This is a genomic window from Nocardioides rubriscoriae, from assembly GCF_008087085.1.
Lineage (GTDB): Bacteria > Actinomycetota > Actinomycetes > Propionibacteriales > Nocardioidaceae > Nocardioides > Nocardioides rubriscoriae.
Window position 1 is genome coordinate 112911 of sequence record NZ_VIYJ01000001.1, and the last position, 57078, is coordinate 169988.

The window sequence follows — 57078 nt, forward strand, 5'->3', positions numbered from 1 at the left end:
GGCACCGACTGATCAGCCCAGCCCGAGCTGCTCCGCGGAGCGCTCACGCATCTCGACCTTGCGGACCTTGCCGGTGACGGTCATCGGGAACTCGTCGACGATCATCACGTAGCGCGGGATCTTGTAGTGCGCGAGCTTGCCGGTCGTGTAGGCACGCACGGCGTCGGCGTCGAGGGGCTCGGCCCCGGCCCGCATCCGGATCCAGGCGCAGAGCTCCTCGCCGTACTTCTCGTCGGGGACGCCGACGACCTGGACGTCCTCGATGTCGGGGTGGGCGTAGAGGAACTCCTCGATCTCGCGCGGGTAGATGTTCTCGCCGCCGCGGATGACCATGTCCTTGATGCGGCCCACGATGTTGCAGTAGCCGTCCTCGCGCATCACGGCGAGGTCGCCGGTGTGCATCCAGCCGTCGGCGTCGATGGCCTCGGCGGTCTTCTCGGCGTCGTCCCAGTAGCCGATCATCACCGAGTAGCCGCGGGTGCAGAGCTCGCCGGGCTCGCCGCGCTCGACGGTGTCGCCGGTGACGGGGTCGACGACCTTGAGCTCCACGTGCGGGTGCACCCGGCCGATGGTCGCCGTACGCCGGTCGAGGTCGTCGTCGGCGCGGGTCTGGCAGGAGACCGGAGAGGTCTCGGTCATGCCGTAGGCGATCGACACCTCGGCCATGTGCATGTCGGCGACGCAGCGCTTCATCACCTCGACCGGGCAGATCGAGCCGGCCATGATGCCGGTGCGCAGCGTCGAGAGGTCGCGCTCGGCGAACGACGGGTCGTGCTGCATCGCGATGAACATGGTCGGGACGCCGTAGACCGCGGTGCAGCGCTCGTCCTCGATCGCCCTCAGGGTCACCGCCGGGTCGAAGGCCGGTCCGGGGATCACCATCGTGGCCCCGTGGGAGGTGCACCCGAGGTTGGCCATCACCATGCCGAAGCAGTGGTAGAAGGGCACCGGGATGCAGAGCCGGTCCTCGTGGGTCAGGTCGATCGTCTCGGTGGTGAACCACCCGTTGTTGAGGATGTTGCGGTGGCTGAGCGTGGCGCCCTTGGGCCGCCCGGTCGTGCCGGAGGTGTACTGGATGTTGATCGGGTCGGTCGGCGACAGCTCCCCCGCGCGTACGTCGAGCGCGTCGGCCGGCAGGTCGGCACCGGCCGCGGCGAGCTCGGCCCAGTCATCGGTGTCGAGGTAGACCGCGCGCTCCAGCCCGGGGCAGTCGGGCGTGACCTCGTCGACCATGGCGCGGTAGTCGCTGGTCTTGAAGGCCGACGCCGCGAGCAGCCAGCGCAGGCCGCTCTGGTTGACGGCGTAGGCCAGCTCGTGGGTGCGGTAGGCCGGGTTGACGTTGACCAGCACGACGCCGGCCTTGGCGGTGGCGTACTGGGCGATGGTCCACTCGGCGCAGTTGGGCGCCCAGATGCCGACCCGGTCGCCGGTCGCCAGGCCGCCGGCGAGGAGCCCCCGGGCGACCGCGTCGACCTCGGCGCCCAGCTCGGCCCAGGTCCAACGGCGCCCGGTGGCCACCTCGACCAGCGCCTCGCGGTCGGGCCAGGTCACGACCGTGCGGTCGAACGACGCCCCGATCGTCTCCTCGAGCAGCGGCTGGTCGGTCTCACCCCGGGCGTAGGAGTCCATGAGGCGAACGTAACGCGCATCACGTCACGGGACGAGAGCCGGTGGGCTCGTGGCGGGGCGAGCCGCTGAGGGGCGCTGGCGTACATTCCCTGTCGTGCCCGAAGACGACGCGCCGCGCCCGCCGCAGCTGGACAAGTTGCCTCACGACGAGGTGGCGGTCGCCGACGACGCCGGGGCCGTCCCCGCCGACAGCGTGGCTGCGCCGGCCCCCCGGGAGGCCGACCGCAAGCGCCGGGCCCCGCTGTGGCTCGAGACGGGCATCCTGCTCGTCGTCGCGCTCGGCATGGCGCTGATCATCAAGACGTTCCTGGTGCAGGCGTTCTACATCCCGTCGGCCTCGATGGAGCCGGGACTGGTCAAGAACGACCGCATCCTGGTCCAGAAGGTGTCCTACTGGTTCGGCGGCTCCCCGTCGCGCGGCGACGTGATCGTCTTCGAGGACCCGGGTGACGCCACCCCCGACGACGGGTCCGACGACTGGCTCCAGGGGCCCGAGGCCGGACCGCAGACGATCCTGGCCAAGGGCCTGGCGAAGGTCGGGCTCTACCCCACCGGCGGGCACCTCGTGAAGCGCGTCATCGGCATCCCCGGCGACACCATCGAGTGCTGCGACGACCAGGGCCGGCTGATGATCAACGGCGTCGCGATCGACGAGGACGACTTCATCCGCCCGCAGCCCGACTGCGACGGGCCGATGGTCAGCGCCTGCCAGTACGACTGGAAGGTCACCGTGCCGCCCGACCGGCTCTTCGTGATGGGCGACAACCGGGCGGCGTCCGCCGACTCCTCCGACCGCCTGTGCAAGCGACAGATGGAGCAGTGCAACCCCGACGACCCGTCGTCGTTGCCGCCCAACAAGCCCGACCGGCCGTTCGTGCCGATGACCAACGTCGTCGGCAAGGTCTTCTCGCTGGTCTGGCCGCTCGACCATGCCGGCTTCATCGGCCGGCCCGACGTGTTCGAGGACGTCCCCGACCCGCAGTGAGCAGGGTCGGTCCCACCGGGCGATCTCCGACACGGAGCCGGCGTTCCGCACATGCCGAGAGCCGGGTGCGCGCCCTCATGGTGGTCGACTCTGCCGCCCAGCGGGTTCAGGCCGAGGCGGCCTCGGCGGCCGCGGTCAGCGCGGCCAGGGCCAGGGGCGCCTCGGCGGTGACCATCGGGCCGATGTCGTCGGCACCGGGCCCGACGATCGTGGTCGAGACGGTCACCTCGCTGCCACCGTCGGGCTGCGCGGTCACGACGTGGTCGATGCGGATGACCAGGTCGCCCATGGTGAGCTGGTCGAGGTAGCGAGCGCCGGGCTCGACGATCGCGAGCACGACCGGCACCTCGAAGGGGCCGGCGAGGGTCATCGTGCCGGTGGTGCCCTCCTCGAACGGACCGTCGAGGGCGACCGCGACGACCGAGGGGTCCCAGGTCGGCCAGGTCGACGTGTCGGACCACAGCGCCCACACCGCGCTCGGCGGCGCGGTGGTCGACACGGTCTGGGAGTGCTCGAAGCTCATGGGGTCTCCTTGTGGACGGTCATGGTGCGGTCGCCGAACCGGACGGTGTCACCGTCGACGAGGGTGGAGGGCCGCCCGGCGGTCAGCGACTTGGAGACGCCCTGACGGACCACCACGGACCCGTTGGTCGAGCCGCGGTCCATCACGACCAGGGCACCGTCGGGCACCACCTGGAACTGGGCGTGGGTCTTGGACAGCGACATGTCGGACGAGCGCAGCGGCACCAGGTGTGCGACCGGTTCGCCGGCCCGCCCCTCCGGGCGGCGTCCGACCAGGGCGAGACCCTCGACGACGAAGGTCTCGCCGGTGTCGAAGGTGACCCGCCACCGGGTGGCGGTCGACGCCACCGGGTCGGGACGGCGCACCGTGGGGCCGCTGAGGGCGGCGGCCGGTGGCGCGACGGGGGCGGGGGCCACCGGCATGGTCGGTGCCGTGGGCACCGGCGCGGTCGGCGGACTCGGCGGGGCCTGGGCCGGCGGGGCTGGGGCTGGCGCGGCGGGGGCTGCCGGGACCGGCGGGGCCGCGGTCGGCGGCCCGCTGATCCGGGCCGGGGCGGGCACGGGGGTCGGCGCCGGGGTCGGGTCGGGGACCGGCGAGGGCATCAGCCGCATCGCGGTCAGGTTGACGATCGCGCGGGGCCGGGGGTCCTCGACCGCGGCGACCGGGGCGGGACGTACGTCGACGACCACGGCGTCGGTCATCCGGTCGTGGCCGCCGCGGCGGCGTCCGCCGGGGTCCATGACCGCCGTCCAGGCCAGCGTCGCCAGCCCCAGGCCGAGCGTCGGCAGCGTGAACATGCCGAGCACGGCGGTGCGCAGCAGCGCCTTGGACAGGCCGATCGGGCCTCCGTCGGCGGCGCGCACGACCCGCAGCCCGACCAGGGCCTTGCCCGGGGAGGTGCCGGCGACGCCCAGCAGCACGGCGAAGACCAGCGAGACCAGCACGACGGTCGCGACGATCACGCCCACGCCGACCAGCACGTCGCCGTCGTCGAGGAAGAACCGCCAGGCGAGGTAGGCGGCACCGGCGAAGGTGCCCCAGGCCACGAGGCGGTCGACCGCGAACGCGTAGAAGCGTCGGTCGAGCTCGGCCGCGGGGTAGGTCGTCGTCGCGGCGGGTGCGGGTGTGCTCATCGGCGGCCGGTCAAGGGTGCGTGACCTGGATCGTGACGCCGTCGCCGAGGTTGATGATCGCGCCGGGGATCAGCTGGACGGCGATGCCGGGCTTGAGCTCCTCGGGGGCCAGACCCGGCTGCACCAGGACGGTGCCGTTGGTCGAGCCCATGTCGGTGACCACGGCGCTGCCGTGGTCGGCGCCCGACCCGGGACGGATCTCGACGTGGGTGGAGGAGATCTCCTGCAACGGGCTCGGCACGGTGACCAGGCGCGGCTGGTCGGTGGAGGTGAAGCGACGGGCCTCGGGAGCCCGGCCGACCAGCACGACCCGGTCGACGTCGACGCTCTCGCCGTGGGAGATGACCAGGCGGGCGACCGAACGGCCGACCCCCTCGGCCATGGGCTGCCCGGGGATGCCGGGCAGCGGCCGTGCGAACTCGCCCGCGTCGACCCCGATCCGGGTCATCCCGTCGTGGTCGACCGCCTCGGGGGCGCCGGGTGCGGGCTCCGGCTCGGCCACCGGCGGGAACGGCGGGTGCGGCGGCAGGCCCGGCGGCACCGTCGGGGCGTCGAGGGGTGGCGCGAACGGTGGCGGGGGCGGCGGGGTGCTCCCGGGCCACGCCGGCGGGACCGGCGGCGGCACCGGGGCGGGCGGGATCGGCGGCAGCCCGGGCGGCGAGGACGGGGTGCCCATGTCGGTGGTGTCGCCGTCGTCGTCGAGGGGCGACGGCTCGGCCGGCGGGTCGGCCGGCGGGTCGGCCGGCGGGTCGGCCAGCGGGTCGGCCAGCGGGTCGGCCAGCGGGTCGGCGAGGTCGAGCAGCTCGGTCGCGGGCGGCTCGGGCACGCCCGGCACGGACGCGCCCGGCTCCCCCAGCGGCTCGCCGTGCGGCTCCTCGTACGGCGCCGAGAGCGCGTCGAGCGGTGCTGCCGCGGCCTCCTCGGGGGCCGCGGGCACCTCCGGCTCCGGCTGCGCCGCGAGGGCGGCGTACGGCGGCTGGTCGACCCGACCGACGCGGACCAGCCCGCCGTGGATCGGCAGGTCGTCGGCCTCGGGGTCGCTGCCGTCGACGACGACGCTGAGGGCGGTGACGTCGGGCAGCGTGCGCTCGACCCAGGTGGTGACCGTCGAGCCGTCGAGCTCGGTGGTGGTGCCGGCGGCGGTCACGGTCGCGGTCACCGAGGCACCTCGGACCAGGATCTTGGTCGGCCCCCCGCCGGTGCCGATCAGCACGAACCCCGGCAGCACGCCGAGCCCGGACTGCAGCAGGGCGTCGAGGACGTCGTCGAAGCCGGCACCGTCGTCGATCTGCGACCACAGCGCAGCGACCCGGGCCTTCTCGGAGGCCGGCAGCAGGAGGGTGGTGGCGGCCCCGAAGACGCCGAACCACGACCCGGGGCGGTAGGACCACGTGCCCGTGGGCGCTCCGGAGGTCTGCTCGCTCATGGCAGGGCTCCCAGCTTCTGCTCGAGACTCACTCGCTGCGCATCGGAGTCGTAGGGTCGGTCTGCGGCCAATCCCACCACATCGACGACGACGGCCGTCGCGTTGTCGCGTCCCCCGGCGGCCACGGCTGCGGCCACGACCTGGTCGGCGGCGTCGCGGGGGTCGGAGGTGCGGGCGAGGATCTCGGCGATCAGGGTGTCGTCGATCATGCCGCTGACGCCGTCGGAGCAGAGCATCAGCCGCTCGGCGCCCGAGAGCGGGAGCACGAAGAAGTCGGCGTCGGCGCGGCCGCGACCGCCGAGGGCCCGGGTGATGATGTGGCGCTCGGGGTGCACGGCGGCGTCGTCGCGGGTGATCACCCCGGCCTCGACGAGCTCCTGGACGACGCTGTGGTCGACGCTGACCTGCTCGAGCACCCCGTCGTTGAGGCGGTAGATGCGCGAGTCACCGAGGTTGGCCAGCAGCCACTTGGGCTCGGTGGACCACTGCGTGGGCTGCTCGATCAGCAGCGCGACGACCGCGGTGGTGCCGGCGGCGAAGTCGCGCGCACCGCCGGCACGCTGGTGGTCGTCGTACGCGGCGATGCGGGCCTGGGCCTGCAGGAGGGTCTCGGCGATGACCTCGGGACCCCGGGCGGGGTCGTAGCCGCGGTCGGCCAGGCGCCCGAACTCCTCGACCACGATCCGGCTGGCGACGTCGCCGCGGTCGTGGCCGCCCATGCCGTCGGCGACCACGAAGACGGGCGGTGCGACGAGGAACGCGTCCTCGTTGACCTGCCGCACGCGACCGACGTCGGTGGCGGCGCCGTGGTGCAGCTCGACCCCCGTCATGCGGGGTCCCCGCGGCGTTGGTCCTCGGGGGAGCGGAGCGGCGGAGAGGGGGAACGCCGTGGGGTGCTCATGCGGGGTCCCCGCGGCGTCGGTCCTCGCGGGAGCGGAGCGGCGGAGAGGGGGAACGCCGTGGGGTGCTCATGCGGGTGGCCCTACCGTTGACCCGATGAGCACCAGGGACGACACCGGACACCGGTCGCTCGCCGACCAGCTGCGCAGCTGGAGCGACGATCGGCTCGCCGGCCTGCTGACCGCCCGTCCTGACCTCACCACACCTGCCCCTCACGACTTCGGTCAGCTCGCGTCGCGGGCCACGGTGCGGGCGTCGCTGGCACGTGCCCTCGACACCCTGACCCGGCTCGAGCTCTCGGTCCTTGATGCCCTGGTCGTCGCGGGCCAAACCACGCCCGCCGACGTGCGCAGCATCATCCACGCCCGGCCCGCCGCTGTCGACGCGACCCTCGCCCGGCTGCTCGACCTGGCCCTGGTGTGGGAGAGCCGCGGCGGCTTGCGCGCGGTGTCGGGCACCGCCGACGCCCTCGGCACCGGCCCGGGCGCCTCGGGCCTGCGGCCCCGCTCCCCCGAGGCCCTGGCCCCGGCCGAGGTCACCCGCCGCCTGGCCGAGCTCTCCCCCGCGGCCCGCGCGCTGCTCGACCACGTCGCCGAGCACGGCGGCGAGGCGACCTCGGGCTCGGCCCGGCTGACGGTGCTGCCCGCCGATGCCGCCACCCCGGCCGAGGAGCTGGTCTCCCGGCGCCTGCTCGTGCCCAAGCCCGGGAGCCCCGGTGTGGTCCAGCTGCCCGGCGAGGTCGGGATCGCCCTGCGCGGCGGCCACACCACGCGCGAGCCGGTCGACGAGGTGCCGCCGCTCGCGACGGCCGAGCGGTCGGCCGACCTGGTCGACAAGGTGGCGGCCGGGGCCGCCTTCGAGCTCGTCCGCCGCGTCGAGCTGCTGCTCGACCACTGGGGGTCCCACCCGCCGGGGGTGCTGCGCAGCGGCGGCCTCGCGGTGCGCGACCTCAAGGCCGTGACCACGCTGCTGGCCGTCGACCAGCCCACCGCCGCCCTGGTCGTCGAGACCTGTGCGGCCGCGGGGTTGCTCTCCGCCCGGGCCGACGTGACCGGCGACCAGGTGTGGGTCCCGACCGACGCGTTCGACACCTGGCTCGACGAGCCCCCGGCCGCGCGGTGGGTCACGCTGGTGCGGGCCTGGCTGGCCAGCTCGCGGCTCCCCGCGCTGGTCGGCACCCGCGACGAGACCGGCAAGACCCGCAACGCCCTGGCCCCCGAGCTGGCGTCGTACTCGATGCCCGAGTCGCGCGCCGGCACCCTCGCCGCGCTCGCGACGATGCCTGCGGGGGTGGTGCTGGCCGCCACGACCGGGTTGCCGTCGCTGGTGGAGCAGGTCGCCTGGCACCGCCCGCGCCGGCCGCGCTCGCGCACCCAGCAGGTCGCCTGGACCCTGACCGAGTCCGCGGCGCTCGGCGTGAGCGGTCTGGACGGCCTGGCCTCCTACGCCCGGGCCCTGGTCGACGGCGGTGACCCCGAGCCGGGCCTGGCGGCGCTGCTGCCCCAGCCCGTCGACCACGTCCTGATCCAGGCCGACCTGACCGCCGTGGCCCCCGGACCGCTCGAGTCGGCGCTGGCGCGCCAGCTGCAGCTGGTCGCCGACGTCGAGTCGCGCGGCGGCGCGACGACGTACCGCTTCACGCCCGCCTCTGTACGCCGCGCGCTCGACGTGGGCTGGACCGCGGTCGAGCTGCACGACTTCCTCGCCACGGTCTCGCGGACCCCGGTGCCGCAGCCGCTGACCTACCTCGTCGACGACACCGTGCGCACCTTCGGGTCGGTGCGGGTCGGCGCGGCCGAGTCGTTCCTGCGCGCCGACGACGAGGCGGCGCTCAGCGAGCTGCTCCACCACCCGAAGGCGCGCGGCCTCGGCCTGCGCCGCATCGCCCCGACCGTGATCGTCTCCAGCACCCCCGTCGACGTGCTGCTCCCCCGGTTGCGCGAGCTCGGGGCCGCCCCGGTGCTCGAGGCAGCCGACGGCACCGTGCAGGTCACCCGGCCCGACGTGCTGCGCGCCCGGGTGCCCCGCGAGCGCGGGGCGTCGGCCAAGTCGGTGCGCGAGTCGGCCCGCGTCGCGGCGGTCGTGGCCGCCGTACGCTCAGGCGACCGGGCGACGTCGACGCGGCCGCTGGCCCCGGCGACGCCGTTGACCCCGTCGGGGGCGCTGGCCGCGCTGCGCGAGGCGATCGAGGTCGGCGCGACCGTGCTGATCGGCTACGTCGACAACCAGGGCGTCTCCTCCGACCGGGTCGTCGACCCGATCTCGATCGAGGGCGGGTCGCTCACCGCGCACGACCACCGCGCCGACGACGTCCGCGCCTTCGCGGTGCACCGGATCACCACCGTCCAACAGGTCCCCCCGGGATAGTCGTGGACGTTCTGCACACGAGGAACACCTGTGCAGAAGGTCCACGACTATCGCGGTCGGCGCCACCGAGGGGGGTGAGGCAGGCCTCCGTAGACTCGATCGGTGACCGATGGCCCCCTGATCGTCCAGTCCGACAAGACCCTCCTCCTCGAGATCGACCACGACCAGGCCGCCGAGTGCCGCAAGGCGATCGCTCCCTTCGCCGAGCTCGAGCGCTCCCCCGAGCACGTGCACACCTACCGGCTGACCCCGCTGGGCCTGTGGAACGCCCGCGCCGCCGGGCACGACGCCGAGCAGGTGGTCGACACCCTGCTCACCTACAGCCGCTACGCGGTGCCGCACGCGCTGCTGGTCGACGTGGCCGAGACCATGGCGCGCTACGGCCGGCTGCGCCTGGAGAAGCACCCCGTGCACGGGCTGGTGCTCGCCAGCACCGACCGGCCGGTGCTCGAGGAGGTGCTGCGCGCCAAGAAGATCGCCGGGATGCTCGGCGCCCGCATCGACGACGACACCGTCGCGGTCCACGCCTCCGAGCGCGGCAACCTCAAGCAGGCGTTGCTCAAGCTGGGCTGGCCGGCCGAGGACTTCGCGGGCTACGTCGACGGCGAGGCCCACGCCATCTCGCTCGACGAGAGCGAGTGGACGCTGCGCGCCTACCAGCGCGAGGCCGCCGAGTCGTTCTGGCACGGCGGGTCCGGTGTGGTCGTGCTGCCCTGCGGGGCGGGCAAGACCCTCGTCGGGGCCGCCGCGATGGCGCACGCGCAGGCCACGACGCTGATCCTGGTCACCAACACCGTGAGCGCTCGGCAGTGGAAGGACGAGCTGGTCCGTCGTACGTCGCTGACCGAGGACGAGATCGGCGAGTACTCCGGCACCGTCAAGGAGATCCGCCCGGTCACCATCGCGACCTACCAGGTGATGACGACCAAGCGCGGCGGCGTCTACCGCCACCTCGAGCTGCTCGACGCCCGCGACTGGGGGCTCATCGTCTACGACGAGGTGCACCTGCTGCCGGCCCCGATCTTCCGGATGACCGCCAACCTGCAGGCCCGCCGCCGCATCGGCCTGACCGCGACCCTGGTGCGCGAGGACGGCCGCGAGGGCGACGTGTTCTCGCTGATCGGCCCCAAGCGCTACGACGCCCCGTGGAAGGACATCGAGTCGCAGGGCTACATCGCGCCGGCCGACTGCGTCGAGGTGCGGGTGACGCTGCCGCAGTCCGAGCGGCTCACCTACGCCACGGCCGAGCCCGAGGAGCGCTACCGGTTGGCGTCGTGCACGCACGAGAAGGTGCAGGTCGTGCGTGACCTGGTCGCGCAGCACCCCGGCCAGCCCACGCTGGTGATCGGGCAGTACATCGACCAGCTCGACGAGCTGGCCGACAAGCTCGACGCCCCGGTGATCAAGGGCGAGACGCCGGTGCGCGAGCGTCAGCGGCTCTTCGACGCGTTCCGCTCCGGCGAGGTCGGGCTGCTGGTGGTCTCGAAGGTCGCCAACTTCTCCATCGACCTGCCCTCGGCCGAGGTCGCGATCCAGGTCTCGGGGTCGTTCGGCTCCCGCCAGGAGGAGGCCCAGCGCCTCGGGCGGCTGCTGCGCCCCAAGGAGGACGGCAAGTCCGCGCACTTCTACACGATCGTCAGCCGCGACACCGTCGACGCCGACTTCGCCCAGAACCGTCAACGGTTCCTGGCCGAGCAGGGCTACGCCTACCGCATCGTCGACGCCGAGGACCTGCCGGCCTGAGGGGCGGTCGCGAGCGCCCCCGAGGGGCCAGGTCGTCCGCGCCAGGGTGAGCCAGGGCTCACCGTGGGGCGGACGACCCGACGGCAGGCCGCTCAGCCGGCGTCCAGGACCTCGACGGTGCGTCGCAGGCGCTCCCCGTCGGCGTTGACGCGGATCGTCAGGGTCTCGGTGCCCTCGCGGACGCCGTCGCGCCGGGTCGGGACCACCAGGGTGGTCGCCCGGGCCCCCGGCCGGATCGAGTCGAAGACGTAGACACCCAGCTTCCACAGGGGCAGCGCGGGGTCGAGCTCCTCGCCGAACCCGGCCAGGAACCGCGCCGGTACGTCGGCCCCGGTCAGGTCGGTCCCGGGCCCGCGCCTGGTCTCGAGGTAGGCGCTGAGGTCGTAGTCGGCCGCACCACCCACGTTGCGGACCCCGACCACGATCGGCTGCCCCTCGCGGACCTGTCGCGGCACGGTGATCCGCAGCTCCGGCTGGGGGTCGTCGTCGACGACGGTGAGGGCACCGACGTAGTCGTCGGTGGCCAGGCCGCGGACCGACCAGACGGTCACGGCGGTGGTGAGGCGGAAGTCGGCGAGCCGGTCGACGCTGTAGCGCACCGGGATCGACCCCGAGGTCTGGCCGGGTGCGACGTCGACGGTGAAGCGCTGCGGCCGACCGATCTCCTGCCCCACGGTCTGCACGACGAGCTGGCCGGGTCGGGTGACGGGGCCGGTGATCGTGAAGGGGATCCGGGCGCTGCGGACGGTCGAGGCGCGCGGCCCCGTGCGGGCCGGGTCGCCCTCGTCGACACGGAGCTCGCCGACGTCGACGACGGGGAGCCGTGTCGACGGCACCGGGACGAGCCCGGCGGGGGCGGCCGCGACCTCGGCGACCCACACCCGGCCGCGCGGGCTGTCGGCGAGCAGCTCGACCGAGACGACGTCGGCCAGGTCGACGCCGCTGGCACCCGACGCGTCGACGAGCAGCGGCTGGGCCCAGAGCTTGGTGACCTCCGGGGAGACGAGCAACGGCGCGACCCGGGTGCCGCCCTCGGGCGTGAGCACGGCGCTGGCACCAGCGCCGTCGGTGACCCGCACCCGGAGGTCGACGGCACCCCGACGCGAGTCGACGATCGTGCGCAGCTCGAGCCGGTCGTCGGTCAGGTCGAGGGGGGCGTCGAAGCGCAGCCCGCCGACACCACCCGCGCGGGTCCAGGCGAGCTCGAGGAAGCGTCGCGACGGCTGGCCCTCGCCCTGCGGCACGAAGTGGGGTGCGGTGACCTGCAGCCCGCCCCCGCAGATCCCGACGGGCCCTGCGTCCCACGAGGTCACGCCAGAGCAGAGCCGCGTCTCGGCCCCGCCGGTGGCCAGGGTGGGCGTCGCCTCGAGACCGGGGCGGCGTACGTCGCGGCCGGCGCCGAGCGCGTGGCTGCGCACGTCGGCCGTGCCGATCGAGGCGATGGTGACGTGCGAGCCGTCGAACAGCGGCAGGTAGGCGCCGTCGCCGGTGAACAGGTGCACCGCGCCGGCCACGTAGGCCTTGCCGACCGCGCGCTGGCCGCGCGCGGACAGCCGGCCAGGGTGGCGGCGTCCGCACGGCTGGTCCGCGGGGCCGAACCAGTCGTCGGAGGAGGGAGCCGCCGCGGTGGCGGGGGTCCACTCGGTGTTGAAGAAGTTGTGGTTGGCCCCCATCACCAGCACGGAGCTCTTCAGCGAGGTGTCGCCCGCGACCAGGTCACGGCCGACGTCGGTGAACTTCTGGCCCTGCAGGTCGGAGACGTCGCCGTCGCAGTAGGGCAGCACCGTCACGGTCGGCACGTAGGGCGCGGTGTGGGACGCGAAGTCGGTCGGGGCGAGCAGGACCTGCCCCACGATCCGGTACGGCGCCGTCAGCGGCACCTGGATCGACGCGCGGTCGACCCCCTCGCCGCCGCGGCTGTGTCCCACGAGCACGACCTGCGACAGGTCGACCTGGTGCGCGGCGGCCAGCGAGGTCCAGTGGTCGAGGTGGCGCCGCACGATCGTCGCCCGGGCCCCGGCGCCACCGTCGGGCAGGCGGTAGTCCTGGGCGTTGACGCCGTTGACGCGCACCGAGACCGTCGCGTAGCCCTGGGAGGCGAGCAACCTCTGGAGGTAGTCGTAGCCGAGGTGGCTGGGGATCTCCTCGAACCCGCCCGCGCAGGGCCAGGTCTCGGAGTAGGCGTCGTCGTCACCGGGCTTGTAGCAGACGCCGTGACGGCCGTGCAGGAACAGCACCAGCGGCCGGGGACCCGTGGCCTGGTCGGCTGCGGGCTCGACGACGTGGCCGACCATCTCGATCGGCTGCCGCATCCCGGCGAGCTTGACGCCGGGCAGCTCGTAGTCGCTGGTGACGATGGTGAAGGGCCCGGCCACGCCCGGGTCGGGTGCGTCGAGGAGGGTCGTCGCGGGCGCCCGGCCCGCGGTGGCCGGAGCCGCGCCGGCCGGGTCGACGCCCGGCTCGTCGAGCCGGTCGCCCGAGAGCACGACGTCGAGGTCCGCCGGGTCGGGGGCGGTCGCGCTGGTGACGACGGCCTCGACCGTACGCCGGTCGGCCGCGGTCGTGGGGGGCCCGAAGGTCAGGCCGTCGCCGACGAGCGCGGGCCGGTCGGAGCGCACCGGCAGGTCGCGCGGCGACGTCCAGGCGACCCGGTAGCGGCCGTCTCCGAGGTCGGCGACCTGCCAGCGTCCGAGGTCGCCGCCGTCGTCGCCCCGTCGTCGCCCCCGTCATCGACAGCTCCCGGGTCTCCCGGGGCGCGGGTCGGGGCGGGTGTGGTCGACGACGCGGAGGTCCCCGGCACCAGCGCCAGGGTCAGGGCCGCGAGGATGCCGGCGACGACGCAACGGGTGGGGGTCATCTCGGGACGATAGGCGCGCATGACCTGTAGACGCGACGGCGGCGCGCCTGGTTGCCGCAGGTCGGGACGTTGGTCCCGGCTCTGGCCCGACCCGGGGCGTCGTACGGCGACCCGACCACCCGTCGGTCGAGGAGGTTGCCCTGGCAACCGTCACGAGACCCCACCCACCGCAGGAGCCCGGCCGAGCGAGCACGCCGCTGCGGTCGAGCGGTCTCGAGACGGTCGCGGACGACCTCCTCGACCACCGGGTGCTGCGGTCGGGTCGAGCATGCTGGGCCACACGTCGGTCGAGGAGGTTGCCCTGGCAACCGTCACGAGACCACCCGACCGCAGGTGAAGGTCGAGTCGTCCACGTCGGCTGCGGTCGAGCGGTCTCGAGACGGTCGCGGACGACCTCCTCGACCACCGTGGGGTCCAGCCGGGCACGACTCCTGGACCACCGGGTGGTCACCACACGAGGACAGCGCGGGGCTCCGTAGGCTGGGGCACCGTGAAGGCCCTCCTGCTCGAGAACATCCACCCCCTCGCCGTCGAGAGCCTCGAACGGCGTGGCTTCGAGGTCGAGCTGCTCATGACGTCGCTGTCCGAGGACGAGCTCCTGGCCCGACTGCCGGGCGTGACGGTGCTCGGCATCCGCTCCAACACCACGATCACGGCGAAGGTCCTGGAGAACGCCCCCGAGCTGCTGGCCATCGGCTGCTTCTGCATCGGCACCAACCAGGTCGACCTGGCCGCCGCCGCCGCGCGCGGGGTCGCGGTCTTCAACGCGCCGTACTCCAACACCCGCAGCGTGGTCGAGCTCGTCATCGGCGAGATCATCGCGCTGGCCCGGCGGCTGACCGAGAAGACCGCCAAGATGCACGCCGGCGTGTGGGACAAGTCGGCGCAGGGCAGCCACGAGATCCGCGGCCGGACGCTCGGCATCGTGGGCTACGGCAACATCGGGACCCAGCTGTCCAACGTCGCCGAGGCCCTGGGCCTGCGGGTGATCTTCTTCGACACCGCCGACCGTCTCGCCCACGGCAACGCGCGCCGGATGCCGACCCTCGAGGCGCTGCTCGCCGAGGCCGACGTCGTCTCGCTGCACGTCGACGGACGCCCGGGCAACGCCGGGTTCTTCGGCGCCGAGCAGTTCGCCGCGATGAAGCCCCGGTCGATCTTCATCAACGCCGCGCGCGGCATGGTCGTCGACACCGAGGCGCTGCGCGAGCAGATCCTGTCCGGTCACATCGCCGGCGCGGCGCTCGACGTCTTCCCGGTCGAGCCCAAGGCCCAGGGCGACGAGTTCGAGTCGCCGCTGCGCGGGCTCGACAACGTCATCCTCACCCCCCACGTCGGCGGCTCCACGCAGGAGGCGCAGGAGGAGATCGGCTGGTTCGTGGCCGGCAAGCTCGCCGCGTTCGTGCTCGAGGGCCGCACCGAGCTCTCGGTCGACCTGCCCGCCGTCCTGGCCCCGCAGCTGACCTCCGGCTCGCGGATCGGCTTCCTGCACGTCAACGTGCCCGGCGTCCTGGCCGAGCTCAACGCGCGCCTGGCCGAGCAGGGCGTCAACGTGACCGCCCAGTACCTCGCCACCCGCGCCGAGCAGGGCTACGTCGTCACCGACGTCGCCGAGCCCGTGTCCCCCGACGTGGCCACCGCGCTGGCGGCGTCCGACCACACCATCTGGCTGCGCTCCTACGACGCCTGACCCGCCGGATCGACCCGCGTGCTGCCACCCCGAGGGGTGGCAGGCCCGGTCGTAGGCTCGCGTCGTGATGGGTGGAGTGCGCGACCGGCTGGGCCAGGCCCTGTTCCTGCGCGTGGCCGGGCCCGAGGGGCCCGCGGCCCGCGAGCGGATCCACGGCACCGAGGGGCCGCGCTGGTTCGAGCCGGGCAGCCCGATCACCGTCGTGCACGCCGACGCCTCGATGTTCGTCGGCGGCATCCGCTCGCTGCTGCTGCAGACCCTGCACCCCGCGGCGATGCTCGCCGTCTCGGAGCACTCCGGCTTCCGCGGCGACATGTGGGGGCGGCTGCACCGCACCAGCACGTTCCTCGCGACCACGACCTTCGCGACCGCCGAGGACGCCCAGCGCCAGGTCGACATCGTGCGGGCCATCCACAAGCGGGTCGTCGGCACCATGCCCGACGGCACGCCGTACGCCGCCTCCGACCCCCACCTGCTGCGCTGGGTGCACGTGGCCGAGGTCGACAGCTTCCTGCGCGCCTACACCGTCTACGGCCGCAACGAGCTCGACCAGGCCGGTCGCGACCAGTACGTCGCCCAGGTCGGCGAGGTCGCGCTGCGGCTCGGCGCCGTCGACGTGCCGTCGACCGAGGCCGAGCTGGCCGAGGCGCTCGCGTCGTACCGCCCCGAGCTGCGCGGCACCCCCGAGGCGCGCGAGGCTGTGCGCTACCTGCTCGTCAAGCCGCCGCTGCCGCTGGCCGCCCGGGCGCCGTACGGCGTGCTGGTCGCTGCGGCCGTCGGCCTGATGCCGGCCTGGACGCGTCCGCCACTGCGGCTGCCCTGGCTGCCGGTGACCGAGCGGACCGTGGTCCGTGCGCTCGGCTCGGCGGCGACCGGGACCATCCGGTGGGCGATGAGTCCCAGCGCCTAGTCACTCCCTTGAGGTGATCTTGTCCGATCGGCGGATGCTGCCCTGAGGCGGCCTTCCTAGGTTCGAGACATGTACTCGTCACGTGGAGGAGCCACCGGCACGGTCGTGCTGGCCGTCGCCGCACCGACCCCGTCGGTCGTGGTGCTCGACGTGCTCGACGCGACCGGACAGCGCGTCGTGAGCCGTCGGCTCCACGACCTCAGCACCACCCTCGACCTCGAGCCGGGCACCTACCGGCTGCGCCTCGACGACGCCCGCACGCTGCACGACCCGGCGCGCCACGCCGGCGCCGAGGTCGAGGTCACCGTGGCCGCCCGCGAGGTCGTGGAGACCACGCTGGCCCTGACCCGCGGGGCCGTGCTGCGCGCGACCACCACCCGCTGGGCCCGCGTCACCGCCGCGCACGAGGACGGCGAGCGCCTCGACGTGCGCGCCGACGGCCGGGGCGAGGCCGTGCTCACCGGGCTGCGTCCTGGCGCGTGGACCGTGGTGGCCCACGACCTGCGCCGCCACCTGTGCTCCGAGGCCGTCACCGTCACGGTCGCCGCGGGCGGCAGCCACGACGTGGTCGTGCCCGTCGACGTCCCGACCGGGCGTCTGCTGGTCGACGTCCGCGGTGGCGACCGTCGCCCCGTGCAGGCCACCGAGGTCCGCGTGACCGACCCGACCGGCCGCACCGTGGTCGCCCGGCTGCGCGGCGGGCTGGCCGACGTGCGCGAGCTGCGCCCCGGTCGCCTGCGGGTCGTCGTACCCCCCTCGGTCGGGCACAGCGGCACGACCGTGGCCCTCGAGCTCGAGCCCGGTGCGCTCGGCAGCGTGCGCGCGGTCGTCCCCGTCGCCGCCACCCTCACCGGACGGGTCGTCCAGCACGGCTCGCACCGCGACTCGCAGTACGCCGCGGTCGTGACGCTGCTCGACGAGCAGGGCCAGGAGCTCGAGCGGGTCCGCACCGACGAGGACGGCCGCTTCGTCCTCGGGACCGGCCTGACCGCCGCCAACGGCCTGACCGTCGTGGCCACCACCGGTCCCCAGACGCTGCACGTCACCCGGGCCGCCGTCGCCGACGTCTGCGTGTGGGCCGGGGTCCGCCACGACCTCGGCACCATCACCCTGCCGGTCGCGGGCCGCTCGGCCGTCTGGCGGGCCCGCACGTCAGCCGCCGCCGCGATGAAGCTGCCCTCGACGCACGTCTGACGCCGATCTGGGTTTGAATGTCCGGGTGCCTCCGCCTGGACCCACCGGTACCACCGCTCCCCCCTGGCCCCTGACCGACGGGTCCGACGTGCGCGACGCGCTCCTGGCGGCGTACGCCGACCCCGAGCGCGGCTACCACGACACGACCCACCTGACCGAGGTGCTCGAGCGCGTCGACGAGCTCGCGGCGGCCGGGGTGCGCTTCGACCACCTGCCGGTGCGGCTGGCCGCGTGGTTCCACGACGCCGTCTACGACGGCGAGCGCGACGCCGAGGAGCGGTCGGCGACCTGGGCCGAGCAGGCCCTCGCGGGCCTGGTCGACGACGCCGTGGTCGCCGAGGTCGCGCGGCTGGTGCGGCTCACCGAGACCCACCGCCCTGACGACGACGACGCCAACGGCTGCGCCCTGTCCGACGCCGACCTCGGCATCCTCGCCGCGCCGGCCGGGCGTTACGCCGCCTACGTCACGGCCGTGCGCGCGGAGTACGACCACCTCGACGACGAGACCTTCACCGCCGGGCGCCGGGTCGTGCTGCAGGGCCTGGTGGCCAAGCCGCGGCTCTTCCACACCGACTACGCCCTCGCGCACTGGGAGGACGCCGCGCGTGCCAACGTCGCCGCCGAGCTCGGATAGTCGTGGACGTTCTGCACGCAGGTGGCCCCGGTCGACCCGTGTGCAGAACGTCCACGACTATCGAGGCTTGCGGCGGCGCAGGCCGGCCGAGGTGAGGCGGGCGACGAGCTCGCGGGAGGTGACCGGCGTGGCGCCGGCGGCGACCACGGCGTCGTAGAACTCCGACGGGACGTCGTAGTGGTCGCGGTCGAAGCCGCGCGGGGGGATGTCGAGCGCGCGGGCGAAGGCGTGCAGCTCGTCGTAGGAGGTGTCGCTGGCCAGGTGGGACCAGCGCCGGCCGTAGCGCTCGACGGCCGGCGGGTCGATGAGGATCACGAGCTGCGGGTCATCGGCGGGTGGTCGAGCAGCAGCCGCCAGGAGCGCACCAGCGCGGCGTCGACGTAGGCGTTGGCCGCGCCGCCGGGGCGGACCTGCGCACCGACCTGCAGCTGGCCGACGCCCGCGCGCACCAGCCACGGCACCTGCTCGGCGCTCAGGCCGCCGGTGGGCAGCAGCAGCCGGGCGACGTCGGGGTCGCGGCCGGCCAGGGCGAGCAGGTCGTCGTAGCCCTGGGCGAGGCCCTGCGGCGAACCGGCGGAGGCGACGGCGGTCAGTCCCGGGAGACCGACGAGCCGGCGCCACGACCGGGCCGGGTCGAGGGTGGCGTCGATCGCGCGGTGGAAGGTCCAGGGCACCCCCGGCACGGAGTCCACGAGGGCCAGGGTCGTCTCGACGTCGATCTCGAGGTCGGTGTCTAGGAAGCCGAGCACCAGGCCCTCGGCCCCGAGCGCGAGGTACTCGTGGGCCAGGCCGGTCAGCCGGACCAGGTCGGCGCCCGTGGTGGTGAAGGTGTCGTCGAGGCGCAGCACGACGCGCACCGGCACCTCGACCGCCGCCGCGGCGCGCAGCACCGCCGAGGCCGTGGGGACGTCGGGCGAGCGGCCGCCGGCGTCGAGCGACAACCGGTCGGCGCCGCCCTCGACCGCGCCCGCGACGTCGTCGACGCGGTGCACGACGACCTCGAGCAACGGCTTCACGCTCCCACGGTAGGCCGTCACGGGGACGACCTCGTGGAGGTCGGACGGTGTCCCGGCCGCGACCGTCCGCGGTCGTGGGGCCCGGCCCCGCGACGTCCCGCCTTGGTGCCGACGTTTAATGGACCTGTGGACGACCGCCTGCTGCTCGACGCCCGAGCGCGCGTGCTGGCCGACCTCACGGCCCGTCAGCTCGCCACCGCCGCCGCCGTCTCGGCCCTCGACGAGGCCTGCGCCTCGCGCGAGTGGTGGGCCGAGCAGTGGCCCCAGGGAGCCGAGTACGTCGCGGGCCTGGTCGCCCAGGACGTGCAGGACGCGCTCCTGTCGGTCGCCGGCCGCTGGCCGCTGTGCCTCGACTGCAGCGACGGACCCGTGCACTCGCTCTACATCCAGCCCGACCTGGGCGGCCCCGACCCGGTCTGGGTGTGCGAGGAGTCCGGCGAGGTGGCGGCCGCGCTGGGGTTCCTCAGCCGGACCTGAGGTGGCGACCGACGGGTCTCGAGACGGTCGCGGGCGACCTCCTCGACCACCGTGGCGACGCCTGGGCCAACAAACGTCACGGGACCATCACAAAGGTCACGAAACGATAACGGCGAGCCTCAGGAGTCGCTACCGAGCTGGAGCCAGAGCGTGAACCGGTCGGCGCGGTAGACGCTGCGCGAGACGTTGACGATCTTGTCATCGACCATGCCACGGCGCGAGTGGCGCAGGACCACCGTACCGGGCTCGATCTCGAGCAGCGCACCCTCCTCGTCGTTGGCGACGTCGGCGGAGATGGAGTCCTCGGCCCAGCTGGGTCGCAGGGCCCGGGCGTCGAGGGCGTCGTAGAGGCTGGTGGGCATGCCGGTCTGCAGGAAGCCGGGGAGCAGGACCTCGTTGAGGTAGTTGTCCTCGATGCAGACCACGGCGCCGTCGCCGCGGCGCAGCCGGCGCCAGTGGATGACGGCGTCGCCCTCGGTGAGGTTGAGGGCGCGGGCGACACCGGGGCCGGCCTGCTCGCGCCGGGCGAGCAGGGTGACCGACTCGGCCAGCAGCCCGCGGCGCGCCATCTCCTCGGTGAAGCCGGTGATGCGGGTCGCGACGCGGCGCGGTCGGGCCACGAAGGTGCCGCGACCGGGGATCCGCTCGAGCAGCCCCTCGGTCACCAGCGCGTCGAGGGCCTGGCGCACCGTCATCCGGGCGACGCCGAAGCGGTGCACCAGCTCGCGCTCCGACGGCGCGGGCGAGCCTGGCGCGTTGCCGGCCACCAGGCTGCGGACGTACTCGCGGACCACCACGTGCTTCAGGGCACGTCCATCGCCGATCAGCACGTCCTCCACGCCCCGAAGCGTAGGGAAACCCGATGCCTCGCGTCTGGCGAATCGCCGGTTTGGTCCGCGTTGACCTACCGGGAGTACGTCGACGGGGGCGGCCGGGTCAGTCGGTGGCGATGGCCGTCAGGACGTCGAGGCGCGCCGCCCGACGCGCCGGCAGGATCGCCGCGACGACCCCGATCAGGACCGCCAGCACCAGGAAGAGCACGAGCTGCCCGGACGGCACGCTGATCACCTCGAGCCCCTCGTCGCGCACGGCGTACATCAGCGCGACGCCGAAGCCGGTGCCGAGGACGACGCCGAGCACGGCGCCCAGCACCGCGATCACGATCGACTCGAGCGTGATCATCCGCCGCAGCTGCGTGCGCGTGACGCCGATGGCGCGCAGCAGCCCGACCTCACGGGTGCGCTCGATCACCGACAGGGCCAGGGTGTTGACGATGCCGAGCACCGCGATCACCAGGGCCAGGCCGAGCAGGGCGTAGATGATCAGCACGAACGTGTCGATGTTCTTGCGCTGGTCGGCCGCGAACGCGGCCTGGTCCTTGGCGGTGACGGTCGGCTGGTCGGCCAGCACGTCGTCGAGACGGTCCTGCAGGGTCGCCGGGTCGGCGCCGTCGTCGGCGTAGACCACGAGCAGGCTGTCCTGCTTCTTGTAGCCCGCGTCCTCGTAGGTCCTGATGTCGGTGACCAGGCCCTGGGAGAGCAGCGCGTTGTCCTCGAAGACGCCGGCGACCTTCCAGGTCACGGTGCCCTTCGGCACGTCGATCTCGTAGGGGTCGCCGACCTCGAGGCCGTCGCCGGCAGCCATCGACCGGCTGACCAGGACCGTCCCGCGCTCGAGGTCGGCCGCGCCGCCGCTGACGAAGTCGACGCCGAGCCGGGCCAGTGACGGCGGGTCGGTGGCCAGGATGATCGCGAAGCCTCCGTCGTGCTCGGCGAAGCCGGAGCGCTGCCGCAGGACCTCGTCGACCCCGTCGACCTCGGCCACGCGCGCGGCGATGCTCGAGGAGAAGGACCCCTGGAAGACGCTGCTGACCACGAAGTCGCCGGTGAAGCTGTCCTCGACCGACTTGTCGACCGAGGCCTTGGCGGAGGCACCGATGATCGCCATCGCGCACGCCAGGGTCAGACCGATCATCAGGGCCGACGCGGTGGCCGTCGTACGACGCGGGTTGCGCAGCGAGTTCTGCCCGGCCAGGTTGCCGATCGGGCCGAACAGGCGGGCCAGGCCCGCGCGCGCCGCACTCAGCAGCGGGGCCGACAGGACCGGGCTCATGGCCGTGACCCCGAGCAGGATCGCGAGGATGCCGCCGCCGGTGAAGTAGCCCCCACCACCGATGTCGACCAGGTCGCCCAGCCCGACGGCCAGCGACACACCCCCGACCAGCGCGAGCGCGAGGCCGAGCACGAAGCGGCGCCGCATCGACTCCTCGGGCAGCGCGATGTCGTCGCGCATCGCCTGCACCGGCGCGATCCGCGACGTGCGCCGGGCCGGGAACCAGGCCGCGACCATCGTGACGACGATGCCCACGACGTAGGCCGCGCCGAAGGTGCGCGGGCGGTAGACCAGGGCCTGGTCGGACAGGTCGAGGCCGATGACGCCGAACAGGGCCCGCAGCCCGATCGCGAGCACCACGCCCAGGCCGATGCCGACGGTCGCACCGAGGAAGCCGAGCACCAGGGCCTCGAGCTGCACCGACCGCTGCACCTGCCGCTTGCTCGCCCCGAGCGCGCGGAGCAGGGCGAGCTCGCGGCTGCGCTGGGCGACGAGGATCGAGAAGGTGTTGACGATGATGTAGGTGCCGACCACCAGCGAGATGCCGGCGAAGATCAGCAGGAAGATGGTGAGGAACGAGATCGCCTCGAGCAGGTCGTCGGCCTGGTCCTTGGCCGACTGGTCACCGGTGACGGCCTCGTAGCCGTCGGGCAGCACCTTCTCGACCTCGGCCCGCAGCTCGTCCTGGCTCACGCCGTCCTTGCGGGTCACCCAGATCGTGTCGAACTCGTCCAAGCCGTCGTGGAAGAGGTCCTGGGCCACCGAGGTCTCGAACGAGGCGCTGGTGGCGCCGTTGAGCGAGCCGCCCTCGGGGAAGCCGGCGATCCCGACCAGCGTGGGCTCGAGGTTGGCGGTGCGGTCGGCGGTGGTGATCGGCACGGTGTCGCCGACGTCGTAGCCGGCCTTCTCGGCCGTCTTCTCGTCGAGCACGACCTCGCCGGGCCCCCGCGGCTCGCGGCCGTCGATGATCGTGAGGCCGACCAGCCCGTTGCCGGCCGGCGCGTCGGACCAGTTGACGCCGAGTGACGGCGGACCGAACCCCCCGATGGGCTTGCCCTTGTCGTCGATGACGTAGACGCCGTCGGTGACGATCTGGCCGTCGGCGCGGGCCGCGCCGGGCACCCGGGCCAGGGTCTCGACCAGCGAGGCCGGGACGGTGCGGGTCGAGGAGATGCCGCCGGGGGTCGCCCCGCCCTCGGGCTGCACCACGACGTCGCCGACGGTCGCGTCGAACAGCGAGGTGAAGCTGCGGTTGAGGGTGTCGGTGAAGACCAGCGTGCCGACGACGAAGGCGACCCCGAGGACGATCGCGAACGTGCTGAGCAGCAGCCGCACCTTGCGGCCGAGCAGGCTCTTGAGAGCCGCGCGGATCATCGGCCGGTCTCCTCCGCGCGCGCCGACATCCGCGCCATCACCGCGAGGACGGCGTCACGGTCAGGGTCGCGCAGCTCCTCCACGACGCGGCCGTCGGCCAGGAACACCACCCGGTCGGTGTACGCCGCCGCGACCGGGTCGTGCGTCACCATCACCACGGTCTGCTGGTGGTCGTCGACCGCGGCGCGCAGCAGGTCGAGCACCTCCGCGCCGGAGCGGGAGTCGAGGTTGCCGGTGGGCTCGTCGGCGAACACGATCCGGGGCCGGCTCACCAGCGCCCGGGCCACGGCGACCCGCTGCTGCTGGCCGCCCGAGAGCTCGTTGGGCTTGTGGGACAACCGGTCGCGCAGCCCGACGGTCGCGATGACCGAGTCGAACCACTCGGGGTCGGGCTTGCGGCCCGAGATCGCCAGCGGCAGCACGATGTTCTCCTCCGCGCTCAGCGTCGGCACGAGGTTGAAGGACTGGAAGACGAAGCCGACCTCCTCGCGACGCAGCAGCGTGAGCTCCTTGTCCTTGAGCGCACCGATCGACCGGTCGCCGATCCACACCTCGCCCGAGGTCGGCCGGTCGAGCGCCGCCAGCACGTGCATGAGGGTCGACTTGCCCGAGCCGCTGGGGCCCATCACGGCGGTGAACTCGCCGGCGTACAGGTCGACCGAGACGTCGTCGAGGGCGCGGACACCCGCCTCGCCCTTGCCGTAGGTCTTGGTGAGGCCGACGACGCGCGCGGCGACGGTCGTGGCGGCGGGGGCGGAGGTGCTCATGGACCCCAGCCTCCCCTGCCGCACCAGGGCCGCGCCACAGGGATGTCCCCGACCCGACCCGTAGGCTCTGCCCATGCACGTCGAGCGCACCTTCACGGTCCCGCGTCCCGTCGAGGAGGTGTTCGCCTACCTCGGCGACTTCACCCACACCGAGGCCTGGGACCCCGGCACCGTGTCGACCACCCGCACCTCCGGCGACGGCGGCCTCGGCACGACCTACGCCAACACGTCGCAGTTCATGGGGCGCACGGTCGACCTGTCCTACGAGACGATCACCTACCAGCCGTCGACCATGGTGCAGTTCCGCGGCCGCAACAAGCAGTCGACCGCCACCGACTCGATGACCTTCACCCCCACCACCGACGGCGGCACGTCGGTCCACTACCGCGCCGACTTCGAGTTCCACGGGCTGCTCAAGCATCTCGCCCCGCTCGTGGTCCGGCGCAAGATCGACGCCCTCGCCGACGAGACCGTCGAGCAGATCGTCCGGACGCTGACCAGCCGATGAGCTCGTCACCGCACCCCGTCGGTGTCGACTTCGGCGGGTCGGGCATCAAGGGCGCGACGGTCGACCTCGAGCGCGGCGACTTCGCGACCGACCGGGTGCGCGTCGAGACCCCGCAGCCCTCGACCCCCGAGGCCGTCGCCGAGGTGCTGGCCGAGCTGGTGTCGACCTTCGACGACGACGGCGGGTCGCCGGTCGGGGTCACCGTGCCCGGCGTCGTACGCAACGGCGTCGTCAGCACCGCCGCCAACATCCACGACTCCTGGCTCGGCGTCGACGCCGCCGCCCTCTTCAGCCGCGCCGCCGGACGACCGGTCGTCGCCCTCAACGACGCCGATGCGGCCGGGCTCGCCGAGTCGCGCTACGGCGCGGCCCGCGGGCAGCGCGGCCTGGTCATCGTGACCACCCTCGGCACCGGGATCGGCTCGGCCCTGCTCCTCGACGGGGTCCTGCTGCCCAACTCCGAGCTCGGCCACCTCGAGGTCGACGGCCACGTCGGCGAGAAGTACGCCGCCAACAGCGCCCGCGAGACCCACGACCTCGCGTGGGACGAGTGGGCCGACCGGCTGACGTCCTACTACCGGATGGTCGAGCGCCTGCTCACCCCCGACCTCTTCGTCGTCGGCGGCGGCGTCAGCAAGCACGCCGACAAGTTCCTGCCGATGATCGACATCTCCACCCCGATCATCCCGGCCCTGCTGCGCAACAAGGCCGGCATCATCGGCGCGGCCCTGCACGCCGCGTCGGGATAGTCCCTGACGAAAATCAAGGTTTCGGGCCGCGGATCCTTGATTTTCGTCAGGGACTATCCCGACACGGCGGGTCGCAGATGGTCGAACGCGTGTTCGACCGATGTCGTAGGATCGCGGCATGGACTTCCAGGGCTCGCTGTTCGAGGCGCCTCCTGCCGGTGTCGGCGACCTGTCCCGCCTCGAGCGGCGTGAGCTCGGGCAGGGCGCGTGGCTCGACGTGCTGCGCACGTGGGTGCCCGCCCCCGACGACGTGTTCGAGACGCTGGTGCGCGACGTCCCGTGGCGTGCCGAGCGGCGCCAGATGTATGACCGGGTCGTCGACGTGCCCCGGCTGGTGCACACCTACATGATCGACGAGCCGCTGCCCCACCCGCTGCTCGCCGAGGCCCGTGACGCCCTGTCGGCCCACTACGCCGACGAGCTCGGCGAGCCGTTCCGCACCGCCGGCTGCTGCTACTACCGCGACGGGCGCGACTCGGTCGCCTGGCACGGCGACACCATCGGCAGGGGGTCGACGCACGACACCATGGTCGCGATCGTGTCGCTCGGCGACCCGCGACGGCTGTGCCTGCGCCCCCGCGGCGGTGGCGCGTCGATCGCGGTCGAGATGGGCCACGGCGACCTGGTCGTGATGGGCGGCTCGTGCCAGCGCACCTGGGAGCACGCGGTGCCCAAGGTCGCCTCGGCCGGCCCGCGGATCTCGGTGCAGTTCCGGCCGCTCAACGTCTTCTGACCCACCACCACAGGTGGACCCCCGGCTTGACCCGCGTGCCAGGGTCGGAGGGTGACAGACGCACGCGCCACCATCGGACTGACCGGGCTCGCAGTGATGGGCCGCAACCTGGCCCGCAACATCGCCCGCCACGGCCACACCATCGCGATCCACAACCGGACCGTCGCCAAGACCACCAGCCTGATCGACGACCACGGGGACGAGGGCGACTTCGTCGCCACCGAGAGCCTCGAGGAGTTCGTCGCCGCGATCGAGAAGCCCCGGGTCGTGCTCATCATGGTCAAGGCCGGCGAGCCGACCGACGCCGTCATCGACGACCTGGTGCCACTGCTCGACGAGGGTGACATCGTCGTCGACTGCGGCAACGCCCACTTCTCCGACACGATCCGCCGCGAGGAGAGGCTCCAGGAGCACGGCCTGCACTTCGTCGGCACCGGCGTCAGCGGCGGCGAGGAGGGCGCCCTCAACGGCCCCTCGATCATGGTCGGCGGCAGCGACGAGGCCTACGAGCGGCTGGGCCCGATCATGGAGTCGATCGCCGCCCAGGTCGACGGCGAGCCCTGCTGCGCCCACGTCGGCGTCGGCGGCGCGGGCCATTTCGTCAAGATGGTCCACAACGGCATCGAGTACGCCGACATGCAGCTCATCGCCGAGTCCTACGACCTGCTCCGCTCGATCGGCGGGCTCGAGCCCGCGGCGATCGCCGACGTCTTCGCCGAGTGGAACCAGGGCGAGCTGGAGTCGTTCCTGATCCAGATGACCTCCGACGTGCTGCGCCACACCGACGCCGGCACCGGCAAGCCCTTCGTCGACGTCGTCAAGGACGCCGCCGAGCAGAAGGGCACCGGTCGCTGGACCGTGCAGAGCGCGCTCGACCTCGGCGTGCCGATCACCGGCATCGCCGAGGCGACCTTCGCCCGCAGCCTGTCGGGGCACGCCGAGCAGCGCGAGGCCGCCCGCAAGGTCTTCTCGACCTCGCCCGAGGACGACACCGTCGAGGTCGACCAGCAGGCCTTCGTCGACGACGTCCGCGCAGCGCTCTACTCCTCCAAGGTGGTCGCCTACGCGCAGGGCTTCGACCAGATCGCGGTCGGCGCCGAGGAGAACGGCTGGGACATCGACCTGGGCCAGGTCGCCAAGATCTGGCGCGACGGGTGCATCATCCGGGCCCGCTTCCTGGGCCGTATCACCGAGGCCTACGCCGAGGAGCCCGACCTCACGACCCTGCTGACGACCGAGTTCTTCGCCGACGCCGTCAAGGAGGGCGTCGACGCGTGGCGCCACGTGGTGGCGACGGCCGCGCAGGGCGGCGTCCCTGTTCCGGCGTTCGGGTCGTCGCTGTCCTACTTCGACGGGCTGCGCCGTGAGCGCCTGCCCGCCGCCCTGATCCAGGCCCTGCGCGACAACTTCGGGGCCCACACCTATCAACGCGTCGACCGGGAGGGCACGTTCCACACGGCCTGGGCCGGCGACCTCACCGAGAGCGAGTCCTGACCCCATGAGCGCCACCACCACCACGACAGCCGGCGACAACGTCGCCGCCCCCTCCGGCACCTTCGCCATCGGCGGCGACCTGCCCGTCACCCGCCTGGGCTACGGCACCATGCAGCTGACCGGCGAGGGCGTGTGGGGCTGGCCCGCGGACCGCGACAACGCGCTCGCGGTGCTGCGTCGCGCCGTCGAGCTCGGCATCACCTTCTTCGACACCGCCGACTCCTACGGCCCCGTCGTGGCCGAGCAGCTCCTCCAGGAGGCCCTGTACCCCTACGCCGACGACGTGGTCATCGCCACCAAGGCCGGCCTGACCCGCCAGGGCCCCGGCGTCTGGACCCCGGTCGGCAACCCGGCGTACCTGCGCCAGCAGTGCGAGATGTCGCTGCGCCACCTCGGCCTCGAGCGCATCGACCTGTTCCAGCTGCACCGCATCGACCCGGCCGTCGCCCTCGAGGACCAGGTCGGCGAGCTCGTCGCGCTGCGCGACGAGGGCAAGATCCGCCACATCGGGCTGTCGGAGGTCTCGGTCGAGCAGCTCGAGATGGCGCAGGCCATCGCGCCGATCGCGACCGTGCAGAACCTCTACAACCTGGCCCACCGCGACGCCGAGGCCCTGCTCGACTTCTGCGAGAGCAACGACATCGGCTTCATCCCGTGGTTCCCGTTGGCCACCGGCCAGCTGTCGGGCCCCGACGGCGTCCTCGGCGAGGCCGCCACCCAGCACGACGCGACCCCGTCGCAGCTCGCCCTGGCCTGGCTGCTGCGCCGCTCGCCGGTGATGCTGCCGATCCCCGGCACCAAGTCGCTCGAGCACCTCGAGACCAACACGGCGGCCGCGTCCATCGAGCTCACCGACGACGAGTACGACGCCCTCACCGCCCTGGGCGACTGAGCGCCGGCTGCGCGGACCTCGACGAGAAGGGCTTCATCGCCTACCACGTGGTCGGCAGGTTCTGACCCACCTCGCGGCCCGGCGGGTCGAGGTGATCGTGGGCGCGCCGGTCGTGGGCTCGTGGATCGGCTTCTCGGTACGGTGACCGGCGCGCCCCCTCCCGGTCCTCCCGACCCGGCGGGCCTCCTCCCTCCCCTGACAGGACCACTCGATGCCCCAGCTCGTCGTGATCACCGGTTCGGGCCGCTCCGGGACCAGCAGCGCGGCCGGTGCGCTCAAGCGCCTGGGCTACCACGTGCCGCAGCCCGAGAAGCAGGCCGACGAGGCAAACCCGCGCGGCTACTACGAGTCGTCCTGGGTCGTGACGTTCCACGCCCGGTGGTGCCGCAGGCTCGGGGTGCGGGCGATCGACACCCGGCCCGAGGCGGGCGGGATCATGATGGCCGACCTCACCGAGCAGCGCGAGGCGCTGCTACGCCGCTGGCTGGACGGCCAGCTCGCGCTGCGCGCCCCGGACGACGTCGTGATCGTCAAGGACCCGCGCGCCCTGTGGGTCTACCCGCTCTGGGAGCGCGTGGCCGCCGCCGCCGGCGTCGAGCTCAAGAGCCTCACGATGCTGCGCCACCCGGCCCAGGTGGTGCGGTCCACCGACAGCGCCTACCAGACCGGCCGGCCCGACGCCGTACGGCGGCAGCGCGAGACGACCAACGTCGCGGCCTGGGTCAACACGCTGCTGGTCACCGAGCAGTCGACGCGGGGCCGCGTGCGCACGTTCGTCCGCTACACCGACCTCGTCTCCGACTGGCGCGGCGCCCTCACGGTCGCCATGGACCACCTCGGGCTCGACCCCGGCGACCTGACCGCGCCGCACCCGATCGACGACTTCCTCACCCCGACGCTCAACCGGTCCGGCGACGGCTGGGACGGGCTCGCCGTCCCGGCCGCCCTGCGCGACTTGGCCGACCGGGCCTGGCGGGCCGCCGGCGCGCTGGCCACGCAGCCGGACGACGCCGCCGCGCTCGCGACCTTCGACGCGCTCCGCGCGGAGTACGACGAGCTCCACACCCTCGCCCTGGGCATCGCCGCCGACACGACCGAGGCCCGGCTGCACGAGGTCCGGACCCGGCTGCGCGACCTGCGCGGCCGGTTGCGCGCGCGCATCGCCGAGCAGGACGAGCAGATCGCGGCGCTGCGGCAGCGCGAGGTCGCGCCGCGACCCCGGCGGCGGCGCGGCGTCGGACGCTGACGCCGGCCACCACCCGTCACGGGCTCGCCGGTCGCCTCACCCGCCGCGGGTCGCGGTCGGCTGCTCGACGTAGATCGAGGCCCCCATCTCGAGGAACTGACCGGCCTTCTCGGCCAGGCCGGCCTCGACGTGGTCACGGACGTCCTGGCTGATGCGCATCGAGCAGAACTTCGGCCCGCACATCGAGCAGAAGTGGGCGGTCTTGCTCGCCTCCGCCGGCAGGGTCTCGTCGTGGAAGGACTGCGCGGTGTGAGGGTCGAGCGAGAGCGCGAACTGGTCGTGCCAGCGGAACTCGAAGCGCGCCTTCGACAGCGCGTCGTCCCAGTCGCGCGCACCGGGGTGGCCCTTGGCCACGTCAGCGGCGTGGGCCGACAGCTTGTAGGTGATCACCCCCGTCTTGACGTCGTCGCGGTCGGGCAGCCCGAGGTGCTCCTTCGGGGTGACGTAGCAGAGCATCGCCGTGCCGTGCATGGCGATGGTGGCCGCGCCGATCGCCGAGGTGATGTGGTCGTAGCCCGGCGCGATGTCGGTGGTGAGGGGGCCGAGCGTGTAGAACGGCGCGCCGTGGCACCAGTCCTGCTGGAGCACGACGTTCTCCTCCACCAGGTGCAGCGGCACGTGACCGGGGCCCTCGACCATCACCTGCACGTCGTGCTCCCAGGCCCGGGCGGTGAGCTCGGCGAGGGTGCGCAGCTCCGAGAGCTGGGCCTCGTCGTTGGCGTCGGCGGTGCAGCCCGGTCGCAGCCCGTCGCCGAGCGAGAAGGACACGTCGTAGCGGGCGAAGATCTCGCACAGCTCGTCGAAGTGCGTGTAGAGGAAGTTCTCCTGGTGGTGCGCCAGGCACCAGCCGGCCATGATCGCCCCGCCGCGCGAGACGATGCCGGTGATCCGGGGCGCGGTCAGCGGGACGTAGCGCAGCAGCACCCCTGCGTGCACGGTCATGTAGTCCACGCCCTGCTCGCACTGCTCGATGACGGTGTCGCGGTAGACCTCCCAGGTCAGCCGCGAGGCGTCCCCGTCGACCTTCTCCAGCGCCTGGTAGATCGGCACGGTCCCGATCGGCACCGGCGAGTTGCGCACGATCCACTCGCGCGTGGTGTGGATGTCGTCGCCGGTCGACAGGTCCATCACGGTGTCGGCGCCCCACGTCACCGCCCAGGTCATCTTGTCGACCTCCTCGGCGATCGAGCTGGTCACCGCCGAGTTGCCGATGTTGGCGTTGACCTTCACCAGGAACCGCTTGCCGATGATCATCGGCTCGGCCTCGGGGTGGTTGACGTTGGCCGGGATGATCGCGCGGCCCGCGGCGACCTCGCTGCGCACCAGCTCGACGTCGGCGCCCTCGCGGATCGCGACATACTCCATCTCGGGGGTCACGATCCCCTGGCGCGCGTAGTGCATCTGGGTGACGGCGCGGCCGGACCGCGCACGGCGAGGCCGGGCCCGCTGCCCGCGCCACTGCTCGCGGGCCTCACCGCGGCGCACCGCGCCGCGGCCGTTGTCGAGCAGCTGGGCCTCGCGGCCGTCGTACTCCTCGGTGTCGCCGCGCTCGGCGACCCATGCGGCGCGCAGCGGCGGGAGGCCCACCTCGGGGTCGCTGCCGGGTCCGGCCGTGGTGTAGCGGTCGAACGTCTCGCCGTTGGTGAGCGCGACGCGGGTGAAGGGGACGGCGACGTCGTCGCGCGACCCGGTGCGGTGGACGGTGCTGTGGGACGGGTGGAGGTGCATCAGCTCTCCTCGGGAGGGGTGGACGGGTGACGGGACGGGTGGGACAGCACGTGGGCGACGGGACCCCGGCCGCGGCCGAGCTCCCAGGTCGCGGAGGTGACCAGCGCGCGGGCCACGAAGGCCTGCGCCGACCGGGCCGCGGTCTCGAGGTCGAGACCGTGGGCGAGGTGGACGGCGAGGGCGGCGCTGTAGGTGCAGCCCGTGCCGTGGTCGTGGGTCGTCACGACGGCGGGGTGCGAGAGCACCGTGGCGGTGCCGTCGCGGACGACGACGTCGTGGCAGGTGCCGCTGCCGGGGTCGCCGCCGGTGAGCACGACCGCCGGCCCGAGGGCGTGCACCGCGAGGGCCAGCCGCTCGGGCGCCGTGTCGACGGGCAGCCCGGTCAGCCGTGCGGCCTCGTCGCGATTGGGGGTGACGACGTCGGCGCGGGGCAGCAGGACCTCGCGGTAGGCCACCACCACGGCCTCGTCGGCGAGGTGTGCCCCGCTGGTGGCGACCAGCACCGGGTCGACCACGAGCGGGACGACGCCCGCGAGCAGGTCGGCGACGACGTGGGCGGCCGCCACCGACCCGAGCATGCCGGTCTTGGCGGCGGCCACCGGCAGGTCGCCCAGGACGGCCTCGACCTGGGCGCGCACGTCGTCGGCGCCGAGCGCGACGACCCGGTGCACCCCGGTCGTGTCCTGGGCGGTGACGGCGGTGACGGCACAGGCGCCGTGCGCGCCGAGCGCGGCGAAGGTGGTCAGGTCGGCGGCGAGGCCGGCCGCTCCGCCCGAGTCGGTGCCGGCCACGCTGAGGACCACGGCCGGGGTCGTCATCGGTCCCCCAGCGCGGCCAGCAGCCGTGACACGACGGCAGCGGGGTCGGCGGCCCGCATCACCGCGCCCATCACCGCCACCCCGTGCGCACCGGCCGCACGGAGGTCGGGCACCGTGCCCGCCTCGACGCCGCCCAGCGCGTAGACGGGCGTGCCCGCGGCCGCGGCGACCGCACGGCGTACGCCGTCGGCGCCGAGCGGCGGACCGTAGCCGGGCTTGGACCGGCTCGCGGCCACGGGCGACACGGTGACCCAGGACGCCCCCTGCGCGACGGCGCGCACGACGTCGTCCGGGTCGTGGCAGGACCGGCCGTGGGGCAGGCCCCCGGCGTCGGCGACCGGCTGGTGGGAGGCGAGCTGGACGGCGTGGGCGCCGGGCAGGACCGCGCGCGCCGCGACCACGCCGACGCAGGACGCGAGCTCGGCGGCGAGGTCGGCACGCGCGGACCCCTCGAGGTCGAGCTCGCGCAGGACGACGGTCGTCGCGCCGGCGTCGGCGCACCGGGTGACGACCTCGACGAGCCCGCGGCCCTGCGGCAGCTGACGGCGGTCGGTGAGCAGGAGCAGGCGCGGCGGCGTCACCGGCCCACCCGTCCACGCATCGGGCTGGAGGCGCGGGCGGTCTCGCGCCGCGGGATCCGACCGGCCGTCCGCGCCAGGGCGCCGGCCTCGACCGCCAGGCTCATGGCGCGCGCCATGGTGACCGGGTCCTCGGCCCGGGTGACCGCGGTGGCCACGAGCACGGCGTCGCAGCCCAGCTCCATCGCCTGGGTCGCCTCGCTGGGCGTGCCGATCCCGGCGTCCAGCACGACCGGCACGTCGACCGCGGCCCGGACGGCCTCGATGCCGTGCGGGTCGGCGATGCCGCGCCCGGACCCGATCGGTGAGCCCAGCGGCATGACGGCGGCGCAGCCGGCGTCGACGAGCCGGCGCGCCACGACCGGGTCGCCGGTGGTGTAGGGCAGCACCGTGAAGCCGCGGTCGACCAGGGTCTCGGCCGCCTCGAGGAGCTCGACGACGTCGGGGAGCAGGCTGTGCTCGTCGCCGATCACCTCCAGCTTGACCCAGTCGGTGCCGAGCGCCTCGCGGGCCAGCTCGGCGGTCAGGACCGCCTCCCGGGCGCTCAGGCAGCCGGCCGTGTTGGGCAGCACGCGGACGCCGAGCTGGTCGAGGGTGGCCAGCAGGCTGCCCTCGCCGGTGTCGGACACGCGTCTCAGCGAGACGGTCACCAGGCCGGGCGCGCCGGCGGCGACCACGCGTCGTACGGTCTCGAGGCTGGTCAGGCCGCCGGTGCCGAGCCAGAGCGGCGCGAGCTCCTGTCCTGCGACGTGCACGCCCCTCACCCGCCCTGGTGGGCGGTGACGACCTCGACCCGGTCGCCCTCGTGCAGTCGGGTGACCGGCCACTCGGCGGCGCGCACGACGCGGTCGTTGACGGCCACCGCGACGCCGCGGGGCTCGGGCGCGACCGTGGTCAGCAGGGTGGTCAGCAGGGTGGTCAGCACGGTGCCGTCGGGCAGCTCGTGGGGTCGTCCGTTGACGTGCAGGTGCATGGCTGGTGGTCCTTGTCGTCGGGCCCGGGACGGGTCGCGAAGCGGTCGGGGGTGAAGGGGCGGGCTGCGGGGGGCACGTCGAGGCCGTCGACGTGGGCGCGGATCGTCACCGCGGTCACGGGCGCCAGCAGCACGCCGCCGCGGTAGTGGCCGCCGGCGACCAGGACCCGCGCGGGCCCCGGACCGGCGAGGGGACCGAGCAGGGGTCCGTTGTCGGGGCTGCCGGGCCGGTCGCGGGCGACGACCTCGAGCACCTCGGCGGTGTCGAGGCCCGGCAGCAGCAGACGTGCGGTCTCGAGCAGCCGGGCGAGGCCCCCGACCGTCGGCAACGGGGGGCCGTCGCCGGCCGGGTGCTCCTCCTCGGTGGCGCCGACGACCAGTTCGCCGTGGGCCCGCGGCACGACGTACACCCGGTCGCCGTGCACCCGGGCCCGCAGCACCCGCGTCGGGGCGTCGCGGGTGCGGACCCGGACCACCTCGCCCCGGACCGGCCGCACGTGGGGCACCCCGACGGCTCCGGTGGCCAGCACGACGACGTCGGCGACGACACGGCGGCCGTCGTCGAGGACGACACCGTCGGGCGTGGGGGTGGCCCGTGCGCGCACGACGCGCTCGCCCAGGAGGTCCAGCAGGGCGCCGGCGACCCGGCGGGGGGCCACGTGGCAGTCGTCGGGCAGCAGGGCGCCACCGGCGACGCGCGCCGAGACGGTCGGCTCGAGCGCACGCAGCGACCGGCGGTCGAGCTCGTCGGCCCGTACGGCGTAGGTCTCGAGCGCGGCGCACGCCCGGCGCAGCTCGGCGAGGTCGTCGCGGTCGGCGGCCACCAGCAGCGTGCCGCCGGTGCGCAGGTCGACGTCGCGCCCGGAGCGTCGCTCGAGCGAGGCGGCGTACGCCGGCCAGCGCGCCAACGAGTCGAGGCCCAGCCGCAGCAGCGCCTCCTCGCCGAACCAGGCCTCGCCGGCCGGGGCGAGCATCCCGGCGGCGGCGTGGGTCGCCCCCGCGGCCGGGGCCGGGTCGAAGACGTGCACGTCGTGCCCGGCCCGGACCAGCTCGTCGGCACAGGCCAGGCCCACGATGCCCCCGCCGACCACCGCCACCCGCAGACCGGGCAACGGGGCGCTCACGCCGCGTGGACGAGCTCGGCGATCTCCCGGGCGGCCCGGGGCGGGTCGGGGTCCGCCCAGACGGCCGCGACGACCGCGACGCCGTGGGCGCCGGTTGCCATCACGTCGGCGACCCGGTCGCGGGTGATCCCGCCGATCGCGACCGCGGCGATCTCGCGGGCCGCCGCGGCGAGCACGTCGAGACCGAGCGGGTCGGGCAGGCCCTGCTTGGTCGAGCTGGCGTGCACGGGACCGACGCCCGCGTAGTCGGCGCCGTCGGCCCGCGCCCGGGCCGCCTGGGCCGGGCCGCGGCACGTCGCCCCGACCAGGAACGAGGCCGGGGCGAGCGCCCGGGCGTCGGCGACCGCGAGGTCGTCGTGTCCGAGGTGCACGCCGTCGGCCCCCGCGGCGAGCGCCAGGTCGAGGCGGTCGTTGACGATGACCCGGACGCCGTGCGGTCGCACCGCGGCGACCAGGTCGCGAGTCCAGGCCACGACCTCGCGGTCGGTCGCGCGCTTGGCCCGGACCTGGACGGCGTCGACCCCGGGTCGGCCCGCGAGCGCGCCGTCGTGGCCCGCGAGCACGGCGAGGAGCCGCTCCAGCGACGCCCGGTCGAGCACGGGGAGGTCGGTGATCAGATGAAATCGCGGCAGCACGTCGAGCTCACTTCCTTCGCCGGCATGACCCGGGGCAGGTTCGACGGTCGGGGCGGCACCAGCCCCTTCTCAGCCCGATGCGTCGGGCTCCCGTGTGGTCGTCGAGACAGTAGCACCGGCCCCCAGACGTGGTCGGGGGCACGACGACGCAAACCCGGTCGAGACGCGCCGGTGGTCACTGGGAGACTCGGCCACGATGACCACCACACCTGACGCAACGACGCGTCCCGGCCTGATCGACTTCTGGCGTGACCTGCCCCGCGAGGCCCGGCTGCTGCTGTCGATCGTGGCAATCGAGTTCATCGGCACCGGCCTCGTGCTGCCGTTCCACGTCGTCTACCTCAACGAGGTGCGCGGCTTCGGGCTCAGCGACGTCGGCCTGATGCTGGCGCTGCCACCGCTGGCGGGGTTCGTGCTCACCGGTCCGGCCGGGGTGGCCATCGACCGGCTCGGGGCCCGGACCATGCTGCTGGCGACCCTGCTGCTGATGATCGCCGGCAACCTCGTGCTCGCCTTCAGCGAGACGATCCCGGTCGCGGCGGTCGGGCTGGCGCTGACCGGCATCGCCTTCGGTGTGTCCTGGCCGGCCGTGCAGAGCCTGGTCGCCGCCGTGGTGCCCCGGGGGATGCGCCAGCGCTACTTCGGGCTCAACTTCGCCCTGCTCAACCTCGGCATCGGGATCGGCGGCATCCTCGGCGGCCTGCTGGTCGACGTCGACCGCACCGTGACGTTCCAGGCGATCTACCTCGCCGACGCCGCCAGCTACTTGCCGGCCCTGGTCCTGCTGCTCGGACCGCTGCGGCACGTGGCCGGCCGCCCGGTCCACGACCCGGAGGCGCCCGGCTCCTCGGTCGGCTACCTCGCGGTGCTGCGCCGCCCGGCGGTGCGTCCGCTGCTGCTGCTGAGCTTCGTCGGGGCCTTCGTCGGCTACGCCCAGCTCAACACCGGCATGCCGGCGTTCGCCCGCGCGGTCGGCGAGGTCTCGACCCGCGGCCTCGGCTTCGCCTTCGCCGCCAACACTGCGGTCATCGTGGTGCTCCAGCTGCTCGTGCTGCGCCACATCGACGGGCTGCGCCGTACCCGCGTGATCGCGGCGATGGGCTTCGTGTGGGCGGTGTCGTGGCTGGTGCTCGGCGCCGCGGGCCTGGTGCCCGGCACCCTGGGCGCCACGATGCTGGTCGCGGCGTTCGCCTCGGTGTTCGCGCTGGGCGAGACCCTGCTCCAGCCGACCATCCCTGCCCTGGTCAACGACCTGGCCCCCGACCACCTGCGCGGGCGCTACAACGCGCTCAGCTCGGCGTCGTTCAGCCTGCCGTCGATCATCGCCCCGCCGTTCGCCGGCTACCTGATCGACCACGGCCTGTCCGCGGTCTACATCGGTCTCCTGGTCGTCGGCTCGGTCGCCGTCGCGGTGATCTCGGTGGTGCTCGTCGAGCCACGGCTGACGCCCGAGGTGAACGGGGTCGGGGTCGGGCACGCCGACGACGAGGAACGAGTCGACGGCGTAGGCCGGCCCGGTTGAGCGAGCGTCGCGACCGAGGAACGAGGTCGCGACAGCGAGTCGAAACCCCTGCAGCCGACGGGCCGACCTGACGCGTAGCCCGGCCGACCCTAGAACTCCACCCCTGGCGCCGCCTCCTGCCCGGCGGGCGCGTCGTAGAACTCCCGCTGGGAGACGCCCGCCAGCCCCACGAGCAGCAGCCACGGGAGGGTCGCGACCAGGGTGTTGAGGGTGGCGACGGCGTCGTTGTAGTACTGCCGGGCGAAGGCGACCTGGCTCTCGGTCTCGGCGAGCTGGCGCTGGAGGTCGACGAAGCCGGCGTTGGCTTTGAGGTCGGGGTAGGCCTCGGCGACGGCGTTGACGCGCACCAGCGACTGCTGCAGCGCGGCGTCGGCCGCAGCCTTCGCGGGTACGTCGGCGCTCGACGCGGCCTGCTGCACCTGGGTCCGGGCCCGGGTGACGTCGTCGAGGACCGACTTCTCGTGGGCGGCGTACCCCTTGACGGTCTGCACCAGGTTGGGCACCAGCTCGGCGCGCCGGGTCAGCTGGACGTCGATGCCGCCGAGCGCCTCCTGGGCGCCGATGTCGGCGGTGCGCAGCTTGTTGAAGCCGGCGACCACGAAGCCCACCAGGGCCAGCAGCACGACGACCACGACGATGATGACGATCATCTGGACCTCTTCCTCGGGTTGTCTGGGGTCACCACGAACCGCCTCCTCCGCCGCCGCCCCCGCCACCGCCGCCACCGCCGCCTCCGGTCGAGGAGGACTGCGTGGCGTCGTAGGCCGAGATGGCGCTGCCGAGGGTGGAGTCGAAGTCGCCGACCATCGAGGCGATGCCGGTGCCGGACCAGCTGCCCCCGTAGCCGCTGGAGAAGTAGTGCGGCGTCGGCGGCTCGTGACCCATCTCGGTGCGGTACTTGTCGGCCCACTCGTCGGCGCAGCCGAACGCGACGGCCCACGGCACGTAGGCGGTGTAGAGCTCCTCGCGACCGGAGAACTCGAAGCGGTCGACGGCCGAGGGGGTCTGCAGGATCCTCTCGAACCCTCCGACCCGGCTCCAGAGCTCGCGCCCGGCCGGCGTACGACGGGTGAGCGCGCCGGGCCGTAGCAGCGAGATCGCGGCGATCCCGAAGGCCCCGGGCACCAGGCCGGTCAGCGTCATGTCGAAGGGGTTCCAGAACAGGGCCGCGACGGCCGCCGCGAGGCAGCCGAACACCAGGACCGCGAGGGCCCGCACCCCCGAGATGACCTCGAGGTTGCCCGAGGCCGTGCCCCACGCGCGGGTGTAGGCGTCGAAGGTCGCGATCTCGGTCTTGAGCCGCTCCCCCGCGCTCACGCTCGACGGATCGGCGGTGAACGACGTCCCGGGGCCACCGAGCAGGTGCGCGGTGCTGGTGGTGACCGGGTCGAGCCTGGCCCAGCCGTTGGCGCCGGCCTTGTCGGCGACGGTCCAGGTGGGGCCGCTGCGCACCAGGTCGACGGCCCCGTGCTCGGCGGCGTGCAGGAGGCTGGCGACGTAGCCGCTGCGCTCGGTCTGCTCGGTCAGCACGTAGGCCGCCTGCGCCGGCCCGATCCCGGCGGGCGGCTCGTAGGACAGCGGGAAGGCCGGGGGCCGCTCGCGCGCCCGACGCGCGGCGACGACGCCGAGCAGCAGGGCGACCACCGAGGCAGCGACGACACCGCCGAGCACGGGCAGGCTCTGGCCGAGCACGACGTCGTACGTCGGCGACCACGGCAGGCGCGGCGTCGCCGGCGTGGGCACGTCGAGCCCGACCCGCAGCGTCACCGGCGTGTGGTCGGGCAGCGGTCCGGTGCGGACCACGACGGTGGTGGAGTCCTGGCCGGAGAGCTGGTCGCACGGGGGCGGGAAGCCCCCGAGACCGATGCCGCACTGCACGTTGCGGGCCGGTGCGGGCAGGTGGACGGTCAGCCGGGCCTGCTCGATGTCCTGCTGCCAGCCCGAGGGGACGAGGTCCCAGTGGAACGAGCTGGGCAGGCCGGAGTAGCCGGGCTCGATCGCGTCGGGCACCCGGTAGCGCAGGACGTAGAGGTGCTCGCCGGGGTCGACGTAGACGTCGGGGTCACCGATCTTGGCGACGTCGAAGCGACCGTGCTCGCTGGTCGACATCTCGAAGGGCGCAGGCTGACCGTCGAGGGTCACCGCGACGTCCTCGACCCGTCGACGCACCCCCTCGTCGGAGCCGTCGACCCGGTCCCAGAACCGGAAGATGCCGTGGCGCGGCGTGTACGGCGGGAACGAGACCGTCAGGCGCTCCTCGACGCTGAGCCCGCCGTCGGCGGCCAGGTCGAAGGACGCGTCGTAGTCGGTGATGGTCGTGGGCTCGACGGTGTCGTCGCTCGCGCTGGCGGCGGCCTGCGCCGCGTCGACGACCGAGATCACCCAGGCGGGCGCGAACAGCGCGACGACCAGGAGACCCAGCGCGACGGCGTACCCCACGACCTTGCCCACGGCCGTGACCCTAGTGCCAGCAGCCGGCCGGGGCCGGGTGGTCTGGACCGACGACGCAGGACACGGTGCGCCATCCGGGTGGAGCGCGCCGGCGGCCACGACGGCAGGCTGGTGGGGTGCCTCCTGCCCCCAAGACCTGCGTGGCCTGCGCCCGGACGATCGAGTGGCGCAAGAAGTGGGAGCGCGACTGGGACTCGGTGCGCTACTGCTCCACGGCCTGCCGCCGCCGCGGCGTCGACCCGACCGACAAGGCCCTGGAGGCCTCGATCCTCTCGCTGCTCGACGCCCGCGCCGGCGGTGCCACGATCTGCCCCTCCGAGGCCGCCCGCGCCGTCGCCGCCGAGGGGTCGCTGGAGTGGCGCGACCTGATGGAGCCGGCGCGCCGCGCCGCGCGGCGACTGGTCGACGCGGGCGACGTCGAGATCACCCAGGCCGGCCACGTCGTCGACCCGTCGACCGCCAAGGGCCCGATCCGGATCCGCCGCGTCCGCCACGGCTGACCGCCGCACCACACGTCGGTCGAGGAGCTCCCGCGAGGGAGCGTCACGAGACCCCTTGACCGCAGCCGTCGTGATCAAGCCGACCTGCACCTGCGGCGGCGAGGTCTCGTGACGGTTGCCAGCGCCACCTCCTCGACCACCGTGAGCCGAAGACGACCGTGACCCGCCCCCGGAGGGACGGGTCACGGACGAGGGTTCGGCCTAGCGGCGCAGGATCCGCCAGATCACCAGGAGCACGGCGAGTGCGCCGAGGCCCTGGCGCCAGTAGGCCTTGGCCAGGACCGGGAGCACGGCGGCTCCCAGGTCGAGGGCGTCGTCCTGGGCGGGTGCAGCGGCCAGCGGCCGGGGGGTCGGTCGCGGTGTCGCGGCCGCGGCGGTAGCCGCGGCGTCGGCCAACGGGGTGGGCTCGACCTCGGTCGCGGCGACCGGAGCCGGAGCCGGAGCCGGTTCGGCGTCAGCCCCGGTGAGCCGTTGCTCCAGGCAGGAGACGAACTGGCCGAGCAGCTTGTCGGAGACGTCCTGCATGACGCCTCGTCCGAACTGCGCCGGCTTGCCGGTGATGTTGAGGTCGGTGAGCACCTCGACGTCGGTGCCGCCGTCGGCGCCGTCGTGCATGCTCAGCGACACCTGGGCTCCGGCCGTGCCGTTGCCCCGCTTGTCCTTGCCCTTGGCGTCGACCTTGAAGGAGTGCGCGGCGTCGTCCTTGTCGACGAACGTGCCCGAGCCTGCGTAGACCAGCGCGATCGGACCGAGCTTGACCTTGACGGTGCCGGCGAAGGTGTCGGCGTCGGCCGAGGTGAGCTGGGCGCCCGGGAAGCACTCCGCGAGCGCGGCGATGTCCTGGAAGTGCGCCCAGGTCTCCTCGACCGGGGTCGCCACCGTGAAGCGGTGGGAGAGATCCACGCCCTACCCTCCGGACGCGGCGGTCACCGCACGGCGCGTGAGCACCTTGGCCAGGTGGCGCCGGTACGACGCCTCGCCGTTGAGGTCCGACGGCGGGTTGGTGTCCTGGTCGGCCAGCTGCGCCGCGGTAGCGAGGTCGCCACCACCGCGCAGCGCGTCTTCGGTCGCCTTGGCCCGCAGGGGCGTGGAGCCCATGTTGGTCAGCCCGATCTTGACGTCCTCGAGCGAGCCCGCCGAGCCCTTGACGGTCGCCGCGACCGCGACGATCGGCCACTGGTGGGCGACCCGTACGAACTTCTCGTAGTGGGCGCCCCAGCCGGTGTGCTTGGGCACGCGCACCTCGGTGAGCAGCTCGTCCTCACCGATCGCGGTCTCGAACAGGTCGACGAAGAACTCGGCGGCCGGGACCGTGCGGGTGCCGCCGGGCCCGGCGATCACGAACGACGCGTCCAGCGCCAGGGCGGGGGCCCCGAGGTCGCCGGCCGGGTCGGCGTGCGCGAGGGCACCGCCGAAGGTGCCGCGGTGACGGATCTGCTCGTCGGCCAGGTGCTCGACCGCCTTGTGGATCAGCAGCGCGTGCTCCTTGACCAGCGGGTCCTTGCCGACCACGGAGTGCGGGGTCATCGCCCCGATCACGATCGCGTCGCCGTCGTCGCGGATGCCGCGCAGCGACTCGATCCGACCGAGGTCGATCACCATCTCGGGGGCGTTGAGCCGCATCCGCAGCACGGGGAGCAGGCTCTGCCCCCCGGCGAGGATCTTGGCGTCGTCACCGTGGGTGGCCAGTGCGGACAGCGCCTCCTCGACCGTGGTCGGGGCCAGGTAGTCGAACTGGGTCGGGATCATGCGCCCGCTCCTTGCTGGTCGGCGGTGCTCGAGGTGCCGGGTTCGGCGTCGGGGTCGAAGTGCGGCATGGCCGCGCCCTCGGTGGCCCCGCCGGAGCCCTGGCTGTGGATGGCGTTGAAGACCCGCTCGGGCGTGCACGGCATCTGCACGTCGTTGACGCCGAGGTGGCGCACGGCGTCGACGATCGCGTTGACCACGGCCGGCGTCGAGGCGATGGTGCCGGCCTCGCCGACGCCCTTGGTGCCCAGCGAGTTGGTCAGCGCCGGGGTCGTGGTGTGGTCGACCTCGAAGCTGATCGTGTCGGCCGCGGTCGGCAGCAGGTAGTCGACGAACGAGCCCGACACGAGCGTGCCCTGGTCGTCGTAGACCGCTTCCTCCCACAGCGCCTGGGCGATGCCCTGCACCAGGCCGCCGTGCACCTGGCCCGAGACGATGAGCGGGTTGATGATGTTGCCGATGTCGTCGACGCAGGTGTACTTGCGCATCGTGACCTGACCGGTCTCGGTGTCGACCTCCATCGCGCACAGGTGGGTGCCGTGGGGGTAGTTGAAGTTGACCGGGTCGAACGTCGCGTCGGCGTCGATCGACGGCTCGACGCCGTCGGGCAGGTTGTGCGCGGCGAACGTCGCGGTCGCCACCTCGGCCAGCGAGATGCCGGCGTCGGTGCCGACGACCTGGAAGCGGCCCTCGTGGAACTTCACGTCCTCGACGCTGGCCTCGAGCAGGTGCGCCGCGATCGGCAGCGCCTTGTCGATGACCTTGTCGGCCGCCCGCACCAGGGCCTCGCCGCCCACCACCAGGGAGCGCGAGCCGTAGGTGTCGAGACCCTTCGAGGCGATCTGGGTGTCACCGTGCAGCACCTCGATGTCGTCGTACGGGATGCCGAGGCGGTCGGCGACGATCTGGCTGAACGCCGTCTCGTGGCCCTGTCCGTGGGCGCTGGCGCCCGTGACGACCTCGACCTTGCCGGTCGCGAGCATCCGCACCGACGCGTGCTCCCAGCCGCCCGCGCCGTAGTCGAGCGAGCCGAGCACCCGGCTGGGCGCGAGGCCGCACATCTCGGTGAACGTCGAGACGCCCAGGCCGAGCTGGACCGGGTCGTTGCTCTCGCGGCGACGCTTCTGCTCGGCGCGCAGCTCGTCGTAGCCGAAGATCTCCTTGGCCTTGGCCGTGGCGATCTCGTAGTTGCCGGAGTCGTACTCGAGGCCGGCCACCGTGGTGAACGGGAACTCCTCGTGCTTGATCCAGTTCTTCTCGCGCACCACGAGCGGGTCGACGCCGAGCTCGGCGGCGAGCTCGTCCATCATCCGCTCGATCCCGAAGGTCGCCTCGGGGCGACCGGCGCCGCGGTAGGCGTCGGTCCAGGTGGTGTTGGTGAGCACCGTCTGGCAGCTGAAGTGGTAGGCCGGGAACTTGTAGATGGCGTTGAACATGAAGGCGCCCAGCACCGGCACGCCGCCGCCGACGATCGCGACGTAGGCACCGAGGTCGGCCTGCAGCTCGACCTTGAGCCCGGTGACGGTGCCGTCCTTCTCGGCGCTGAGGGTGAGCTTCTGCCACTGGTCGCGCCCGTGGTGGGCGCTGACGAGCGACTCGCTGCGGGTCTCGGTGTACTTGACCGGCTTGCCCAGGCGGCGGGCGACCGCGAACGCGATCATCTCCTCGGGCGTCTGCTGGAGCTTGCCACCGAAACCGCCGCCGACGTCGGGGGCGATCACGCGGATCTTGGACTCCGGCACGCCGGTGGTGGCGGCCAGGGCGAAGCGCAGGATGTGCGGGATCTGGGTCGCTGACCAGACGGTGATCTGCTCACCGGTGGGGTCGACCACGACCGAGCGCGGCTCCATGAACGCCGGGATCAGGCGCTGCTGGCGGAACTCGCGCTCGATGACGACACCGTCGGTGCGGGCCTTGGCGATCGCGTCCTCGACGTCGGTGCCGGTACCGGCCGCGGCCGAGTCGAAGACCCACAGGGCCGACTTGTTGGTGCCGAGGTCGGGGTGCGCGAGCACCTCGTCCTTCATGGCCTCCTTGATGCCGATGACGGCAGGCAGCTGCTCGTACTCGACGTCGACGAGCTCGGCGGCGTCGCGCGCCTCGGCCGCCGTACGGGCGACGACGACGGCGACGATCTCGCCGGCGAAGGCGACCCGGCCGTTGGCGATCGGGAGGTGCGGCGGGGTGACCTGCTCGGGCGTGATGGGCCAGGCGTTGATGCACACGCCCTGGCTCTCGCCGAGGTCCTCGGAGGTGAGCACGGCGACCACGTTGGTCGCGGCCATCGCCTCGGTGGTGTCGATCGAGGTGATCGTGGCGTGGGCGAACGGGCTGCGCACCATCGCGAGGTGCAGCGTGCCGGGCAGCGACAGGTTGTCGGTCCAGCGGGTGCGGCCGGTGATGAGGCGCTGGTCCTCCTTGCGGCGGCGGTCGCGGCCGATCTCCTTGGCCATGTCGGGGGCGTCGGCAACAGCGGTCATGACGTGGCCTCCTCGGCGGGGACGCCGACGGTGCTCGCACCGGCGGACTGGTGGTCGCCCTGGCCGGAGGCGAGCTGCACGGCCCGGACGATGTTGTGGTAGCCGGTGCACCGGCACAGGTTGCCCTCGATGCCGACCCGGATCTCCTCCTCGGTGGGCTTCGGGTTCTCCTTGAGGAAGGCGACGCTCTGCATGATCATCCCCGGCGTGCAGTAGCCGCACTGCAGGCCGTGGCACTCGCGGAACGCCTCCTGCATCGGGTGCAGGTCGCCCCCGTCGTAGGTCGCCGCGAGGCCCTCGATCGTCGTGACCTCGGACCCGTCGGCCTGGACCGCCAGGACGTTGCACGACTTCACGCTGGTGCCGTCGAGGTGCACCGTGCACGCACCGCAGTTGCTGGTGTCGCACCCGACGACCGTGCCGGTCTTGCCGAGCTTCTCGCGGAGGTACTGCACGAGCAGCATCCGGGGTTCGACGTCGTCGGCCACCTTCGCGCCGTCGACGGTGAGGTTGATCCGGGTCATGGACTCTCCCTTGAGTACAGCGATGACTGTGACCCGGCTCACGCTAAGCCCACCCGGTTGGGGGAAGGTTGGGGTGGGGCACGCCGCGCGCGAGGAACGAGCGCGCGGCGTCGGCCCTCCCGGTCGAGCGAGCGTCGCGGGCGAGGAACGAGCCCGCGACAGCGAGTCGAGACCCCTGAGGTGCACCGTGGCCCACTGGGTCAGGACCCCTGCGGCGCAGCCGTGGGTCGAGCGAGCGCTGCGGGGTCTCGAGGCTCGTCGCCAGGGCTCCTCGCACCTCGACCAGCGTTGGCTACCGTGCTCGCACCGGAGCGTGCGGGAGGGAGCCCCATGATCAGCAGGTACGGCAGCGAGACAGCCCTCGTGGTCGTCGACCCCCAGGTCGGCGTCGACGTGCTGGAGCACTGGGGCGGGCCGCAGGGGCGGCGCAACAACCCGGAGGCGGAGGCGCGCCTGGCCGACCTGCTCGCGGCGTGGCGCGGGCACGGGCTCCCGGTGGTGATCACCCGCCACGAGTCGCGCGAGGCGCTGTCGCCGTTGCGGGCCGACGCGGACACCTGCCGGTTCAAGCCGGGCCTCGAGCCGCTCCCGGGCGAGGAGGTCGTCCCCAAGTCGGTCAACGGCGCGTTCTTCGGCACCGACCTCGAGCTGCGGCTGCGTCGCCGGGGGGTGACCCGCCTGGTCGTCGCGGGGTTCTTCACCAACATGTGCGTCGAGACCACCGTCCGCACCGCCGGCAACCTGGGCTACGACACCTACCTGGCCCACGACGCCTGCGCGACCACCAACCGCGTCGGCCCCGACGGCGTCGACCACGACCCGCAGGTCGTGCACGCGCTCAGCGTCGCCTCGCTGCACGGGGAGTTCTGCACGGCCCTCGCCACCGCTGCCCTCGTCGCGCTGTGCGACGCCGACGCACCGGAGCTCGTGCGGGCCCAGGGCAACGAGCCCGGCTGACCGGACCGGCCCGCAGAGAAATGGCGGGCACCAGCGCCCCTGGCCGGTGTGGAATGGAACGATGACCTACCGCCTGGAGCTCACCGACGATCCCACGGCACTCCTTGCGCTGGCCGGGGAGCACCTGGCGGCCGACCCCGTGCTCGCCACCGTGGTCGCGACCGTAGCGGTACGCGCCGTCGGGCGCCCCGCGCCCTGGCACCCGCAGTGGTGGGTCAGCGTGCTCGACGGCGACCGGGTGGTCGGGGTGGCAATGCGGACGGCCCCGTTCCGGCCCTACCCGCTCTACGTGCTGCCGATGCCGGAGCCGGCCGCGCTGCTGGTGGCGCGGGCCGTCGTCGAACGCGACGAGGCGGCGCCGGCCAACGGCGCCCTCCCGGCGGCCCGCCTGGTCACCGAGGAGGTGGCGCGGCTGACCGGCACGAGGGCCGTGACCGCCCGGCACACACGGCTCTTCGAGCTGCGCCGGGTCCTCGCTCCCCCGCGTCCGCCGGGGCAGCTGCGCCTGGCGAGGCCGGAGGAGGTCGCGCTGTGCCTCGACTGGTACCGCGCGTTCGACGAGGCCGCAGCCGAGCAGAGCGGTCGGCCCGCCGAACCCGGCCACGCCGAGCACTTCGACGACGCCTACGTGGCCGAGCGCATCGACCAGGGTCGGATCCACCTCTGGGAAGGGCCGGGTGGCGAGGTCGTCCACCTCACGGCGGCCAACACCCCGGCGTACGGCGTGGTGCGGGTGGGTCCGGTGTTCACGCCGGCCGAGCACCGCGGGGCGGGCTACGCGAGCGCGGCGGTCGCCGAGGTGTCGCAGCAGGTCCTCGACGCCGGACTGCGGCCGTGCCTGTTCACCGACCAGGACAACCCGACGTCCAACGGGATCTACCAGGCCCTGGGCTACGAGCCGGTCGTGGACATGGCCAACCACGACCTGCGCTGACGCAGGGGCGCCCGGTCAGGCGCGGGCGGCGGCGATGCGTCCCTTGAGCAGCGGCTTGGCGGGGTGGGGTGCGTCGCCGAGGACGGCCAGGCAGCGCTCGACCACCGCCGTGTCGTACGGCGCCCGCTCGGCGTAGCGCAGGACCGCGTCGGGGTCGGGGTCGGCGAGGAGCGCCTCGCGCACCGCCACCGCGACGTACTCGCCGAGCTCGGCGAGGGCCGGCGAGTTGGTGCCCGGCAGCAGGTCGCCGCCGTAGGAGTCGACGGCGGCGGCGACGCGGCCGCGGCGCACCAGCGCCAGGACGTGCTCGACGTCGGTGGCCACCGGCATCGTCAGCCGGTAGGGGCGCGACGACAGCTGGCCGCCCAGCGCGGAGCGCAGGTGCGACACCTCGGCCTTCAGGGTCGAGAAGGTCACCGCCTGGTCGCCGTAGACCAGCGCGTGCAGCTGCTCCAGCGACAGGCCCTCGGGGTGCAGGGCGAGCAGGGCGAGCACCTCGGTCTGGCGCCGGTTGAGCAGCAGCCGCTGGCCGTCGAGGCGCACCTCGGCGGTGCCGAGCAGCGTCAGCACCAGGCCGGGGTCGGCGGTGTCGTCGACGACACCCAGGCCGGAGGCGGACGGGTGGTGGGCCGAGTGCGGGAGCGCGGTCTCGATGAGCCGGGCCATGACGCGGGCCGTCGCGAGGCCGATGGGGTGGGTGCGGTCCCAGGTGGTCGACAGGTCGATGACCCCCAGGCGGCGTCCGCTGACCGGGTCGACGACGGGCGCGGCCCAGCAGACCCAGTTGTGGACGATCGGGGCGTAGTGCTCGGCGCTGAAGACCATCGACGGCTCGCTGAACCGGTTGGCGAGGTCGAGGGCGTTGGTGCCGACCGACGCCTCGTCCCAGCGCCCGCCGGCGACGAAGTTGACCGCCTCGGCCTTGCGTCGCATCACGCGCCCGCCGTAGGTCCACAGCACCCGGGTGTCGGGGTCGGTCACGGCGAGCACGAGGTCGCCGTCCTCGGCGGTGCGGCGCAGGTCGGACTCGACGCGCTCGACGGCTACCTGCAGCGGCGAGTCGCGCCAGATCGACGACGTCTCGGACTCGTCGGCCAGCGGCGCGGCAGTGACGTCGGGGGCGATCGCCGCCTCCGAGCGCGCCCAGCTGCTGAGGATCTCAGGACGCACCAGGGGTTCTGCGGCGTCGCCGTGCTCGACGAAGCTGGTCCAGGCGTGCAGGGTGGCGCGCTTGCGCTCGTCGAGCTCGGGCTGACGCATGCCTGCGACATTACTCCGCCATGTGTGACGGGGGTCACCGCGCGATCGGCACCTGGTCACCGTGGATCCGGCCGGCACGCTCGCGCAACCGCTCACCGGAGCCGCCCCACCGCCCGGCGATGAACTCGGCGGCGATGCTGATCGCGGTCTCCTCGGGGGTGCGAGCACCCAGGTCGAGGCCGATCGGGCTGGAGAGGCGGTCGAGCTCGTCGTCGGTCAGGCCGGCCTCGCGCAGCCGGGCCATCCGGTCGTCGTGCGTACGACGCGAGCCCATCGCCCCGACGTAGGCGACCTCCGGCAGGCGCAGCGCCTCCTCGAGCAGCGGGACGTCGAACTTCGGGTCGTGGGTGAGCACGGTGATGACCGTCCGCCCGTCGATCGCCCCGGCCTCGAGCTCGGCGCGCAGGTAGCGGTGCGGCCAGTCGACGACGACGCGGTCGGCGTCGGGGAAGCGGCTGGCGGTGGCGAAGACGGGGCGGGCGTCGCAGACCGTGACGTCGTAGCCGAGGAACGACCCGACCCGGGCCACCGCGGCGGCGAAGTCGATCGCGCCGAAGACCAGCAGCCGCGGCTTGGGGGCGAAGGCCCAGACGAAGACCCGCATGCCCTCGCCGCGGCGCTCGCCGTCGGGGCCGTAGGTCAGGGTCGCGTTGTGGCCGCTGGCCAGCAGCCCGAGCGCGTCGTCATGCACGGCGTCGGTGGCGCGGTCCGACCACAGGGCACCGCTGTCTCCGTCGGGGCGTACGACGACGCGGGTGCCGAGCCGCGCGGGGTCCGGGTGCTCGATCACCGTCGCGAGCGCGACCGGCCGGCCGGCGGCGATGTCGTCGGCGACCTCGCGCAGCTCCGGGAAGGTCTCGCGCGAGACCTTCTCGACCCACACGTCGAGGATGCCGCCACAGGTCAGTCCGACGGCGAACGCGTCGTCGTCGGAGACGCCGTAGCGCTCGAGCACGGGCGCGCCGGAGGCGACCACCGACTGCGCGAGCTCGTAGACCGCGCCCTCGACGCAGCCGCCCGACACCGAGCCGACCGCGGTCTCGTCGGGGCCGACGAGCATCGAGGCCCCGGCCGGGCGCGGGGCCGACTGGAACGTCGCCACCACGGTGCCGACGCCGACGGTCTCGCCGGCCTCCCACCACGCCATCAGCTCGTCCAGCACGTCACGCACGCGCCACCACCTCCATCAGCTCGGCGTAGGTCGCGAGCGAGTGCCCGGCGACCAGGTCGTCGACGTGCGGCAGGACCGCGACGATGCCCTGCTGCACGGGTTCGTAGCCGACCTTGCCGCGGTGCGGGTTGACCCACACGAGCCGGTGCGCGACCGACCGCAGCCGGCGGGCCTGCTCCCCGAGCTGGGCGGCGTCGCCGCGCTCCCAGCCGTCGCTGAAGACGACCACGACCGCACCGCGGGCCAGCCCGCGCCGGCCCCAGCGGTCGGTGAAGACCTTGAGGGTCTCGCCCAGGCGCGTGCCCCCCGACCAGTCGGGTACGGCGGCGCCCGCGGCCACCAGCGCCCGCTCGGCGTCACGGTTGCGCAGCGCGCGGGTGAGGTGGGTCAGGCGGGTGCCGACGGTGAAGGTCTCGACCCGGCCGCCGCGCGCGGCCAGCGCCTGGGTCATGGTGTGGGCCAGGCGCAGCAGCGCATCGGCGTAGCCGCTCATCGAGCCGGAGACGTCGATCAGCAGCACGACGCGGCGCGGCCGCGAGCGACGGTGCCGCCACTGCACGGGCGCCGGCTCGCCGTGCATCCGCATGCTCGCGCGCAGGGTGCGCGCGGCGTCGATGCTGCCGCGCCGCCAGGGCTCCTGGCGCAGGGTGCGGCGCAGCGGCGGGCGCGGTCGCAGGGTCGCGAACATCGCCGCGAGGTGGTGCTTCTCGGCCGCGGTCATGGCGGCGACGTCGCGGTGGCGCAGCACCTCGACCGCACTGGCCAGCGCCCGCACGGCGTCGTCCTGCTCGCCGTCCTCGCCGTCGCCGGAGCCGCTGTCGAGCGACACCTGCGAGGTGACCGGGCGCGACGGCGGCGCCGGCTTCTCGCGCGGCAGCCCGTCGCGGGCGTCGAAGAACGCCGCGAACACCTGGTCGTAACGCAGCAGGTCGTCGGGGGTCGAGCACAGGGTCGCGCGCCCGGCGGCGTACGTCGCGACCTGGCTGCCCAGGCCGACCAGCGCGGTCGCCTCGAGGAACCCGGCCGCACGGTCGTGGGTGACCGGGACCCCGGCCGCGCGCAGGGCGCGCGTGAACGCCAGGAGCACCTCGTCGATCTCGTGCGCGCCCACGGTGGGTCAGGCCCGCAGCATGGTGTCGAGGGCGTGCTTCACGCGGTCGGCGTCCTCGCGGTACTTCACGAGGGCACCCAGCGTGCGCGCCGACGACTCGAGGTCGAGCTCGGTGGTGCCGAGGTGCTGCAGGGCCCGCGCCCAGTCGAGGGTCTCGGCGACGCCGGGCGGCTTCTCGAGCTGGGTCTCGGTGCGCAGCCGCTGGACGACGCCGACGACCTGCTCGGCCAGCGCGGCCGACACCTCGGGGGCTCGCGAGCGCACGATCGCGACCTCGCGCTCGAGGCCGGGGTGGTCGATCCAGTGGTAGAGGCAACGCCGCTTGAGGGCGTCGTGGAGCTCGCGGGTGCGGTTGGAGGTCAGCACCACGACCGGCGGCGTCGCGGCCGCGACCGTGCCGAGCTCGGGGATGCTCACCTGGTAGGTCGACAGCACCTCGAGCAGGAACGCCTCGAACTCGTCGTCGGCGCGGTCGATCTCGTCGACCAGCAGCACTGCGGGGCTCTGCTGCAGCGCCGTCAGCACCGGCCGGGCGAGCAGGAAGCGCTCGTCGTAGAGGCTCTTCTCGGCCTCCTCGAGACCGTCGGCCCCCACCCCGCCGGTCGCCTCGAGGGCCCGCAGGTGGAGCACCTGGCGCGGGAAGTCCCAGTCGTAGAGCGCCTGCGTCGCGTCGATGCCCTCGTAGCACTGCAGGCGGACCAGGGGGACGTCGAGCGCGGTGGACAGCGCCTCGGCCAGCGCGGTCTTGCCGGTGCCGGGCTCGCCCTCGAGCAGCAGCGGTCGCTGCATGGCAAGACCCAGGAAGGCGACGGTGGCCAGGTCGTCGTCGCACAGGTAACCGGTCGCGCCGAGGCGCTCAGCGATGTCAGCGGGCGACGACGGTGTCTGCACGCGGCCCAGGCTACGGAGCAGGCTGTTGGCCGGAGGTTGGCCGGTCCACGTCGTGGCCGGTCGCGAGGTCGCCGCACTCGACCAGGAGGCAGCCATGCGCGCGCAGGTAGCCCTTGGCGCCCTCGTCGCCCTCGACCGCCATGGCCGCCGGGAGCCAGTGGTCGCGCCCCATCAGCACCGGATGACCGGGCCGACCGTCGTACGACGCGCGGGCCAGGCTGGTGGGGCCCTCGGCGGCCGCGAGCAGCCGTCGGCAGGCGTCGGCCCCCACGTCGGGCAGGTCGACGAGCATGACCAGGGCGACCTCGCCGTCGTCGTGGCGGAGCGCGGACAGCCCGGTGGCCAGCGACGCCGCCATCCCGGTGGCCCAGTCGTCGGCGACGACGACGCGCACGTCGTCGGGCACCAGCGCGCGCGCCTCATCGGCCGCGGCGCCCAGCACCAACAGCAGCTCGTCGCAGCCGGCCACGCGCAGCACGTCGAGGCTGCGCTGCAGCCAGGAGGTGCCGTCGCGGTCGCGCACCAGCGCCTTGGGCCGGCCCATCCGGGAGCCGGCCCCGGCCGCGAGCAGCACGCCCGCGGTCATCAGCCGAAGGCCTGCCCGTAGACCGCGGCGAGCGAGTCGGAGTACTCGGCGGTGAAGCCGCACAGCGTCACCCGGCCGTCGGTGGCGGCGACCAGGTAGCGCTTGCCCTCCTCGAAGGTGACCGCCGTGAGCAGGGCGTCCATCTCCTGGCCGGGGGCCTGCACGACGACGAGGTCGGTCGGGTCGCCGTGGTAGAAGCGGGTCGGCAGCAACGTGACGGCGCTGCCGCTGATGGACTGCACGGTGCCGTCGAAGACGGTCTCCTGCTTGGCGACCACGTCGGGGGCGGCCTCGGGCACCAGGCACTTGCCGTTGGCGGCGGCGGCCGCGACCGTCAGCTCGGTGACCGTGCGCAGGGGCGCGTCGACCGGTGGGGCCGCGGCGCCGCCCGCCCGGCTCGACGGCGCCTCGCCCGCGCTCGGGGCCGGGGCGTCGTCACCGCGGTCGCCGCCGACGGCGAAGAACACCCCGCCCACGATCAGGACCGCGGCGGCCGCCGCCATGGTCCAGGTCAGCCGGCTGCGGTGGTGGGTGCCGTCGGCGCGGGACTCGTCGGTGGGCTGGTGGGTCATCGTGTCCTCCAGGAGTCGGGCCACCCGGGTCGGGTCGGCCTGCGGCAGGGAGGACGCCGGGTCGACCGACCGCAGCAGGGCCCGCAGGTCGTCGTGGTCGTGCGCGTCGTCGGTCATGGCTTCCTCCTCCCCGTCGTCCCCTCATGTCCGGCACGCAGCCCGTTCTTTCGTAGTGCCTCGCGCAGCTTCTCGCGGGCCCGGTGCAGCCGGATGCTCGCGGCGTTGGGGGTGAGGTCGAGGACGAGGGCGATCTCGGCGGGCGTCAACTGCTCCCACGCCCACAGCCGCAGCAGCTCGGCGTCCTTGGCCGGCAGGGTGGCCAGCGCCTCGGAGACCACCTCGACCGCGGGCGGCTCGTCGTCGCCCGGCCCGGCCACGCGCGTCGCCGGCGGGTCGACGGTCGCGACCCGTGCCGCGACCCGCTGCTGGCGCCGCGCACCGCGCTCGGCGTTGGCCAGGCAGTGCCGCGCGACGCCGTAGGCCCACGGCAGCGGCGCGTCGGGCACCTCGCCGAGGCGGCGCCAGCAGACCAGCAGCACCTCGGCCAGCACGTCCTCGGCCGTCGCCGGGTCCGTACGCCGGGCCAGGAAGCGGCGCACGGGCTCGACCACCTCGGCCGCGACGTCCTCGAGTCGCGCACGGCGGGCCGGAGAGGTCACGTCTCCACCGTGCCACACGGTGTTGCTCGGCCCGAGGGGGTGACCGTGCGGCGAGGTGGCGTTTGACCCCGGTCGCGCGGTGAGAGGCTGGCCCTGGCCTGACTCTTGGAGGTGACCCGTGGCGCGATTCCCCTCGGTGGGTGAGGAGTTCGGCAGCTATCGCATCGTGCGCCAGCTCGGGCGCGGCGGCATGGGGGTCGTCTTCGCAGCCGAGCAGCAGGGGCTCGGGCGCACGGTCGCGCTCAAGGTGCTGGCCCCCGAGCTCGCCGGGGCAGCCCGATTACCGGGCGCGGTTCTCGCGCGAGGCCACCGTGCTGGCCCGCCTCGACTCGCCCCACGTCGTGCAGGTGCTCGACCACGGCGAGCAGGACGGCTGCCTCTACATCGCCACCCAGTACGTCGCCGGCGGCGACCTTGCCGACGCGCTGCGCCGCTACGGCCCGGTCCCCGTCGCGCAGGCCGCCGAGATCTGCGGGCAGGTCGCCTGGGCGCTCGCCGACTCCCACGCCGCCGGCGTCGTGCACCGCGACGTCAAGACGAGCAACGTGCTGCTGCGCGAAGTGAGCACCGAGGTCTTCGTCTACCTGTGCGACTTCGGGATCGCCCAGGACCGCGACCCCGGCCTCACCGCCCCCGGCGCGGTCGCCGGCACCTTCGCCTACCTGGCCCCCGAGCGCCTGCGGGGCGCGCCGGCCACCGCGTCGGCCGACCTCTACGCCCTGGGCTGCGTGCTCTTCACGTCCCTGATCGGCGCAGCGCCCTACGCCGGCAGCGACGTCGAGATCGGCCTGAGCCACCTCACCGCCCCCGTGCCGCAGGTCGTCACCACCTCGCCGGTCGCCGCCGCCGTCAACGCGGTGCTGCAACGGTCGATGGCCAAGGACCCCGCCGCCCGCTACCCCGACGCCCGCGCGATGCGCCACGACCTGCGCGAGCTGGCGCGGCTCGCCCGGACCACCCCGCACCCGCCCCTGGTGGCACACACGCCGGTCGGCGGACGGTCGCCCGGCGTGGCGACCCCGGCCCCGGTCCCGCGACCACCGTCCCTGCCGCCGCCCGTCGCGGCCCCACCCGCGCCGTACACCGGCGGGGCGCCGCGGCGACGTCGTACGGCGGCCGTGGCGGTGGGTGCGGTCGCGGCGGTCGTCGCCGTGGCCGCCGGCACCGGCCTCGCCCTGGCCGTCACGGGGTCCGACGACGAGCCCGAGGCCCGCGGCTCGAGCGCGGCGGTGACCTCAACGGTGTCGACGGAGGCGTCCTCGGCGTCCACGCCGAGCCCGACCGAGCCGACGACCGAGCCGACGACCGACCCGACCAGCCCGGCCCCGCGACCGACCCGGCAGCCGCAACCCACCTACCCCGACGTGCCGCCCGCGACGGGGGTCCGCATCGCCCTGGGGCCGGCCTCGCTGCGCGCCCCCGAGGGCTGGGGCACCATCGACCCCGGGATCGTCGACCAGGGTGTGGGCGCGCGTGACTACTCCGACTACGAGGGCTACTACTCCTCGGTCTTCATCCGCCGCACCGCGCCGGGTTTCCGGCTCGACTCCGTCGCGCTGCTCAAGATCGCGGCGCAGAGCACGGTCGAGGCGCTCGACGAGAACGACGACACCCTCACCCTCGAGGACAGCGAGCCGCTGCCGACCGCCTGGCTCGACGGCGAGCGGGCCGCCCGGATCCGGGCGCTTTACTACTCCCCCGGCGACGACCTCTACCTCAGCGAGGAGACGTGGCTGGCCCAGCACGGCCGGTTCCTCTACCGGATCACCTTCCAGCACTCCCGGGCCGACACCCTCGCCGAGCGGCGCGCCCAGATCGACCCGATGATCGTGTCGTTCCGCTGGTCCTGACCACCCCGTGACGCCGACCCGTCGCGAAACGCGACGGGTCGACCGGATTTGGCGCTGACCCGTCGCGTCAACGCGACGGGTCGGCGAGGTGGAGGGCGGAACGCGACGACCGGCCCGCCCCAGAGGTCTGGGACGGGCCGGTCGCGGTGGTGCGGGACTACGGGTGGTGCCGGGTGGGTGGACTCAGAAGTCCATGCCGCCCATGCCGCCCGAGGGGTCGCCGCCCATGGGGGCAGCCTTCTCGGGCTTGTCGGCGACCACGCACTCGGTGGTGAGGAAGAGCGCCGCGATGGAGGCGGCGTTCTGGAGCGCGGAGCGCGTCACCTTGGCGGGGTCGATGATGCCCTCGGCGATCATGTCGACGTAGTCGCCGGTCGCGGCGTTGAGGCCGTGGCCCGGGGTCAGGTTGGCGACCTTCTCCGCCACGACGCCGCCCTCGAGGCCGGCGTTGATGGCGATCTGCTTGAGCGGGGCCGAGGTCGCGACGCGCACGATGTTGGCGCCGGTGGCCTCGTCGCCGACCAGGTCGAGCTTGTCGAACGCGGTGGCCGCAGCCTGGACGAGCGCCACGCCGCCACCGGCGACGATGCCCTCCTCGACGGCCGCCTTGGCGTTGCGGACGGCGTCCTCGATGCGGTGCTTGCGCTCCTTGAGCTCGACCTCGGTGGCCGCGCCGACCTTGATGACCGCGACGCCGCCGGCCAGCTTGGCCAGGCGCTCCTGCAGCTTCTCGCGGTCGTAGTCGGAGTCGGACTTCTCGATCTCGGCGCGGATCTGGTTGACCCGGCCCTCGATCTGGCCCTGGTCGCCGGCACCCTCGACGATGGTGGTCTCGTCCTTGGTGATGACGATCTTGCGGGCCTGGCCCAGCAGGTCGACGGTCGCGGACTCGAGCTTGAGGCCGACCTCCTCGGAGATGACCTGGCCGCCGGTCAGGATCGCGATGTCCTGCAGCATGGCCTTGCGACGGTCACCGAAGCCGGGGGCCTTGACGGCGACCGACTTGAAGGTGCCGCGGATCTTGTTGACGACCAGCGTGGACAGGGCCTCGCCGTCGACGTCCTCGGCGATGATGACCAGCGGCTTGCCGGACTGCATGACCTTCTCGAGCAGGGGCAGCAGGTCCTTGACGTTGCTGACCTTGGAGTTGGCGATGAGGACGTAGGGGTCCTCCAGCACGGTCTCCATGCGCTCGGGGTCGGTGACGAAGTAGGCCGAGATGTAGCCCTTGTCGAAGCGCATGCCCTCGGTCAGCTCGAGGTCGAGGCCGAAGGTGTTGGACTCCTCGACCGTGATCACGCCCTCCTTGCCGACCTTGTCCATCGCCTCGGCGATGATCTCGCCGACGGTGGTGTCAGCAGCGGAGATCGACGCGGTGCTGGCGATCTGCTCCTTGGTCTCGACGTCCTTGGCCATGGAGAGCAGCTGCTCGGACACGGCGGCGACGGCGGCCTCGATGCCGCGCTTGAGACCCATCGGGTTGGCACCGGCGGCCACGTTGCGCAGGCCCTCGCGGACCATCGCCTGGGCCAGGACCGTGGCGGTCGTCGTACCGTCGCCGGCGACGTCGTCGGTCTTCTTGGCGACCTCCTTGACCAGCTCGGCACCGATCTTCTCGTAGGGGTCCTCGAGCTCGATCTCCTTGGCGATGGAGACGCCGTCGTTGGTGATCGTCGGCGCGCCCCACTTCTTCTCGAGCACGACGTTGCGGCCCTTGGGGCCGAGGGTGACCTTGACGGCGTCGGCGAGCGTGTTCATGCCACGCTCGAGGCCGCGCCGGGCCTCCTCGTTGAAAGCAATCAGCTTGGGCATAACTCCTGAGATCCTCACGATCAGAGTTCTGGGGATCCGGGGTGGTGGGCTGCCCGCGACGGACGACCCCGCTCTCCGGCAGAACCCTTTCTCCGCCGGGAGGGAGCCTCAGCTGGCACCGCTCCGGTTGTCACTCTCGTGCTGAGAGTGCCAGCGTCATGTTTAGCACTCGACCAGGGAGAGTGACAACCCTGGGCCTCGGAGCAGGCGTGGGAACCGAGGCTCAGAGCCGGGCCTCGACCGCGTCGACGAACCGTTGCGCGTTCGCGGGCAGCAGGTCGAGGTAGAGGCCGGGCTCGGTGATCTCGACCTCGCTGACCATGAGGCGGCCGGTGCTGTCGCTACGGAGCATGTCGACACGGGCGTAGACGATCTCGAGGCCGAGGACCTCGCTGGCGGCAGCGACGGCGTCGACGGCCAGCAGCGTGGCCTCGCGGGTCAGGTCGACGACGCGGGTGCTGCCGCCGTACTGCGGGTGCACGCGTACGTCGTGGGGCGGGGCCAGCTTGGTGACCTGGCTGACGGGCTGCCCGCCGATCACGAACACCGACTCCTCGCCGTCGCGCTGCACCGACGCCACGAGCGGCTGGACCACCCAGGGACCGGCGCCGACCGGGAGCCGGCCCTCCGCGTCGTCGACCACGACGAGGCCGCGCCCGCCGGCGCCCACGCGGGGCTTGACCACCGAGGCCCCGAATCGCCCGATCGCCGCGCGCAGCTCGACCGCCGTGTCGGCCAGGATGGTCGGCACCGTGGGGACGTGACGGCCGATCTCGACCAGGTAGCTCTTGTCGGTGTTCCAGCGAAAGGCCTCGGCGCCGTGGAGCAGCCGCGGAC

General features: G+C 73.6%; 53 protein-coding genes and 1 riboswitch (2 of these 54 running past the window's edge). Of the genes, 20 read left to right on the forward strand and 33 right to left on the reverse strand.

Translation table 11 applies throughout. The annotated features are described in order from the left end of the window. Positions 1-12: the final stretch of a GNAT family N-acetyltransferase gene (locus FZC61_RS00580; RefSeq protein ID WP_148611438.1), read on the forward strand. The gene continues 570 nt to the left of window position 1, outside the view; only the last 12 of its 582 coding nucleotides appear in the window; its start codon lies beyond the left edge, outside the window; its stop codon occupies positions 10-12. Here the strand turns inward: FZC61_RS00580 and FZC61_RS00585 are convergent, their stop codons facing one another. Continuing rightward, entirely contained in the window at positions 13-1629 is a 1617-nt protein-coding gene (locus FZC61_RS00585) for an AMP-binding protein (protein WP_148611440.1), read from the reverse strand. It abuts the gene before it with no gap. 94 nt (positions 1630-1723) lie between these two features. Between FZC61_RS00585 and lepB the strand changes: the two genes are divergently transcribed. Beyond that, positions 1724-2614, forward strand: coding sequence for a signal peptidase I (gene lepB / locus FZC61_RS00590; RefSeq protein ID WP_246142451.1), 891 nt, complete (start codon positions 1724-1726; stop codon positions 2612-2614). A gap of 106 nt (positions 2615-2720) precedes the next feature. Here lepB and FZC61_RS00595 read toward each other — a convergent pair whose 3' ends face one another. The 4 genes from FZC61_RS00595 to FZC61_RS00610 are packed head-to-tail and all read right to left on the reverse strand — an operon-like array spanning position 2721 to position 6526. Then, the gene (locus FZC61_RS00595) at positions 2721-3137 is read right to left on the reverse strand and encodes an SRPBCC family protein (protein ID WP_148611442.1); all 417 of its coding nucleotides are present in this window, start codon (positions 3135-3137) and stop codon (positions 2721-2723) included. Further along, on the reverse strand, positions 3134-4270 hold the full coding sequence (locus FZC61_RS23850) for an RDD family protein (protein WP_148611444.1): 1137 nt from the start codon (positions 4268-4270) through the stop codon (positions 3134-3136). Before FZC61_RS23850 ends, FZC61_RS00595 begins: the two co-directional genes overlap by 4 nt. Positions 4271-4280: 10 nt before the next feature. Continuing rightward, positions 4281-5696, reverse strand: a complete 1416-nt coding sequence (locus FZC61_RS00605) for an FHA domain-containing protein (protein ID WP_148611446.1) — start codon at positions 5694-5696, stop codon at positions 4281-4283. Next, on the reverse strand, positions 5693-6526 hold the full coding sequence (locus FZC61_RS00610; protein WP_148611448.1) for a PP2C family protein-serine/threonine phosphatase: 834 nt from the start codon (positions 6524-6526) through the stop codon (positions 5693-5695). Before FZC61_RS00610 ends, FZC61_RS00605 begins: the two co-directional genes overlap by 4 nt. Positions 6527-6692: 166 nt before the next feature. Here FZC61_RS00610 and FZC61_RS00615 point away from each other — a divergent pair, with 166 nt between their 5' ends. Both FZC61_RS00615 and FZC61_RS00620 read left to right on the forward strand, forming a co-directional pair. Beyond that, positions 6693-8963 (forward strand): helicase-associated domain-containing protein, encoded by a 2271-nt coding sequence (locus tag FZC61_RS00615; protein ID WP_148611450.1) that lies wholly within the window; start codon positions 6693-6695, stop codon positions 8961-8963. 102 nt (positions 8964-9065) lie between these two features. Further along, a complete protein-coding gene (locus FZC61_RS00620) occupies positions 9066-10706 on the forward strand; it encodes a DNA repair helicase XPB (RefSeq protein WP_148611452.1) in 1641 nt (546 codons plus the stop codon). Between the two features lie 92 nt (positions 10707-10798). Here FZC61_RS00620 and FZC61_RS00625 read toward each other — a convergent pair whose 3' ends face one another. Beyond that, positions 10799-13324, reverse strand: a complete 2526-nt coding sequence (locus FZC61_RS00625; protein WP_148611454.1) for an alpha/beta hydrolase family protein — start codon at positions 13322-13324, stop codon at positions 10799-10801. A gap of 729 nt (positions 13325-14053) precedes the next feature. Between FZC61_RS00625 and serA the strand changes: the two genes are divergently transcribed. From serA to FZC61_RS00645, 4 genes are all read left to right on the forward strand, one after another. Then, entirely contained in the window at positions 14054-15253 is a 1200-nt protein-coding gene (serA, locus tag FZC61_RS00630) for a phosphoglycerate dehydrogenase (RefSeq protein WP_148611456.1), read from the forward strand. Positions 15254-15320: 67 nt separating this feature from the next. After that, positions 15321-16163 (forward strand): oxygenase MpaB family protein, encoded by an 843-nt coding sequence (locus tag FZC61_RS00635; protein ID WP_148612477.1) that lies wholly within the window; start codon positions 15321-15323, stop codon positions 16161-16163. 69 nt (positions 16164-16232) lie between these two features. Beyond that, positions 16233-17357 carry a hypothetical protein gene (locus FZC61_RS00640; RefSeq protein ID WP_148611457.1) on the forward strand — a complete coding sequence of 375 codons (1125 nt, stop codon included), beginning with the start codon at positions 16233-16235 and terminating at the stop codon, positions 17355-17357. 88 nt (positions 17358-17445) lie between these two features. Beyond that, entirely contained in the window at positions 17446-17991 is a 546-nt protein-coding gene (locus FZC61_RS00645) for an HD domain-containing protein (RefSeq protein WP_246142452.1), read from the forward strand. Between the two features lie 57 nt (positions 17992-18048). Here FZC61_RS00645 and FZC61_RS00650 read toward each other — a convergent pair whose 3' ends face one another. After that, a complete protein-coding gene (locus FZC61_RS00650; RefSeq protein WP_148611459.1) occupies positions 18049-18306 on the reverse strand; it encodes a DUF4031 domain-containing protein in 258 nt (85 codons plus the stop codon). Beyond that, entirely contained in the window at positions 18303-19007 is a 705-nt protein-coding gene (locus FZC61_RS00655; RefSeq protein ID WP_148611461.1) for a copper homeostasis protein CutC, read from the reverse strand. The genes FZC61_RS00650 and FZC61_RS00655 overlap by 4 nt, the downstream gene beginning before the upstream one ends. 126 nt (positions 19008-19133) lie before the next feature. On the opposite strand from FZC61_RS00655, the gene FZC61_RS00660 reads away from it, so the two are divergent. Beyond that, positions 19134-19484 (forward strand): hypothetical protein, encoded by a 351-nt coding sequence (locus FZC61_RS00660; protein WP_148611462.1) that lies wholly within the window; start codon positions 19134-19136, stop codon positions 19482-19484. Positions 19485-19603: 119 nt separating this feature from the next. Here the strand turns inward: FZC61_RS00660 and FZC61_RS00665 are convergent, their stop codons facing one another. The 3 genes from FZC61_RS00665 to FZC61_RS00675 form a co-directional block, all read right to left on the reverse strand. After that, positions 19604-20323 carry a GntR family transcriptional regulator gene (locus tag FZC61_RS00665; protein WP_148611464.1) on the reverse strand — a complete coding sequence of 240 codons (720 nt, stop codon included), beginning with the start codon at positions 20321-20323 and terminating at the stop codon, positions 19604-19606. Between the two features lie 97 nt (positions 20324-20420). Then, entirely contained in the window at positions 20421-22970 is a 2550-nt protein-coding gene (locus FZC61_RS00670; RefSeq protein WP_148611466.1) for an ABC transporter permease, read from the reverse strand. After that, a complete protein-coding gene (locus FZC61_RS00675; protein ID WP_211357024.1) occupies positions 22967-23737 on the reverse strand; it encodes an ABC transporter ATP-binding protein in 771 nt (256 codons plus the stop codon). Before FZC61_RS00675 ends, FZC61_RS00670 begins: the two co-directional genes overlap by 4 nt. Before the next feature lie 73 nt (positions 23738-23810). On the opposite strand from FZC61_RS00675, the gene FZC61_RS00680 reads away from it, so the two are divergent. From FZC61_RS00680 to FZC61_RS00705, 6 genes are all read left to right on the forward strand, one after another. Beyond that, positions 23811-24245, forward strand: coding sequence for an SRPBCC family protein (locus tag FZC61_RS00680; protein ID WP_148611469.1), 435 nt, complete (start codon positions 23811-23813; stop codon positions 24243-24245). After that, positions 24242-24994, forward strand: a complete 753-nt coding sequence (gene ppgK / locus FZC61_RS00685; protein WP_148611470.1) for a polyphosphate--glucose phosphotransferase — start codon at positions 24242-24244, stop codon at positions 24992-24994. Before FZC61_RS00680 ends, ppgK begins: the two co-directional genes overlap by 4 nt. A gap of 118 nt (positions 24995-25112) precedes the next feature. Beyond that, complete coding sequence (locus FZC61_RS00690) at positions 25113-25727, forward strand: alpha-ketoglutarate-dependent dioxygenase AlkB (RefSeq protein ID WP_148611472.1); 615 nt, start codon at positions 25113-25115, stop codon at positions 25725-25727. Between the two features lie 51 nt (positions 25728-25778). Continuing rightward, positions 25779-27221, forward strand: a complete 1443-nt coding sequence (gene gndA / locus FZC61_RS00695; protein WP_211357025.1) for an NADP-dependent phosphogluconate dehydrogenase — start codon at positions 25779-25781, stop codon at positions 27219-27221. A 4-nt stretch (positions 27222-27225) separates the two neighbouring features. After that, the gene (locus FZC61_RS00700; RefSeq protein WP_148611474.1) at positions 27226-28113 is read left to right on the forward strand and encodes an aldo/keto reductase; all 888 of its coding nucleotides are present in this window, start codon (positions 27226-27228) and stop codon (positions 28111-28113) included. A gap of 211 nt (positions 28114-28324) precedes the next feature. Continuing rightward, a complete protein-coding gene (locus FZC61_RS00705) occupies positions 28325-29359 on the forward strand; it encodes a sulfotransferase family protein (protein WP_148611476.1) in 1035 nt (344 codons plus the stop codon). 36 nt (positions 29360-29395) lie between these two features. Here FZC61_RS00705 and thiC read toward each other — a convergent pair whose 3' ends face one another. The 7 genes from thiC to thiE form a co-directional block, all read right to left on the reverse strand. After that, positions 29396-31087 (reverse strand): phosphomethylpyrimidine synthase ThiC, encoded by a 1692-nt coding sequence (gene thiC, locus FZC61_RS00710; protein ID WP_148611478.1) that lies wholly within the window; start codon positions 31085-31087, stop codon positions 29396-29398. Continuing rightward, complete coding sequence (gene thiD, locus FZC61_RS00715) at positions 31087-31905, reverse strand: bifunctional hydroxymethylpyrimidine kinase/phosphomethylpyrimidine kinase (protein ID WP_148611480.1); 819 nt, start codon at positions 31903-31905, stop codon at positions 31087-31089. The genes thiC and thiD overlap by 1 nt, the downstream gene beginning before the upstream one ends. Next, positions 31902-32486: a thiamine phosphate synthase gene (locus FZC61_RS00720; RefSeq protein ID WP_148611481.1), complete on the reverse strand. Its 585-nt coding sequence runs from the start codon at positions 32484-32486 to the stop codon at positions 31902-31904. The genes thiD and FZC61_RS00720 overlap by 4 nt, the downstream gene beginning before the upstream one ends. After that, positions 32483-33238: a thiazole synthase gene (locus FZC61_RS00725; protein ID WP_148611483.1), complete on the reverse strand. Its 756-nt coding sequence runs from the start codon at positions 33236-33238 to the stop codon at positions 32483-32485. Before FZC61_RS00725 ends, FZC61_RS00720 begins: the two co-directional genes overlap by 4 nt. A 5-nt stretch (positions 33239-33243) precedes the next feature. Continuing rightward, on the reverse strand, positions 33244-33456 hold the full coding sequence (gene thiS / locus FZC61_RS00730; protein ID WP_148611485.1) for a sulfur carrier protein ThiS: 213 nt from the start codon (positions 33454-33456) through the stop codon (positions 33244-33246). After that, positions 33402-34580 carry a glycine oxidase ThiO gene (gene thiO / locus FZC61_RS00735; RefSeq protein ID WP_211357026.1) on the reverse strand — a complete coding sequence of 393 codons (1179 nt, stop codon included), beginning with the start codon at positions 34578-34580 and terminating at the stop codon, positions 33402-33404. The genes thiS and thiO overlap by 55 nt, the downstream gene beginning before the upstream one ends. Further along, on the reverse strand, positions 34577-35215 hold the full coding sequence (gene thiE / locus FZC61_RS00740) for a thiamine phosphate synthase (RefSeq protein WP_148611487.1): 639 nt from the start codon (positions 35213-35215) through the stop codon (positions 34577-34579). Before thiE ends, thiO begins: the two co-directional genes overlap by 4 nt. Next, a riboswitch (TPP riboswitch) is annotated at positions 35210-35319 on the reverse strand. Its footprint overlaps the gene before it by 6 nt. Positions 35320-35411: 92 nt before the next feature. Between thiE and FZC61_RS00745 the strand changes: the two genes are divergently transcribed. Then, positions 35412-36737 carry an MFS transporter gene (locus FZC61_RS00745; protein WP_148611489.1) on the forward strand — a complete coding sequence of 442 codons (1326 nt, stop codon included), beginning with the start codon at positions 35412-35414 and terminating at the stop codon, positions 36735-36737. A gap of 89 nt (positions 36738-36826) precedes the next feature. Here the strand turns inward: FZC61_RS00745 and FZC61_RS00750 are convergent, their stop codons facing one another. Together FZC61_RS00750 and FZC61_RS00755 are read right to left on the reverse strand one after the other, a co-directional pair. Then, the gene (locus tag FZC61_RS00750; RefSeq protein ID WP_148611491.1) at positions 36827-37387 is read right to left on the reverse strand and encodes a LemA family protein; all 561 of its coding nucleotides are present in this window, start codon (positions 37385-37387) and stop codon (positions 36827-36829) included. A gap of 28 nt (positions 37388-37415) precedes the next feature. Next, positions 37416-39188 (reverse strand): DUF2207 domain-containing protein, encoded by a 1773-nt coding sequence (locus tag FZC61_RS00755; RefSeq protein WP_170285916.1) that lies wholly within the window; start codon positions 39186-39188, stop codon positions 37416-37418. A 116-nt stretch (positions 39189-39304) separates the two neighbouring features. Between FZC61_RS00755 and FZC61_RS00760 the strand changes: the two genes are divergently transcribed. Beyond that, the gene (locus FZC61_RS00760) at positions 39305-39688 is read left to right on the forward strand and encodes a DUF2256 and DUF3253 domain-containing protein (protein ID WP_148611495.1); all 384 of its coding nucleotides are present in this window, start codon (positions 39305-39307) and stop codon (positions 39686-39688) included. Between the two features lie 201 nt (positions 39689-39889). On the opposite strand, the gene FZC61_RS00765 is transcribed toward FZC61_RS00760, so the two are convergent. Genes FZC61_RS00765 through FZC61_RS00780 form a run of 4 tightly spaced genes read right to left on the reverse strand, consistent with a single transcriptional unit; the run spans position 39890 to position 44438 of the window. Further along, positions 39890-40591, reverse strand: coding sequence for an SRPBCC family protein (locus tag FZC61_RS00765; protein WP_148611497.1), 702 nt, complete (start codon positions 40589-40591; stop codon positions 39890-39892). Positions 40592-40594: 3 nt separating this feature from the next. Further along, positions 40595-41437 (reverse strand): FAD binding domain-containing protein, encoded by an 843-nt coding sequence (locus tag FZC61_RS00770; protein WP_148611499.1) that lies wholly within the window; start codon positions 41435-41437, stop codon positions 40595-40597. Then, on the reverse strand, positions 41434-43914 hold the full coding sequence (locus FZC61_RS00775; protein ID WP_148611501.1) for a xanthine dehydrogenase family protein molybdopterin-binding subunit: 2481 nt from the start codon (positions 43912-43914) through the stop codon (positions 41434-41436). Before FZC61_RS00775 ends, FZC61_RS00770 begins: the two co-directional genes overlap by 4 nt. Next, positions 43911-44438 carry a (2Fe-2S)-binding protein gene (locus FZC61_RS00780; RefSeq protein ID WP_148611504.1) on the reverse strand — a complete coding sequence of 176 codons (528 nt, stop codon included), beginning with the start codon at positions 44436-44438 and terminating at the stop codon, positions 43911-43913. The genes FZC61_RS00775 and FZC61_RS00780 overlap by 4 nt, the downstream gene beginning before the upstream one ends. Before the next feature lie 330 nt (positions 44439-44768). Between FZC61_RS00780 and FZC61_RS00785 the strand changes: the two genes are divergently transcribed. After that, positions 44769-45395 (forward strand): cysteine hydrolase family protein, encoded by a 627-nt coding sequence (locus tag FZC61_RS00785; RefSeq protein ID WP_148611506.1) that lies wholly within the window; start codon positions 44769-44771, stop codon positions 45393-45395. Between the two features lie 61 nt (positions 45396-45456). After that, positions 45457-46329, forward strand: a complete 873-nt coding sequence (locus tag FZC61_RS00790; RefSeq protein WP_148611508.1) for a GNAT family N-acetyltransferase — start codon at positions 45457-45459, stop codon at positions 46327-46329. 15 nt (positions 46330-46344) lie between these two features. Here FZC61_RS00790 and FZC61_RS00795 read toward each other — a convergent pair whose 3' ends face one another. From FZC61_RS00795 to FZC61_RS00825, 7 genes are read right to left on the reverse strand one after another with little or no spacing between them, the layout of a single operon-like run. Beyond that, positions 46345-47589: a helix-turn-helix domain-containing protein gene (locus FZC61_RS00795; RefSeq protein ID WP_148611510.1), complete on the reverse strand. Its 1245-nt coding sequence runs from the start codon at positions 47587-47589 to the stop codon at positions 46345-46347. A gap of 34 nt (positions 47590-47623) precedes the next feature. Next, entirely contained in the window at positions 47624-48760 is a 1137-nt protein-coding gene (locus tag FZC61_RS00800; RefSeq protein WP_148611512.1) for an XdhC family protein, read from the reverse strand. Then, positions 48753-49871 (reverse strand): vWA domain-containing protein, encoded by a 1119-nt coding sequence (locus FZC61_RS00805; protein WP_211357027.1) that lies wholly within the window; start codon positions 49869-49871, stop codon positions 48753-48755. The genes FZC61_RS00800 and FZC61_RS00805 overlap by 8 nt, the downstream gene beginning before the upstream one ends. A gap of 6 nt (positions 49872-49877) precedes the next feature. Beyond that, positions 49878-50762 carry an AAA family ATPase gene (locus FZC61_RS00810; protein ID WP_246142453.1) on the reverse strand — a complete coding sequence of 295 codons (885 nt, stop codon included), beginning with the start codon at positions 50760-50762 and terminating at the stop codon, positions 49878-49880. Positions 50763-50772: 10 nt separating this feature from the next. Further along, positions 50773-51348: a nucleotidyltransferase family protein gene (locus FZC61_RS00815; protein ID WP_148611516.1), complete on the reverse strand. Its 576-nt coding sequence runs from the start codon at positions 51346-51348 to the stop codon at positions 50773-50775. After that, the gene (locus tag FZC61_RS00820; RefSeq protein WP_148611519.1) at positions 51348-52037 is read right to left on the reverse strand and encodes a hypothetical protein; all 690 of its coding nucleotides are present in this window, start codon (positions 52035-52037) and stop codon (positions 51348-51350) included. The genes FZC61_RS00815 and FZC61_RS00820 overlap by 1 nt, the downstream gene beginning before the upstream one ends. After that, on the reverse strand, positions 52034-52579 hold the full coding sequence (locus FZC61_RS00825; protein ID WP_148611521.1) for an RNA polymerase sigma factor: 546 nt from the start codon (positions 52577-52579) through the stop codon (positions 52034-52036). Before FZC61_RS00825 ends, FZC61_RS00820 begins: the two co-directional genes overlap by 4 nt. A gap of 140 nt (positions 52580-52719) precedes the next feature. Between FZC61_RS00825 and FZC61_RS00830 the strand changes: the two genes are divergently transcribed. Further along, positions 52720-54429 (forward strand): serine/threonine-protein kinase, encoded by a 1710-nt coding sequence (locus tag FZC61_RS00830; protein ID WP_281289786.1) that lies wholly within the window; start codon positions 52720-52722, stop codon positions 54427-54429. A 183-nt stretch (positions 54430-54612) separates the two neighbouring features. Here the strand turns inward: FZC61_RS00830 and groL are convergent, their stop codons facing one another. After that, complete coding sequence (groL, locus tag FZC61_RS00835) at positions 54613-56241, reverse strand: chaperonin GroEL (RefSeq protein WP_148611525.1); 1629 nt, start codon at positions 56239-56241, stop codon at positions 54613-54615. 223 nt (positions 56242-56464) lie between these two features. After that, positions 56465-57078 carry the 3' portion of an ATP-grasp domain-containing protein gene (locus tag FZC61_RS00840; protein ID WP_170285917.1) on the reverse strand. 220 nt of this gene lie beyond the right edge of the window, so only the last 614 of its 834 coding nucleotides appear in the window; the start codon falls outside the window, past its right edge; its stop codon occupies positions 56465-56467.

Bases quoted from the DNA above. Each gene is read 5' to 3' on its own strand.
- FZC61_RS00585 (WP_148611440.1), bottom strand. From the start codon at position 1,629: ATGGACTCCTACGCCCGGGGTGAGACCGACCAGCCGCTGCTCGAGGAG.
- FZC61_RS00595 (WP_148611442.1), bottom strand. From the start codon at position 3,137: ATGAGCTTCGAGCACTCCCAGACCGTGTCGACCACCGCGCCGCCGAGC.
- FZC61_RS23850 (WP_148611444.1), bottom strand. From the start codon at position 4,270: ATGAGCACACCCGCACCCGCCGCGACGACGACCTACCCCGCGGCCGAG.
- FZC61_RS00605 (WP_148611446.1), bottom strand. From the start codon at position 5,696: ATGAGCGAGCAGACCTCCGGAGCGCCCACGGGCACGTGGTCCTACCGC.
- FZC61_RS00610 (WP_148611448.1), bottom strand. From the start codon at position 6,526: ATGACGGGGGTCGAGCTGCACCACGGCGCCGCCACCGACGTCGGTCGC.
- FZC61_RS00615 (WP_148611450.1), top strand. From the start codon at position 6,693: ATGAGCACCAGGGACGACACCGGACACCGGTCGCTCGCCGACCAGCTG.
- FZC61_RS00635 (WP_148612477.1), top strand. From the start codon at position 15,321: ATGGGTGGAGTGCGCGACCGGCTGGGCCAGGCCCTGTTCCTGCGCGTG.
- FZC61_RS00640 (WP_148611457.1), top strand. From the start codon at position 16,233: ATGTACTCGTCACGTGGAGGAGCCACCGGCACGGTCGTGCTGGCCGTC.
- FZC61_RS00670 (WP_148611466.1), bottom strand. From the start codon at position 22,970: ATGATCCGCGCGGCTCTCAAGAGCCTGCTCGGCCGCAAGGTGCGGCTG.
- FZC61_RS00675 (WP_211357024.1), bottom strand. From the start codon at position 23,737: ATGAGCACCTCCGCCCCCGCCGCCACGACCGTCGCCGCGCGCGTCGTC.
- FZC61_RS00680 (WP_148611469.1), top strand. From the start codon at position 23,811: ATGCACGTCGAGCGCACCTTCACGGTCCCGCGTCCCGTCGAGGAGGTG.
- ppgK (WP_148611470.1), top strand. From the start codon at position 24,242: ATGAGCTCGTCACCGCACCCCGTCGGTGTCGACTTCGGCGGGTCGGGC.
- FZC61_RS00690 (WP_148611472.1), top strand. From the start codon at position 25,113: ATGGACTTCCAGGGCTCGCTGTTCGAGGCGCCTCCTGCCGGTGTCGGC.
- FZC61_RS00700 (WP_148611474.1), top strand. From the start codon at position 27,226: ATGAGCGCCACCACCACCACGACAGCCGGCGACAACGTCGCCGCCCCC.
- FZC61_RS00705 (WP_148611476.1), top strand. From the start codon at position 28,325: ATGCCCCAGCTCGTCGTGATCACCGGTTCGGGCCGCTCCGGGACCAGC.
- thiC (WP_148611478.1), bottom strand. From the start codon at position 31,087: ATGCACCTCCACCCGTCCCACAGCACCGTCCACCGCACCGGGTCGCGC.
- thiD (WP_148611480.1), bottom strand. From the start codon at position 31,905: ATGACGACCCCGGCCGTGGTCCTCAGCGTGGCCGGCACCGACTCGGGC.
- thiS (WP_148611485.1), bottom strand. From the start codon at position 33,456: ATGCACCTGCACGTCAACGGACGACCCCACGAGCTGCCCGACGGCACC.
- FZC61_RS00745 (WP_148611489.1), top strand. From the start codon at position 35,412: ATGACCACCACACCTGACGCAACGACGCGTCCCGGCCTGATCGACTTC.
- FZC61_RS00750 (WP_148611491.1), bottom strand. From the start codon at position 37,387: ATGATCGTCATCATCGTCGTGGTCGTCGTGCTGCTGGCCCTGGTGGGC.
- FZC61_RS00770 (WP_148611499.1), bottom strand. From the start codon at position 41,437: ATGATCCCGACCCAGTTCGACTACCTGGCCCCGACCACGGTCGAGGAG.
- FZC61_RS00775 (WP_148611501.1), bottom strand. From the start codon at position 43,914: ATGACCGCTGTTGCCGACGCCCCCGACATGGCCAAGGAGATCGGCCGC.
- FZC61_RS00780 (WP_148611504.1), bottom strand. From the start codon at position 44,438: ATGACCCGGATCAACCTCACCGTCGACGGCGCGAAGGTGGCCGACGAC.
- FZC61_RS00785 (WP_148611506.1), top strand. From the start codon at position 44,769: ATGATCAGCAGGTACGGCAGCGAGACAGCCCTCGTGGTCGTCGACCCC.
- FZC61_RS00790 (WP_148611508.1), top strand. From the start codon at position 45,457: ATGACCTACCGCCTGGAGCTCACCGACGATCCCACGGCACTCCTTGCG.
- FZC61_RS00795 (WP_148611510.1), bottom strand. From the start codon at position 47,589: ATGCGTCAGCCCGAGCTCGACGAGCGCAAGCGCGCCACCCTGCACGCC.
- FZC61_RS00815 (WP_148611516.1), bottom strand. From the start codon at position 51,348: ATGACCGCGGGCGTGCTGCTCGCGGCCGGGGCCGGCTCCCGGATGGGC.
- FZC61_RS00820 (WP_148611519.1), bottom strand. From the start codon at position 52,037: ATGACCGACGACGCGCACGACCACGACGACCTGCGGGCCCTGCTGCGG.
- groL (WP_148611525.1), bottom strand. From the start codon at position 56,241: ATGCCCAAGCTGATTGCTTTCAACGAGGAGGCCCGGCGCGGCCTCGAG.